The following is a 57,671-nucleotide window of genomic DNA, read 5'->3' as shown; positions in this document are numbered from 1 at the left end:
ATTGCCGCTCGGTGTCGGTCAGTGCGGGACCCCGTTGCGCCAGCCATTGCTCCGCCACCGCCAGCGGCTCGCCCTCCAGCAGTTGCCCGCGATCCACGTCGTGCCGCAAGTCCGCACGCCAGGCAAGGAACCTGCGGTCCTGCCGTACGCGCTCCTCGAGCCGCTTCCAGGCGCCGATCAGTGCTTCATGGGCGAGTTCGGCGCTGACCGGTTCCCCGCTGCCGCCGCGCAGGACGAGCAGCCGTCGCTGGGCGAGCGCGGTCGCGATCCTCCAGCGTTCCTCGCCCGCCTCCTCCTGTCGCAGGGCGTTGCGCATCGGGACGTCGCCGCCCGGCAGGAAGCGGACGAGATCGGTGAGCAGCCGCATGGCCTCGGCCTCGTCCGCCTCGCGGACGCAGCTGCGCCAGGCGGTCTCGGCGTACTTCCCCAGGGCGCCTCGCACGCCTCCCACTTCGCGGTAGGTGTCGAACCTGAGCCGGCCGCCGGCCTGTCCGTCCCACAGCTGTGCCATGACGAACCCCAGCAGCGGCAGCGCGCCGGGGCCGTCCCCCGCGTCGTCCAGCATGCGCTCCACGAGCCCGTCGTCGTAGGTGACGGACGGTGTCAGCTCGAGGGGGCCGAGGATCACCTGCGCCAGCTGGTCGCGGGACATGGGGGCGAGCGGATACACGCTGCCGCGGCCGAGTGCCGGGCCGAGGCGGGAATGGCTGAGGGCGGCGTCCATGAAGTCGGACCTGAGCGTGATCAGCACCCGCAGGCCGTCGGACCGGCGCTCGGGGAACAGCAGCCGGACGGCCTCCGCGACCGCTTCGTCCGGTTCCGCGAGGAGTTCCTCGCCCTGGTCGAGCACGACGAGCAGCCGTTGCTCCGCTTTCGCGCTGGTGGTGCGCAGGACGTCGATGAGTCCGCGGTCCGCGAGGAGGTCCTCCACCGCCCGGACCTCCCGTGCCCTCGCGGCGCCGATCAGGGCGGGATGGACGACGGTCACGAGTTCGGAGGCGATCGCCGCTCGCAGGGAGGTGTCCTCACCGGCGCGGACCACGACGACGGCGTGGCCCCGTTCCCGCATCCGCGGGACCACGCCCGCGCGTGCCAGGGAGGACTTTCCGCAGCCGGAGGGGCCGACGAGGGTGACACACGGGTCGGGCCCGGTGAGGAGCGCGGTGACCTTGGCGATGTCGCTCCGGCGGCCGAAGTGGACGTCCGAGTCGGCCTCCTGGAAGGTCGACAGGCCGCGGTAGGGGGAGGCGGGGCGCACCACGGGCGCCAGGTCGGGCAGCTCGCCGACGAGGGTGCGGGTGGGTATCAGGAAGCTCTGCTGGACCCCGCCGGGCTGGATCACGACGACCATTCCCGCGACGGCGCGCAGTTGCTCGTCCCAGACCGGGCTGCCGCTGAACCCTTCCTCGACGGGCACGCCGTGCGGATCGGCCTGCGAGAGCTGGAGCCAGCCTTCGGCGGTGGCGCCGCGCAGCCGCCCGTAGTGCCAGACGCCGCCCGGGGAGCGCCAGGGGAAGCCGGGCACGCGTACGTCGTGTCCCCAGACGCGTTCGGTGTCGGCCATGTGCACCGGGTGGGCGCCGGGTATCGGCGCGCGCAGCCGCAGGACCGCGATGTCGCCGGTCTGGTCGGGGCGTACGGGCACCCAGTGCTCGAGCTCGGCGGTGCCGACGCCCGATGCGAAGGGCAGGTCGACGTGGAGTCCGGTGCCGGGCGTCACGTCGTCCTCGCGGGGCCGGCGCAGAGCGTCGCTGACCACGTGCGCGCAGGTCAGCACGAGATCGGGTGCGACGAGGAAACCGCCGCCCACGGGTTCCCCGTCGGGGCCTTTGACGCGGACCACGGCGGCCGCGAGTGCCTCCTCGGGGCTGCGGGACGCGGCGCCCGTCGCCGTCACCTCGGCCGTCACCGCAACCTCCGGTCCCCCGTGACCCCCTTTGGGTCAACTCCGTTACGGAGTATGCCCGTTGACGTCTGGCCGGTCACCCCGGTTCCAGGTCAGGGTGACCGAGAAGTTGGCCGCCGTGGCGGTGCTGGCGATCACGACATCCGCCTCGGCGGACAGGGAGACGCCGAATTCGAGGGTCACCTCGTCCGGGGCGTGCGCCATCCCGCGGACGCGGCTCACGAAGCTCTCGGCCACGGGCCGCACGGTGTCGAGCATCTGCCCGAGGGACCGTTCGGCGCGCGCCACGGCGCGGCCGCCGCGACCGACCCGTACAGGACCGTCGTCCAGGTCGCGCACCTGGACCCGGATGACGTCGTCGCTGCCGTCGCCCAACGGCACTTCCACGATGCGCACAGGGCGTTCGGTCATGGCGGTCCTCTTTCGCTCCGGGGCGGCGTGCGGCGATCTTAACGACCTCAACCGGACTTGGGGCAGGGGGAGTTGAAGGTGCGCGGATACGTGCGGCGGCCGGGCCGGGACGGCCTGTGGACCTCGATGTCCCGCCGAGGAGGCACGGAGGAACTTTCTTCACGCCTTTCTTCACGCCTTTTTTCATGTCTTGACAGAACGCGAACAAGGCTGTTTCGATCTGCTCGCGTCCCGAGGAGGGAGAGGGGGCGGATCCGTCCGAGGGATCGGGACCATGTACGACCCGCGCATCCCACCAGAAAGGAAGGACACCGTGAGACGTTCCCTCATCGGGGCAGCCGCAGCTCTCACCTTGGTCGTTCTCGCCGGCACGGAGTCCGCGGCCCCGGCCGCCGTACCGCACCACCACGGCTCGTCGGTGGCGGGCACCTACTCCACAGGGGCCGGCCACGCGTGGCAGCCGGCGCCGGGCACGAGCCCGGACGCCCCCGCCGACACGACCGTCGTCGTCGACCCGAGCAGCCCGCGTCAGAAGTACTCGGGCATCGGGTTCTCCCTGGACGAGACGAGCGTGTCCAACCTCTGGAAGCTCACCCCCGCCAAGCGCGAGGAGGCCGTCCGGCTGCTCGTCGACCCGAAGACCGGGGCGGGCCTGAACCGCTTCCGTCTCACGATCGGCAGCCCCGACCTCATCGAGCACCTGCCGTTCTGGTCGGAGGACGACCTTCCGGCCGACGTGACCGACGACTTCCAGCTGAAGCACTTCTCCATCCAGCGCGACATCGACCTGCACATCGTCGACACCATCAAGCTGATCCAGCGCTACAACCCGAAGGCGACGTTCTTCGCGTCCGCGTGGAGCGCTCCGGCGTGGATGAAGACCAACAACCGGTTCACGGGCGAGGTCGCGCTCAAGCCCGGGAGCACGACGGACTACTACCAGGTCGGCAAGCTCCGGGACGACTGCATCGACGTCTTCGCCCGCTACTACGTCAAGTTCGTGCAGGCGTACGCCGGTCACGGCATCCGCGTCGACGCCCTGACCCTGCTGAACGAGCCCGGCATGGACGTGGTCTACCCGGCGATGGACATCGATGTCGCCCAGCAGCAGAAGCTCGCCCTCGCGATCAAGAGGGCCCTGCACAAGGCCGGCCTGAACACGCAGCTATACGTCCACGACTTCAACTTCTGGGACTGGCGCGACCCGAACAGCACCGCGACCAAGAACTACTACCGCATCTTCAACGACGCCCCGGACGGCTCCGTGACCGGCCGGCAGGTCCTGAACGCCACCGACGCCGTCGCCTTCCACCCCTACTGGGGCGACCCGAAGGTCATGCGCGACGCGTTCGAGCAGACCGGCAAGCCGGTCCACATGACCGAGACCAGTGACCTGTCCGCGGCGACCATCCTCAACTACTTCCGCCTCGACGCGAGCTCCTACGTCCTGTGGGCACAGGCCACCGACCAGGACGGCGGCACGCTCCACTGGACGCCCGCACGGGACAACAACGTCGACTGGGACGAGGTCGCCGCGACCACCAAGTGGCCCGATCGGCTGGTCAAGGTGAACACCACGACCAGGGACTTCACCGTCCGCGACGAGCTCTACGCGATGGGGCAGTTCGCCAAGTACCTCACGCCGGGCGACGTACGGTTGGAGTCGAGCGCCACGCAGGGCGGCGTGAGCAACGTCGTGTACCGGCACGGCGCCGACAGGTTCGTCGCGGTCCTCGGCAACGCCAACAGCGCGGACAGCACAGTGCGGGTCGTCCTCGGCGGCAAGTCGTTCGTGGTGAAGGTCCCGGCGAACTCCTACGCCACCTACCGTTGGCAGCAGCGCATACCCCGGCACCCGCACAACAGGGCCCCCGTGGTGGCCCCGGTACCCGACGTGGTGGCCGACCAGTACGGCACGGTGCAGGTCCCGCTCGAGGCGACCGACCGCGACGGTGACCGGCTCGCCTTCTACGCGACCGACCTCCCGGACGGCGTCACCGTCGACCCCACCACGGGAACGGTGACGCTCAAGCCGACGGCGGCCGGCCAGAGCGACGTGACGGTGACCGCCACCGACGGCACGGCGCACGCCCAGGTGACCCTGCACGTGACGGTGCAGCCGCACAGCGCACCGGTCGGGGTGAGGGTCGAAGCGGAGTCGTACTCCGCCCAGCACGGCTGGACGGCGGGCGGAGCCAACTTCATCGAGTCCAACCCCGCAGCGAGCGGAGGCGCGAACGTGGGCTGGACGGCGGCGGGCAACTGGCTCGACTACGCGGTCGACGTGCCGAAGGCCGGAACGTACGACCTGGAGCTCCGCGTCGCCACGGGCACGGGCGCGGCGGTCCCGGACGCACTCTCCTTCCGTGACGCGAGCGGCACGACACTGGCCACGGCCTCCGTCCCGGACACGGGCGGCTGGGCCTCCTACCAGTCCGTGCACGTACCCGTCAGCCTCGTCGCGGGAGACCAAGTGGTCAGGCTCTACTGCGAGACGGGCGGCTTCAACATCGACTACCTCCGCCTGTCGTAGCGCTCCCGGCGCTCTGCCGTCACTCCCCGGCGACGGGCGGGGAGTGACGGCAGGCCACCGCCGGACCGCGCAGCGCCGGTGGGGGCGTGGCTACACCTGACAGTTGAGGAAAGGCCCAGGTCGGGGATGGATTCCCGACCTGGGTCTTGTGCCGTCCAGAGCAGTGCAGCCGTCCGTCCGTATCCGTCCGCAGCGTCCTCGTCGTCCTTCGCGGTCAGCCGGTTACGGCGCTGGGGGCTGCTCGGCCTTCCCGTTCACCGCGTCTGGCGGTGCGGTGAACGGGCCGACCTGCCATGGCTGGTACTCGCCATCAGGCCATGCAGCGGGCGAACGCCTGCACAGTGCCTGAGGTCTTCGACTCGTTTTGGAATGTGATCTGCCACTGCGTGGCGCTCATCGGACGGTTGTCCGTCACGTCGATGCTGGCGGAGGACACCTTCCAGCCACCGCTGATGGCATTGGTGCCCGCAGGGCAGGTGACAGTGACGATCTTGCTTTGGTTGGCCTCGATCGACCCGACCGGACTGTTCACGGTGTCGGGGGACGACGCGGTCACTTCCACAGCCAGCGCAGGGGACGCCAGGCTAAGAGCCAGCGCGGGGGCGGCGGCCAGGGCGAGGAGCTTGGTGCGGGTCATGGTTCGACCTCCCTTGAGTGGCTCGCGCATTCGGACGAATCGAACGCACGAGCCCAGGCTGGGCGGGGCGGAAGGGAACCGCCATTCGATACCCCCCATTGGAGTGATGGAATGCGTAGCGTTGTTTATTGATCGTGGTCGAGTGAGACTGACGACCGCCGAAGGCCCTGCACATCGGCGCAGGCCGCGAAGCCCGCGGCTTCGACGACGACCCCGGGATGGGGATCGAAGTGGCCGTCCATGAGACCCGCGGTTCGACCTCCTGGCGTCCCTCGCGCCGTACGGCATCCATGCAGTGGGATGGAGCCGAGGCGCCGCGGTGTACAGCGCCGGACCCATGGGGCGAAGTACCCCAAGGTCGCCAGGGTGGCCGTTGGCTGTGTTCGCTGCGGTTCGCCCAGTTCGAAGTAGGAATACAGGCGGGCCCTGGATCACGCGCGGGACGACGTGTACGCAGGGGTTTGCTGCCCGCAATGTGGCTGGGAAGTGGGTGGCGAGATCCCGTGGTAGGCGAGTCTCACTGTCAGTCGCCCGTTGGTCACGTCCGGCGCCGAGCCGCTCCCCGATGACGAGGAATTCGCCGTCGTCCAGCCTCAGGGCGTCGGGGCAGTTGTTGGAGGCGGTCGACCCGCGCTCGGCGGGCGTCGATCCGATACGGCGCGGGGGACTCCTTGCAGTGACAGCATCGGTGCTATGGGCACCGAGACGGATTGGGTGTACCGGGTCTTCGAGCCGCACGGCTCGGAGGGATGGCGCCCTTATGGCAGGGATTCCGAGCGGTGGCGGGGCACGATCACCGCAGACGATTCGAGCGAGGGCCCCCGATACGCCGTCGCCCTCGTCGTCGCCGACCTGATGACCGAGTGGAAGGTGAGCGGCCTTTCCAGGGCGAGGCACGTGCGCGTCCTCCTTTGGCGTGACGAGGAGGGCGACCAGGCGGACGCGGACATCATCGTGGAGGTCCGGCCGGACATCCACGGTGAGTGACCGGCGGGTGTCCGATTCACCCGCAGCCGAGTCTGCGCCCGGTTCAGCGATCCCTGCCGGGTGGTGAGCTCCTTGCGGGGCGGGCGTCTGGTCGGCACGGCGGAGGTGCCGCACGGGTCGGTGATGACCTGGAGATTCACGCCGTGGCGGCGGTGCTTGCCGGAGTAGTCAGCGCGGCTGTCACCGGCCCGGTCGCACTCGGCGAAGGTGCCGTCCACCAGCACATACTCCGCATCGGCTGCGCGCGGGGCATGGGCTAGGCAGGGAGCACGGCGGGCAAGGAGACTGGTGACGGATCGGACGTAGGCGTGGGCGGTGCCGACGCCGATCCGGAACCCGGCAGCGATCTGCGCGAGGGTTTCGTGTTTGCGCAGGTACACCAGCACGACCAGGGCTCGCTGGGAGGGCCGGAGCTTGCAGCGAGGGCGGGCCGGGTGTCGCAGTCGAAGGTGATCGCGTGGAGCTTCCTGCAGAATTTACCCAAAACCTATTGACTCGCTACATACATTGTGCATCGTGGTTTATAGGCCATAACACCGAAAGAGTTGCAAAGTCGATGAGGACGTCTAGTCGGCGGAGTGACTTGGACAGGATGTGGTTCAGGCCCCCGGCAAGCCGGCGCGATACCGAGGCGACAGTGACGACTGAAGCTTCAGGACACGCGCAGATCTACCGGGGACTGTTTTGCCCTCGGAGCCTTCGCACGGGCCGAGCGCCAGTGCGAAGGCTCTGGCACGTCCGCTCTCCCGGCGGAATCGAAGAGCGGCAGACGTAGCCCTTTCCTGCAGGCGAAACCTGTGCATTGGACGTCTGCCTCCTCGATCAAGGCACTCCCGCCCCGCACAGCGCGGCGGCGGCGGCCCGACGCCTCGGGCCGCCGCTCCTCATGGGGACGTAAGCGGCGGGCATGGCCAGGCCCACGGTGAGCCGTATCCGCTCCTGAGGCACTGACCTCTTACGACAGAGCCGGGCCCGTGCGCCGGTCGTCCCCGGCATTCGCCGGGGGGACGCGTGGCCCGGCGGGGCCGGGGCCACGCTCCTCATGGGTGGGCTTCATTCGCTTCGACGGGCATCCGAGATCAGGGGTTGAGCCCCCGGAAGGATGTCAATCCCTCCAAATGCCACTGCGGCCTGACGAACCTGCTCACGGCGATCGCGTGGCCTGCCGGAAGCATGCCAAATTCGCTCCACACTCCGGCAACGTCCGCTGACGGTCTCTTGCGTCGTTGGCCTTGAGGGGGAGCCGGTAGCCCTGCGCGTCCAGCCAGCCGCAGCGGGCGGCCGAGGTCCGGGCGACCGCCTTCGGGAACGCGACCGGGACGTAGACATCCGGGGTGCCGTAGCGGGGGCCGCAGCCGGAGACGCTGACCTTCACCGGTGCCGAGGTCCGCTTCCTGCCCGGTTTCAGGGGTTCGTTCGCGAGGTCCCGGGCGAAGTCGTGGATGTGCGGGGAGGGGGTGTCCGCGCCGGCCTGGGTGGTGGAGCGCAGCGCCGGCCCGGTCCCGGCGGAGTCCAGGTGGATCCATTTCGCGACCGAGGGCACGCCGTTGGCGTCGGCGGTGAAGAGCATGTACCAGCCGGGCGGGGCGAGGTTGGGGTTGGTGGTGACGTTGAGGTCGATGGTGTCGGCGTTGACGGTCAGTGGCAGTTCGACGAGGCGCTGGTTGGGGTCGGAGGAGTGGGTGATGCGGGGCGGATCAGTTGCCCGGAGCAATCGTGCTTCCTCGTGGCACGGCTCTGCGACATGCTGTCGAACGCGCTGCGGGTCGCTGAGTCGCGCGGCATGCGTCTGACAACCGGAGACGCCGATGAGTAGGCGCGAAGCTCCGCTGATGACCCTGCGCGCATCGCGCAACGGCGGGCAGGCGTGGGGCCCCGCTTCCACAGCGGGGACAATCTTGAAGCCCTTTCAGTCTTCTGTGTGGCCACCGTGCGAGTGCCGCCGATGCATGCCGGGGCTGCGCCGCTCATGGCGATTTGCCCGGACGTAGTGGGGGCCCGTAGCGGCCTGCGGATTCCCCAATACAGCGAGCGGCTCGGACAGGGCTGCGGGGCCGGTCCGTCCCACATCGTCCACACGTCTAACCCGCCGCCACGCCCTCTGAAGGGGCGCCCGCCCGATCCCCGAATTTTTGCACGACGGACCTGCCCTCCGGCCGCGTAGAGCAAACGACGGATTCATGCACGGAGGGGACTGCACGATGACAGTGCGTGCGCTCATCGGAACACTGAGGGGTGCCAGGGGTACGGCGATCGCGGCGGCGGCGATTGCCGTGCTGACCGCGTCACAAGCGCCAAGGGCGGTCACGGCCCAAGCCGAAGAGCCCGCACGGAAGGCGGCACCCGCCGAGCACGGCCTCAGCGTTTCCGGCGACACCCCGTACCGCACCGAACTTCCACCGCTGCGGACGCGGAAGAAGGGCATGGCACAGGGAGTGACTGACGGCAATGTGCCTGCGAGTGTGTTCGCCGCGTACCGGCGTGCCGAGGAGGATCTGGCGCGTACCGCGCCGCGCTGCCACCTGCGCTGGCAGTTGTTGGCCGCGATTGGCCAGGTGGAGTCAGGGCAGGCACGGGGCGGCTGGGTGACTCGGGACGGTACCACCGTGACGCCCATCCTCGGCCCGCGGCTGACCGGCGGCGCCTTCGCTGTCGTGGCGGATACCGACGGCGGCGCGTACGACGGGGACGCGGTGTACGACCGCGCGGTCGGTCCGATGCAGTTCATCCCGTCCACCTGGGCCCGCTGGGGAGCGGACGGTAACGGCGACGGACGGACGGATCCGAACAATGTTTACGACGCGGCGCTCGCAGCCGGCCGCTACCTGTGCTCGGGCGACCGGGACCTGTCGAACCCGGCCGACCTGGACCGGGCGATACTGGGCTACAACCACTCGGACGCCTATCTGCGCGCCGTCAAGGCGTGGTACGTGTACTACCTGACCGGACACCGCGTGGTGCCGGACGCGTCCGCCGGATCCCGGCCGGTCCGGCCGAAGCCGTCCGGCCCGAAGAGGCAGAAGCTTGCGCCGCCGAAGCCGTCGGGCGACCGGAAGCCGAGCACTGGTCCTTCGCGCATGCCGTCGACGTCGCCCACCGCACCCTCTCCCAGGCCTTCCCTCGCGACCGGGGTCCCGAAGGCGTCCGCGACGCCGATGGTTCCCGTCCCCGAACTGACGCTCTCGCTGCCCGGGGGCGGCGTGCTGCCCGAGGTTGGCCGCTGACCACTGGCAAGGGCCGGAACGCCATGGGTGTCCGCCTCTCCACAACCGCCACTACTCGGCGGTAATCTCGCCACGTCGGAAGCATGTACCGGCGGGTGAGTGCGAAGGGGCGGGCCCTCATGGCGACGGATATGCCTGCGGACACAGCGGCCGCCGACGAGCGCTGGCAGCGCCTGTGGAGCCATCGTGAGCAGTTGCTCAAGGTGGCCCGGCGGCGATCGGTGAGCCGGGAGGACGCCGAGGACGCCGTTCATGAGGCGATGTTGCGAGCCGCGGAGCGCCCGGACCTCGACGACGAGCGGCTCGGCGCCTGGTTGACGACGGTGACGATGCGGCTGTGCGTTGACCGGCACCGGCAGGTCAACCGCGAGGCCGAGGTGGGCAGCCGTCCCGCACTCATGACACCGGGCCCGGTACCCGTCGAGGAGGCGGTGTGCGACCGGGCTGAGGCGAAGTGGCTGGCGGTGCGCAGCGGCGAATTGCCCGCCCGGCAGGCGGAGGCGCTTCGGCTGAGGTCCGAGGACCTGGACGTGAGCCAGGTCGCGGTGCGGATGGGGCTCAGCTACCGGACCGTCGAGTCGCTGCTGGCCCGGGCCCGGCGGACTTTGCGCGCCTCGTTGGCCGGAACGCTCGGGCTGGTGCTGTTCCTGGTCGGGCGCGGACGGTTGCGCGGGGGCGGCAATGCGCAGGCGGTCGCGTTCACCACGACGGCGGCAACCCTGGTGGTGGCGGGGTTCGTGCTGCCGTTCGCGCTCGACGCGGGCGGAAACGGGACTGGTCCGGCGCCGCGGCCGGCCGTGTCCGGCGACCCGCGGCTCCTGCACGGCGAGGTCACGGGCCGGGGGCACGCCCCCGCAACGCCCACCCCGTCGTCGTCGGCGCGCGGGTCTTGGGGCCGGACGCCCTCACCCACCGGGGGATCGTTTCTGCCGGTGCCGGTGCCGGTGCCATCCCTGGCGGACGTGTCCGCGTTTCCGCCCTCGGCGCCGCAGGTCCCTCAGGTGCCCGAGGTTCCGAAGGTGCCGGGGCTGCCGACGGCCGTGACGGGCCTGCCGACCGTCGTGCCGGGTCTGCCGACGGGGTTGGTCGCCTCGTCACTCCCGTCGCTCCCGTCGCTTCCCCCGACCTCGGTCGTACCTCCGCTGTCTGTCTCCAGCCCGGGGACGCCTTCGCTCACGTCGTCGCCGAAGCTGCCGTAGCGCCCCGCACACACGTCCGCGAAAAAATTCCTGGTTCGCCGCGACGGACGCACCTCTCTTCCCCGTAGAGCAGTTGTCGGGACTGCTCCACGGGCGAAGGATGGAACCGGATGGGTGTCGAGATCTGTGTGGAAGGGCTGACCAAGTCCTTCGGCCACCAGGTCATCTGGCAGGACGTCTCGCTGACGCTGCCTGCCGGGGAGGTCTCGGTGATGCTCGGCCCCTCGGGGACGGGCAAGTCGGTGTTCCTCAAGACGCTCGTGGGGCTGCTGAAGCCGGAGCGGGGATCGGTGAAGGTCGCGGGCCGGGACATCACCCGCCTGCGCGAGCGCGACCTGTACGAGGTGCGGAAGCTGTTCGGCGTGCTGTTCCAGGACGGCGCGCTGTTCGGCTCGATGAACCTCTACGACAACATCGCCTTTCCCCTACGCGAGCACACCCGCACGTCCGAGAGCGAGATCAAGCGGATCGTTCTCGAAAAGATGGACATGGTCGGGTTGATCGGCGCTGAGGGGAAGCTGCCCGGCGAGATCTCCGGCGGTATGCGCAAGCGGGCCGGGCTGGCCCGTGCCCTGGTCCTCGACCCGCAGATCATCCTGTTCGACGAACCGGACTCGGGCCTGGACCCGGTCCGCGTGGCCTACCTCAATCAGCTCATCGTCGACCTCAACGCACAGATCGACGCGACCTTCCTCATCGTCACCCACGACATCGCCTCGGCCCGTCAGGTGCCGGACAACATCGGGCTGCTGTTCCGGCGCGAGCTGGTGACGTTCGGGCCCCGCGAAGAGCTGCTGGCCAGTGACGAGCCCGTCGTACGGCAGTTCCTGAACGGCCGGATGCAGGGGCCGATCGGCATGGCGGAGGAGAAGGACGCGGCCCAGGTCGAGCAGGAGCTGGCCCAGATCGATGAGGGTGTTCGGGCCGATGTGCCGACCCCGCGCCTGCTGCCCAGCCCCGGCATCACCCGCCCGCCCCGCTGGGATGCGATCGCGAGGCGCGAGGCCGAGCTGCACGAGAGGGGGGTGAGGGACACATGAGACTCTCCCCGACGGGTGCGCTGCGGCACTCGGGCAGCCTCTTCGCGATGGCGCTGGACGTCGTCCGATCCCTGCCCCGACGGCCCTTCCAGGCGAGGGAGTTCATTCAGCAGGCTTGGTTCGTCGCGAGCGTCACGATCCTGCCGACGGCTTTGGTCTCGATTCCGTTCGGGGCGGTCATCGCGCTGCAGATCGGCAGTCTGACCCGTCAGTTGGGCGCGCAGTCCTTCTCTGGTGCTGCGTCCGTGCTCGCCGTGCTGCGGGAGGCATCGCCGATCGTCACCGCGCTGCTGATCGCGGGCGCGGGCGGCACGGCGATCTGCGCGGACCTCGGGGCGCGCAAGATCCGGGACGAGATCGACGCGATGCAGGTGCTCGGCATCGACCCGATCCACCGGCTCGTCGTACCGCGGGTGCTGGCGTCGATGGTGGTAGCCGTACTGCTCAACGGCCTCGTCTCGGTGGTCGGTGTTGCGGGCGGCTATTTCTTCAACGTCGTTCTCCAGCACGGCACGCCCGGCGCATACCTGGCGTCCTTCACCACCCTCGCTCAGCTGCCCGACCTGTGGGCGGCGGAGATCAAGGCGCTGGTGTTCGGGGCCATCGCCGCGATCGTCGCCTCGTACAAGGGGCTGACGGCGCAGGGCGGGCCGAAGGGCGTGGGCGATGCCGTCAACCAGTCCGTGGTGATCACTTTCATGTTGCTGTTCGTGACCAACTTCGTGATGACGGCCGTGTACTTCCAGGTCGTCCCGCAGAGGGGTTAGCCGATGAGACCGCGAAACCTCCTCGATCGCCCCCTGCGCTCACTCGAAGAGCTGGGTGCCCAGCTGTCCTTCTACGGGCGCTCCTTGGCTTGGACGGGCCGCACCCTGCGACGCTACAAGAAGGAGGTTTTGCGGCTCCTTGCCGAGGTGAGCTTCGGGCGCGGCGCGCTCGCCGTCGTCGGCGGCACGGTCGGTGTGATCGCGTTCCTTTCCTTCTTCACCGGCACCGAGGTCGGCCTTCAGGGCTATGCGGCCCTCAACCAGCTCGGCACTTCGAACTTCGTGGCGTTCTTGTCGGCGTACTTCAACACTCGGGAGATCGCCCCGCTGGTGGCCGGACTCGCCCTGTCCGCGACGGTCGGGGCGGGGTTCACCGCGCAGCTGGGTGCGATGCGGATCAGCGAGGAGACCGACGCGCTGGAGGTGATGGGCGTCCCGTCGCTGCCGTTCCTTGTGACGACGCGGATGATCGCCGGCTTCGTCGCGGTGATCCCGCTGTACGTGATCGGGCTGCTGTCCTCGTACCTGGCCGCCCGCACCATCACCACTGGCTACTACGGGCAGTCGACCGGCACGTATGACCACTACTTCCACCAGTACCTGCCGCCCGTCGATGTGTTCTGGTCCTTCGGCAAGGTGATCGTCTTCGCTCTGCTGATCATCCTGGTGCACTGCTACTACGGCTACCACGCGAGTGGCGGACCGGCCGGTGTCGGCGTCGCGGTGGGCCGTGCGGTGCGGACCTCGATCGTCGCCATCAACGTCCTGGACTTCTTCCTGAGCCTGGCGATCTGGGGCGCCAACACGACGGTACGGGTGGCGGGGTGAGAGCGGTGCGCATGCAGAGAATGCGGTTCAGGCTCTACGGAATTGCCTTCCTCGCCGTGCTCGCGCTGCTGCTGTCGCTCGCGGTGGCCGTCTACCAGCAGGCGTTCACCTCGGTGGTGCCCATCACCCTGGAGGCCGACACCCTCGGCAACCAGCTCGATGCACGCGCCGACGTCAAGCTGCGCGGGCTGCTGGTCGGCGAGGTGCGCGAGGTGCATGCCGACGGCACCAAGGCGACCCTGGACATCGCGCTGAACCCGCAGTACGTGTCGTACATCCCCTCGAACGTGCACGCGCGGCTGCTTCCCAAGACGCTGTTCGGCGAGAAGTACGTCGACCTGGTCGCTCCTGCCGGCGCTGCGCGCTCGTCGGCTCGGCCCATCCGTGCGGGTGACGTCATCACCCAGGACCGAACGAAGGTCGGCATCGAGGTGCAGCAGTTGATGAACGACCTGCTGCCGCTGCTGCGCACGGTCCGGCCGGGTGAGCTCAACGCCACGCTGTCGGCGTTCGCCACTGCGCTGGAGGGCCGCGGCGACCGGATCGGAGGCAATCTCACCCAGGTCGAGGGCTATCTGCGCCGCCTCAACCCGCACATGCCCTCCCTGAAGGAGGACATCACACGGTTCGCGGACGTCGCCGCGGTGTACGGCGACGCCGCGCCCGACCTGATGCGGATCCTGCGCAACACCGTCACCACCAGCCGGACGATCGTCGAGAAGAGGGAGCAGTTGGTGTTGGCTCTGCGCGCGACCGCCTCCGTGGCGGGCACAGCGAACGACTTCCTGTCCGAGAACGGCGACCGGCTGATCACCCTGGGCCGGGTCTCCCGCCCCGCACTGGAGCTGTTCGCCCGGTACTCCCCCGAGTACCCGTGCCTGTTCCAGGGCCTGGTCCGGCAGGAGAAGGCCTCCGAGGAGGCGTTCCGGGGCGGCGAGATGCGGATCACCCTTGAGGTCGTCCGGCCGCAGGAGGCGTACCGGCCCGGCGAGGAGCCGGCGTACGGCGCCCGGTCCGGCCCGAACTGCCGCGGTCTGCCGCATCCGCAGGTGCCCGGGCCGAAGCCCCATCTCGACGACGGCACGTCGGCCGGAGGTTCCGGCGGCGCACTCCCCGAAGGTGCCGAGGTGTCCGCCACCCGGGCCGAGCAGCGGGCCGTGGGCTCGCTCGTGGCGCCCGTCATGGGCGTCCCCGCGGACGAGGTGCCGCCCGTGGCGACCCTACTGTTCGGGCCGCTGGCGCGCGGAACGGCGGTGAGTGTCGCATGAGCGGATCCGGAGCGCGGCAGACCGCCGCCCCGCTGATCAAGTTCAGCCTCTTCGCGCTGGTCACGATCGCGGCGACGGCGCTCCTCGCGGCCACCATCGTCAACGTCTCCTTCACCCGCAAGGACACCTATCACGCCGTGTTCACCGACGTCACCGGGCTGGAGAACGGCGACGACATCCGGGTGGCCGGAGTACGGGTGGGAGAGGTCGAGGGCATCCGGATCAAGGACCGGACGCTGGCGGAGGTCACGTTCACCGTCAGCGCGGACCGGCCGCTGCTCGCCGGGACCCACGCGGTCGTCCGCTACCGCAACCTGGTCGGGCAGCGGTACGTCGCACTCACCGAGGGCACCGGCGACGGCACCGCCCGGCTGCGGCCGGGCGGCACCATCCCGCTGTCCCGGACCGAGCCGGCGCTGGACCTCAACGCCCTGCTGAACGGCTTCAAGCCGCTGTTCGCGGCGCTCAGCCCGAACGACGTCAACCAGCTGGCCACCGAGATCGTCCAGACCCTCCAGGGCGAGGGCGGCACGGTGAACAGTCTGCTCGCGCACACGGCCTCGCTCACCAGCACCCTCGCCGACCGCGACAAGCTGATCGGATCGGTGATCGACAACCTCAACACCGTCCTGGCGACCCTCGACGAGCGCGGCTCCCGCTTCTCCGGGCTGCTGACGCAGCTGCGCCGAGTGGTTTCGGGGCTTTCCGCCGACCGCAAGCCCATCGGGGAGTCGCTGGTGAGCATCGGCGACCTCACGGACGTCACGTCGGGGCTGCTCAAGGACGCGCGTCCACCGCTGAAGGACGACATCGCCCGGCTCGGCGATCTCACCGGGACGCTGAACAGGAACGAGCACACCGTCGAGGGCGTCCTGAAACGGCTGCCGAGCAAGCTCGAGAAGCTGACGGGGACGGCCTCGTACGGCTCGTGGTTCAACTTCTACCTCTGCGACTTCGACGGCCGGATCGTGCTGCCGAAGACCAAGCAGGTGATCACCCCGGAGCTGCACGTGGCACGGGCGAGGTGTGGCGGATGAGCCTCCGCATCAGGCGGCGCGATGGCCGCCGCCCCGAGCCGCTGGTGAGGTTCCCGGTCCTGCCACCGAAGCCGAAGCTGCCGAAGCTGCCCAGGCTGCTGCCGAAGCCCGAACCACGCCAGGGACCACTCGCGAAGGTGCGCGTGCTGCCGCCGAAGCTGCCCAGGATCCGGCTCACGCGCCCGCGCCTGAAACCCTTCCGCGAGCACAACCCGGTCGTCGTCGGCGCCGTAGGCCTCACCATCCTCGCGCTGCTCACCGTCGCCGCCTTCAACGCCGACAGCCTGCCGCTGATCGGCGGCGGCGACACCTATAGCGCGGCCTTCTCCGAGGCCGGCGGGCTCAAGCCGGACGACGAGGTACGGATCGCCGGGGTCAAGGTCGGCAAGGTCGAGGACGTCGACCTGGACGGCGACCACGTCAAGGTGACCTTCAAAGTGAAGGGCCGGCCGGCGTTCGGCACCGACACGGGGGCGTCGATCCGTGTCAAGACGATCCTCGGCGCGAAGTACCTTGCCCTCTACCCGAAGGGGCCCGGCCAGTTGAAGCCGGGCAGCGAGATCCCGCTTCGGCGGACCGTGTCGGCGTACGACGTCGTCCAGGCCTTCAGCGACCTGACGACCACCACCGAGGAGGTCGACACGGGCCGGCTCGCGAAGGCACTGGACACGATCGCCGACACCTTCCAGGACTCCCCCGAGGAAGTGCGGGCGTCGATCAAGGGATTGTCGCGGATATCCCGGACCGTCGCCGCCCGCGACAAGGCGCTGCGAGAGCTGCTCGACCACGCGAACGGCGTCACCAAGGTGCTGGCCGATCACACGAAGGACGTCTCCGCACTGGTGAAGAACGGCGACGCCCTGTTCAAAGAGATCGACAAGCGGCGCTGGGCGATCCACAAGCTGCTCAAGAGCTCCGCGCTGCTGGGCATCGAGCTGTCAGGCCTGGTCGACGACAACAGCAAGGGGATCGGGCCCGCACTGAAGAACCTCAACACCTTCCTGAGGATGCTCGAACGCAACCAGGCGAGCCTCGACCGCAGCGTCCGGCTGCTCGCCCCCTACGTCCGGCTCTTCACCAACACCCTCGGCAACGGCCGCTGGTTCGACTCCTACATCCAGAACATGGTCGCCGCCCCGGTCACGCCACGGACGGGAGGCACCCGATGACCCGCAGACTCCTGGCCCTGTTCACCGCGCTCGCGATCGTCGTCGGCCTCGCCGTCGTCCTCTGGCCGGGACCCGGCCCCGTCCGCGTCACGGCGTACTTCCCGCGGACCGTCGGCATCTACCCCGGCTCCGACGTCCGCGTCCTCGGTGTCCGCATCGGCGAGGTCAGGAAGATCACGCCGGAGGGCGGCCGGGTACGGGTCGAGCTGGAATACGACAGGGGCCGCAAGGTCCCCGCCGACGCACAGGCCGCCATCGTCAACTCCTCGGTGGTCAGCGACCGTTACGTGCAGCTGCTGCCGGTGTACCGCAAGGGCGCGGTGCTGCGGGACGGAGCCGTCATCCCCGAGTCCCGTACGGCTGTTCCCGTCGAGCTGGACCGGATCTTCGACAGCCTGCACACCACCGCCGAGGCGCTCGGCCCGAACGGTGCCAACAACAAGGGTTCGCTGTCCCGGCTGCTCGGGGTGAGCGCGGACAACCTCCAGGGGCAGGGCGCGAGCCTCAACCAGACGGTGCAGGACCTGTCCCAGGCGGTCACCACGCTGTCCGACGGGCGGCGCGACCTGTTCGGGACCGTGCGGAACCTTCAGGTGTTCACGGCCGCGCTGGCGGCGGACGACGCCAGCGTGCGGTCGTTCAACACCGACCTCGCCGACGTGGCCGGGCAGCTCGCCGCGGAGCGTGAGGATCTCGCGGCCGCGCTGAAGTACCTGGCTGCCGCACTCGGCGACGTGTCCGGCTTCGTGAAGGGAAACAAGAAGGCGCTGACCTCGGACGTGCGGGGCCTGGCCGAGGTCACCAAGGTCCTCGTCAGCCAACGAGACGCTCTGGAGGAGATTTTGACCGTCGCGCCCACGGGCCTGTCGAACCTGCAGAACGCCTACAACCCCTCCGCCGGCACCCTCGACACCCGCAACAACGCGCAAACCCCCCAGGACCCGTCGTCCCTTCTCTGCTCGATCCTGAAGACGACCGGCGACGACCATGACAACTGCGAGGGGCTGAAGAAGCTCTTCGCCTCCTTGCCCGAGGTTCCGCCGGTCCCGGCGTCGACGGGCTCGGTCGACAAGACCCTCGGCGGCATTCTGGGGGCACCGGCATGAGCGTGCGGCGCAAGGGGCGGGTGGCCGCCTGGACGGCGGTCTGCTCGCTGCTGCTGACCGGCTGCGAGTTCAACGGCTGGTATGACGTCCCGCTGCCCGGCGGCGCGGCCTCGGACGGTCACGCCTACCACGTCACCGTCGAGTTCCGGGACGTCCTGGACCTCGTGCCGCAGTCGTCGGTCAAGGTCAACAACGTCACCGTCGGCGCGGTCGAGAAGGTGGAACTGGACGGCTGGCACGCCCGCGTACGGCTCAGGATCGCCGACTCGGTGAAGCTGCCCGGCAACGCGGTCGCCGATCTGAGGCAGACCAGCATGCTCGGCGAGAAGTACGTCGCCCTGTCCGCACCGGCCGGCACACGCCCCGTCGGACGTCTCCGCGACGGCGACCGCATCCCGCTGTCCCGCAGCGGCCGCAACCCGGAGGTCGAGGAGGTGCTGTCGGCGCTGTCCGCGCTGCTCAACGGCGGCGGGGTGGCGCAGCTCAAGACGATCACCATCGAGTTGAACCAAGCCCTCAGCGGCCGCGAGGACCGGGTCCGGTCCCTGCTGAAGCAGCTCGACATCTTCCTCTCCGGCCTCGACGGCCAGCGGGCGGACATCGTGCGCGCGCTGAATGGCGTCGACCGGCTCGCGCAGCGGCTGAAGAAGGAGAAGAAAATGATCGCCTTGGCCGTCGACACCATGCCGCCCGCCCTAAAGGCCCTCGCAGACCAGCGCGAGGACCTGACGAAGATGCTCACCGCCTTGTCCAGGCTCGGCAAGACCGGCACCAGGGTGGTGAACGCCTCCCACGACGACACCGTCGCCAACCTGAAGAAGCTCCAGCCCATTCTGCAGGAGCTGAACAAAGCAGGCGACGACCTGCCCAACTCCCTAGAGCTCCTCACCACGTACCCGTTCCCGCGCAACGCGACGGACGCCGTCAAGGGCGATTACGTCAACCTGAAGATCACCGCCGACCTCGACCTGGCGGACCTCTACGGCAACGTCACCGGTAAGCCGGGCAAGGGCGGGAAGTCCCCGGCCCCCGGGACACCGCATCTTCCCGGCCACCCCACTCCCATCCCTCTCCCGTCCGTCCCTTCCCTGCCGGGCATCCCGTCCGTACCCCCTGTGCCCCCTGTGCCCTCCGCGCCCGCCGTGCCCTCGACGCCCTCCCACGGCAGCACCCTGCTCTGTCCGCCGGTGTGCACCTCCGCCTACGGCAGCGGGGACGACGCGCGTCGCTTCCCGCCCGGGGTCGATCCCGCGCTCGCCGAGCTGATGCTGAAGGGGATACTGCCGTGATCACACGTACGGTCAAGGCCCAGCTGCTGGCCTTCGCGACCATCACCGCCCTGGGGGCGGCGTACGTCGGCGCCCAGTACACGGGCCTGGTGGACGACATCTTGCACCGCGGGTACACCGTTCGCGCCGACTTCGCCGAGTCAGGGGGCGTCTTCCCGGGTGCCGAGGTCACCTACCGGGGGGTGCCGGTGGGCCGCGTGGGCGATCTGCAGCTGACCGGATCCGGGGTCTCGGTGGCGCTGAGGATCGAGGACGGCGCCCCGAGGATCCCGGCCGACACGCTCGCGGTGGTCGCCGCCCGATCGGCGGTGGGTGAGCAGTACGTCGACCTCCAGCCGCGGCGGTCGGGCGGCCCGTACCTCAGGGACGGCAGCCCGATCCCGCGCAGCCGCACCCGGACCCCACTGCCGGTCACCGACCTGGTCCTCAGCCTCGACCGGCTGGTCAACTCGGTCGGCAAGGACGATCTGCGGGTCACCGTCGACGAGCTGGGCAAGGCGTTCTCCGGCACAGGACCGAACCTGAGCCGGCTGGTGGACTCCGGTGACGCGCTGGTTGAGGCGGCATCGCAGTCGCTCCCCCAGACGGTCTCGCTGATCGAGGACTCGCGGAAGGTACTCAGGACACAGGCCGACCAAGGCTCGGCCATCACGTCGTTCTCCCGCGATCTCGCCACGCTCACGGAGCAGTTGAAGTCGAGCGACGGCGACCTTCGCCGGCTGATCGGCAGCACCGCGCCCGCCGCGCGGCAGGTCGATTCGCTGCTGAAGTCCACGCGGCCGCACGTGCCGATCCTGCTGGCCAACCTCATCAGCGGCGGCCAGATCACCGTGGCCCGGTTGCCCGGCGTCGAACAGACCCTGGTCACGCTCCCGCTCACTGTCGCGGGCAGCTACACGGTCATCCCCGGCGACGGCACCACCCACTTCGGGCTGACCGTGAACGCCGATGACCCTCCCGCTTGCACCCGGGGCTACAACACCCAGCGGCGCGACCCAGCCGACACCGGCACGCGCCATGCGAACACCGACGCGCGCTGCACGCTACCGCGCGGCAGCAAGTCCTCGGTGCGCGGAGCGCAGAACGCGCCCGGCGCCACGACCGGCCCGCACAGCGGTGACCAGGCCGCGTTCGTGGCCCCGTACGACCCGGAGACCGGCACCGTGACCGGCCCGGACGGAACGCTCCTCGAGATCGGCTCGACGGGCGGGGAACAGGCCGTGTTCGGAAAGGAGTCGTGGCAATGGCTGCTCGTGGGACCGATGGTGTGAGAGGCGGCATGAGGCTGCTGTCTGCGGGGCTCGTCGCTGCGACCGTGCTCACGACCGTGCTGTGTGCCTGGCTGGGCTGGAAGCTGTCCGACCAGCGCGCGGCGGAACAGCGCCGTCAGGACATCTTGGCTGCGGCCCGCCAGTCGGCGCTGAGCTTCACCTCGCTCGACTACCGGCACTACGACCGGGACAGCGCCAATGTGCTGGCTAACGCCACCGGCGAGTTCAAGAAGGAGTTCGCCTCGCAGACCGAACAACTGACGAGGCTGGTTGCACAGAACAAGTCGGTGTCCGACGGACAGGTCCTGGAAGCGGGCATCGTGCGGTACGACGGGCGCTCGGCCCGGGTCCTGGTCGTGGCCGACAGCAAGGTGACCAACACCGCCGCGCCCGAGGGCCAGGCGCGCACCTACCGGCTCCAGCTCGACCTCGCGTATGTAGCAGGTCGCTGGTTGACCTCCGACGTCGTGTTCGTGGGCTGACCCGGCCGTCAGGCCATCAAAGAGGAGAGACACCGTGGCGAACCCGACCTTCCGCAGCACCCGCGGCACCGGCTCACCGGCCCGCCGCACCATGACCGCGGCCACCCGCGCCGCGGCCAAGCGCGCCGGGCGGCCTGCGCCTCGCGAGTGCGGTGCCCACCAGGAAGAGCAGACCCGCTCCGGGCGCACCCTGCTCATCGATCCGCCGCCGAACGGCTGGGAGGACCCGCCGGAGCCCGAGTCACCCCAGTCGTTCGAGGGGAAGACGGAGGGCGGTGCGTCCCCGCGCAACGCCGGGCGGGGCGTGCTCACCGCGGTGCTGGGCATCGTCCTCGTGGCGGCCCTGGTCGCGGCCGCCGTACTCGGGTGGGAGTACCAGCAGGGGCGGCAGGCGGAGCAGGCCCGCGACGAGGCCCTCGCGGCCGCGCGGAATGCGGCGCCGGTCGTGCTGTCGTACGACTACCGGCACCTGGACCGGGACTTCTCCCGTGCCCGCATCCTGCTGACCGGGCGCTTCCGCGACCAGTACGGCAAGACCACGAAGACGGTGGTCGCGCCGACCGCGACGAAGTACCACGGTGTGGTGAAGGCGACCGTGGCCACACCACCCGACGGCGGCGCCCCCGCCGTGTCCGTCGTGTCGGCCACACCCGACCGGGCCGTCGTCCTGCTCTTCGTCAACCAGGTCACCCGAAGCACTCGGCTCCCGGAGCCGCGGCTGGACCTGAACAGGGTGCGCATGACGCTCACCCGCACCACCGACGGCTGGAAGGTGAGCGGCGTCGACGCCCTCTGACCAGGCCTCCGTAAGTGCCCTCGCGCGGTCGCGCGGGGGCACCGCTTCGTGGGGAACGGGGCGTCGGCCGGGCCGGGACGGCGGGCTTCACCGCGGTCGAGCGGTGGTGGCCCGGGGCGACTCCTCGCCCCGGGCCGATGTGGCCTCACCGACTCCGGCTGCCCCCTTCGTCCGGCCTTTTCGAAAAAGGTTCGTTGCTCGCGACGGACGCCGCCTGCCTCCCCGTAGAGCAGTCGAAGGCCTCACCCGTACCGCCACACACCACCCCCCTTCGTCCACTCGCGAACCCACGAGGTACCTGTGGCTCTCCTCTCCGCACGTCGTCCTCACCACCACCCGCGGTCGCGGGGGCGTCTCGCCGCCGGGTTGCTGGCGCTCGTCGCCGGAACCCTGCCGAGTGCGTCGGCCGGCGCCGCCACCCCGCCCACCGGATCGATCAGCGACACCGCACCCACAACCACGTGGAGCGCCGGGCCCTTCGCCGTCCCGAACGTCTCCGGCACTGCCGGGACGGTGAGCTGCGGGAATGTGCAACCCTGCGACGACTACGCCCTGAGGGTGTCGGTGCCCGCGGGCTACGACGCCGGTCACAGCCTGCGCATCGACGTCAGATGGCCGGGCTCCGCCGCCGACTTCGACCTTTACGTCCTCGATGCGGACGGCCGGGAGGTGGCCGCCTCGGCCTCTTCCGGCGACCCCGAGACCGTGCTGCTTCCGGCGGTGTCGGCGTCGTACCCCGTGCGCGTGGTGCCGTACGCGCCGCTCGGCGACGGCTTCACCGGCACCGCGAGCCTGATCGCCGCTCCGGCCGATCCACCGCCGAGTACGGCCACGCCGCCGACGTACGCCAACTCCTAGGCACCCGACGGCATCGCGGATGCGCACAACGCCGGTGAACCCTCGATCGGCGTCGACCATGCGAGCGGCGCCGCGATGTACCAGGCGTACACGTCGACACTCAAGGTCACCTACGACAGTGCCGGTGCCGCCACGTGGCAGGACAAGAGCGCGAGCGCGGCCAACGGCTGCCCCCAGGGCAGCACCACCAGCCTCGACCCGATCCTGTTCACCGACCCGGTCACCCACCGCACCTTCGAGTCGCAGCTCGCCGGCAAGACCGCCCTGACCTGCTACACCGACGACGACGGTGAGAGGTGGACGCCGACGGGCGGCTCGGGCGTCAACTCCGGTGTGGACCACCAGACCATAGGTGGCGGCCCCTTCGCCGCGGGCGGTCCGGGCGCCGTCACGTCGTACCCGAACGCCGTCTACTACTGTTCCCAGGACATCGCCGACGCCTCGTGCGCGGTCAGTCGGGACGGCTGTCTGACGTACGGGCCCGCCGTTCCGATGTACTCGCTGCTGGACTGCGGCGGCCTGCACGGGCATGTGAAGGTCGCCCCCGGACGCCACGGTGTACGTGCCCAACAAGGGCTGCGGTGGCAATCAGGCCGTGGCCGTCTCCGAGGACAACGGGCTGACGTGGACCGTCCGCAAGAACCCGTCCAGCACCCCCGGTGACTCGGACCCGAGCGTGGGAGTCGGGGCCGGCGGGACCGTCTACATGGGCTACCAGAACAGCGACGGCACGCCGCGCATCGCCGTCAGCCACGACAAGGGCAAGACGTGGCTGTACGACCAGAACGTCGGCGCGGCCCTCGGCGTCAAGAACGTCGTCTTTCCGGCCGTGACCGCGGGCGACGACAACCGCGCCGCGTTCGCCTTCCTGGGCACCACCACTGGCGGCAACTACCAGGACGCGGCCGGCTTCACGGGCGTCTGGCACCTGTACGTGGCCACCACCTACGACGGCGGCCGGTCCTGGGTCACCGTCGACGCCACCCCCACCGACCCGGTTCAGAAGGGGTCGATCTGCACGGGCGGCACCACGTGTGGCAACGACCGCAATCTCCTGGACTTCATCGACGTCACCACCGACGCCCAGGGCCGCGTGCTCGCCGCCTACGCCGACGGCTGCACCGGCACGTGCGCGACCGGAGGTGCGCAGAACTACGACGCGCTGGCGTCCATCGCCCGCCAGTCCTCCGGCGACACGCTGTACGGGGCGTACGACGCCATGATCCTCGGCACGCGCAAGAAGCCCTGAGGAGCCACCGGATGAAGCCATCGCCCCCGGCTGCCGTACTGGCAGGAGCCGTCCTCAGCCTGGCCGCGGTCACCGGATGCTCAGCGGCGAACAAGCACGCCGAGCCACCGCGGGCGACACCGTACGCGGCGAAGCATGCGACCGATCCGCCGGCCGGGAATGCGGTCGGCGTCGCGCCCGGCGGCTGCCCCACTGCCGCGTCACTGCCGCTCCCCAAGGAATTCCCGGAGAACCTGCCCGTGCCCGACGGCGCGGTCGTGACCTCGGTGGAGCATCGCACCGGCGGCCGGCTCGTCGTCGCCACCGTCGTCCGGGGCGGGTTCGACAGCACCCTGGCGTTCCTGCACAAGCGGCTCCCAAAGGCCGGCTACATCCCCAAGGAGGGCGAAGTGGAGGAGGACAACGCCGAGTCGAACTTCTCCTCCACGAGCGTCCGGGGCCGCTGGACCCTGCGGAAGATGTCCGACTGCGAGGGAGGGGTGTACCTGACGTACCTGACGTCTGCTGTCTCCTGAAGCCCGCCCTGGCCAAGCCCTCTCCTGACCGGTGAAACTGCAAGGGGCCACCTTTCGCGGCGAGCGGTACCACGTGCGCCGTTGCCCGAGGGGTGGCCTCCCGGACTGAAAAACCCCCTGGTGAACGCATGCACCGCGAGTCTGATCGGCCGCCCTGAAGCAGCAGTCGGCCGGGGCCGTATACGGGGGCGGGTTGTCGCTGGTGCGGTGGAGAATGGGTCTTCGCAGGTCGTCGTGTCCGACTGCAGGCTGGGAGCGGAAGCCCTGACCAGGAACTCGGGACCCGGCCCTGCCTTGTTCCTCCCGGTGTCCACCTCGCGTGTCCGCCCCCGTGGCCCTGGGACCGGGGGCGTTCCCAACCGAGGAGATCGGGAGCACTTCTCCTCGTCCATCGGTCCCGACCGGTGGCGACGGATCGCGGGTGCGGTGGGTCCCGGGGGCAGCCGGATCAGGACCGAGGGAGGTCCAGGGAGTCGAAGCGGCGCATGAGGGCGGGCTTGGCCAGGTGGGCGGCCCGCAGTTCCCCGGCCCGCCGGTCGAAGTCGGCGGTGCCACCGGTGCGGGCCTCCAGGGCGCGCAGGTCCGCCAGAAGTGCGACGGCGGCGTCGTAGGCGCTGGCGTTCTTCTGGGCAATCAGGTCGTCGACCTCACGCCACGCCTGTTCGGTTCTCTGGGCGAGCTTGGCCAAGCGCGCTTCCTGTGCTTCGGCGGTGGCGCGTGCGCGGGCCTGCTCGGCAGCGGCCCGGGCGTCCTGCTCTCGCTGCCTGCTGTCGGTACGACGGCGGTAGGCCCTGTCGAGGAGTTGGGCCGCGGTGCGCCGGCCGATTACGTCACGAGGGCCCGGGATGGTGGTCGCTGCCCGATAGCGGGCCAGGAGTCGGGGCCCTGGGGACACGGTGGTCAGCGCGGCCTCGACGAGCAGGGCGTCCTTGTCGGCGGCGGGAAGACCGGCGACGAAGGCAGCCGGGGCCGTCCGATCCAGGACGTCCGCGGTGGCGGGCCGGCTGTCCTCGGCGGCGACCGCCAGCAGGTCCGCGTCAACGCCAAGGAAGTCCGCCAGGGCCTGCTGCGGGCCGGTGAGCGAGGCCAGCCCCGGGGGGACGGGCGGCTCGACCTCGCGGGCGTAGTTCTCCTCGTCGTCCTCCGCGAGCTCCCAGGCGGTGAGCCCGGCAAGCCACGCCACGTACAGCGGCCGCAGGTCTCCCGCCGCGAGTTCAGCGCGCAGCCCCACGAATGCGGAGAGCGTGTAGGACGTCTCGAATTCCCACTCGCAGCCGTCCTCCGAGGACACGGAGAAGTCCAGCAGCGTGTGTCCGGACCGGGTCCAGACGCCGAGCGCATCCTCCATCGCGTACGCGGTGGCCTCTTTGGCCGGGAGCGACCCGGCGGGCAGACGCAGGACGAGGCGACGGCTGCCCCAGTTCGCGTAGTAGAGATGAGCGTCGTAAAACTGCTCGACCAGCTTCGTCGTATCGCCGCGGAAGTCGCCCCAGTGGTATTCGTTGACGAAGCGGGTCAGGGTGATGTCGGCGCGGGTGGACAGCGCGCGTACCTGCCTGACCTGGTTTTCGTCCAACGGGCGGTCAAGCGCGAGGAACTCGTAGTACTGGTACTCGCTCACGACTTGGCAGCCTACCGGCCTTACACACATGGGGGGTCAGCCGCGGAGCCATCCGAACAGCCCATTGCCGCGCCGCTCGCGCTCCCACTCCGCCTCCGCTTCAGCTCGCTCGGCCGCGACGCGCTCCCGCTGCGTACGACAGCGAGGACAATCATCGCCGCGGGCCAAGTCAGGGGCATCGTCAGGGTCGACATCGCCGCCGCAGGTCGGGCAGGGCCACAGCGAGGCCTCCCATTGCCGGTACTCGTCCTCCCGCCGACGTGCTTCCTCCTCCTCAGCGGCCCGCTGGGCGACGCTACGTTGTTCCTCTCGACGGCCGTAGGCATGCACGTCGTCGGGGTTCCGCAGGGCATCGGTGAGTGTCTGGGCTGAGTCATGTCCGAAGCGCCACCAGATCGCCCCGCACGGGCCGTGCTGCTGCAGCCGGTCCAGTGCGGTGGCCAGGACGGGCACCGTGCCGTCGTAGTCCCGGTACCCGTCCCGCTCTCCGGTGTTCCCTATCGGGCGGCCGGGACGCCACGTGCCCTGCCAGTGCTCCTCGGATAAGCGTGTGACCTCATCTATCCGTGCTTGCCGGGCCTTGAGACCGACCTGCTTGGTGAACACGAACGCCACTGGTGGGAAACCGTCGCGACCGGAAGCCTGCCAGAGGGTCGACCACAGGGGGACGTGCTGCCCGTCCTGGTCCTTCACGGTGCGCTGGAAAGAACCGGCGGTAGCGAACGATCTTGTCGGCCACCTTGGCGGGTGGTTCAGTGCCGTTGTCCACCTCCACGAACAGCACCGGCAGCCCGGCTTCCGGCGCGCTCAGGACCCCGTCGGCGCGCAGGCTGCCTCTACCCGGCGCGGTGAACGTGCCGGTGACGGGGAGGGCGACCTCGGTGTGCCACCCGTGAAGTGTGCCAAGCCCCGGGGGCCTGGCAGGCAGCGGCTACATCGGCCCGGCGGCGGGCGGTGTGCCGCGGCGGGCAACCGGCTTGGTCGGCTCCGGCGGTGATTGCAGGAACGCGTCGATGGTCTCGGTCACCTTCACCGCGTGTGGCGCGCCGGCCCTGGCCGCCTCCCGAGCGGTACCGCCCATCTCACCGAGCGGCCGGTCCAGCTCGGTCGCGGCCACCGCCAATCCGGCCGTGGTGAGATTCCACAACTGCTTGCTGACCGGCCGCCCCGACGGGTTCGTGCCGGTCACCTTGCCGACCGATTCCAACAGCCCAGCGTCGCGCAGGTCCTTGCACGCGTTGCGGACGGTCTGTACGTCCGCGGTGCCCGGCAGGACCAACTGCCGCAGTTGCGCGACAGTAGCGACCTTCACCCCGCCGAGCGCCAGCAGCACCAGACTCCGCGTCCGCGCCGTGGACCCGAACCGCCACCGCGTCATGCCCGTCGTCACGCTCGCCCTCCCCACCGCTCCCGGCACCGCACCAACCCACCGGCGGACCCGCCGTCCGCGCCGCCACGGCGGCAGCCGGTGATCCGGGGCTGGGGCGGGCACCCGGGGCCCCACCTCGCGACCCCTGCACGACTACTCCACCACCCCCCACTGACACACAACACCAGGAACAGCAGGAGCAAAGGGGTTGTCGAGGCACCGAACACCGGCCAATGTGTGCGCTGACCTGCGGCAACACTGCACACAACGCGAAAGGTCACCGTAGGGCAAGGGTGTAGGGAGGACTGTAGGGAACGCTGTTGGGGCGCTTGTACCCACCGACCGCAAGTGCGGGTCACGAGCCGGAGAGGCCCACAGGCCGTGCACCGCGTCCTAGCCGCCCCACCACTCACCGTCCGACTTCCCCCGACAGCCCGCGCGCCACGAAACGCACTCCGGCCATCGGGCTTGCTTGAAGCACGACGGAGAGTGGCCAGCCCGAGTGGAAACTCACCGACTACTGCGGCCGCACTCACCGACCAGGGCTGACGCGGCGGTCGGTGAGTGGTGTCGGGCTAACACACCGAGCGCCCCGCTGGTTCGCGACGCTCGGCGACGAGCAGGCGCGCGAACTTGGCCTCAGCCGACCGTCAGACATCGTGAGGACGCGGGCTACTCGAAAACCGAGCCGGCGCAAGCAGTCCGTCTCTTCCCGCTGTCCCGTCCAAGTGCACGGATCGACGCCGACAGCCTTCCGCTCGTGCCCCGTTACCTCGTTCACCACGAGTGCGCCCAGGAAGCACGGCGGCAGCGCAACCGGCGAAGGGCACTGATACTCGCCACGATGGGGCAGGACTACGTGCCGGAGCGCACGGCATGACTGACGCCATGGCGGGGCTCCGCCTGCTGCCGTGGGATGGTCCCAACGGGAAGCCCGCGTACACCCCCGACGACAATCCCAAGGGAATGATCGCGCGACTCGCCGACCGCATGGAACGCGAACAACTCACCGCAGCGTCAGACCTGCTTGAGATTGCCCGCCAGATGCTCGCCGTTGCTGAGCCGCTGACCCCGGACCAATCGCGCTTCGTAGTGGCACGTCTCTGCGACGCGCTGTCGAACACGCTGCGGGTCGCCGAGTCGCGCGGCATGCGCCTGACGACCGCAGGCGCCGATGAGTAGGCCCGAAGCTCCGCTGATGACCATGCGAATATCGCGCGACGGCGGGCAGACGTGGGGGCGCCCCCTTCGCTTCCACAGAAGCGACAACCTGAAGCCCCTTCAGTCTGCCCTGTGGCCACCGTGCGAGTGCCGCCGATGTATGCCGGGGCTGCACCGCAAATAGCGGCCCGCCCGGACGCAGCCACCAACTCGGCAAGCTGGCAGACGCCCTGCCGGTTCCACCCCGGCAGGGCGATCTGGCTATCACTCATCGGCACCAATGCTCGGGTGGTCGGCATCTTCAGCGTCGCCTGTGCCGAGGGCCAGGTCAGTCGCCTGGCCCGACCCTCCTCCCCTCCTTGCTGGTGTTTTATTCCAAGCGGCGCGGTCGCCGGTCAGCTGACGTGGACGGTCCAAGTCGGGGAGGACGACGCGACCAGAGTGGCCGTGGCGGGGCGGTAGGCACGCAGCATGTAGGTGCCGGCGTGGGCAAAGGTAACCTTGCCGGTCGCAGTACCGTTCGTGGCGAGCTTGGCGGTGGTCAGGGTTGACCAGGTGCCGTTGCTCTTGCGGATCTGGTACCGGATCCACGTTCCGGCCGCGTACGGCGCGGAGCTCGCGGTGTAGGCGACTGACCTGCCGTGGCGGGTCTTGGTGACCGGGTTCTTCACGGACAGGGTGGCCTTGACGTGGCCGGTGACCGTGCTGCTGGTCGAGGAAGCCCAGGCCAGGTTCTTGGCCGAAGTTACCGCGCGCCAGGCACCGTTGCGCTTCGCGGTGGTGGTGAAGTGCGCTGTGCCCTTGCTGTCTGCGGTCACCTTCGCGATGGTCGTCCAGGTGCTACTGCCCGCGGGGCGGAACTGCAGGGAGACCTGGGCTCCGGCGGCCGGCTTGGATCCGGTCTGGGTGACGGTGGCGGTGAGGGCCTGCTTGCTGCCGTACGTGGTCAGTGCGGGGCCGCTCAGCTTCGTGGTTGTCGCGGCCAGGACACGCAGCGGCTGGGTGGTGACGGAGGAGTCCCCGAACTGCGACACCATCGTCAGGGAGGCCTCGTGCAGCCCTGGGGTTCCCGCGGTCCACGTTCCCGACGGCTGCGCAGGGTAGGTGCCGGTGCCGATCGTCTTGCCGTCGACGGTCAGCGTCCAGGTCTGGGCGCGGCTGACGCCGTCGGCAGCGTGCGTGGTGGCGGCCACCTTCCAGGTCTTGCCAGCCACGGGGAAGGCGTCGAAGCCGGCGGTCCAGGTCGGGTCGATGCCGGAGACGACGGTGATCGGGACGTCTGTCGTGCCGTGCGCGCCGCGGTTGTCGGTGACGTCGAAGGTCAGGGTGTGCTTGCCGTACGGGAGCGGCTTGTCACCGAGCCGGGCGTAAAAGTAATCCGCGTACCCGACCAGGACGAAGTCGGATACGGGCGTTGTGTCCAGGAGCGCGCCGTCCAGCAAGACCCTGGTGCTGACCGGGTACGCGTAGTTGAGGTTGCGGGGCCACGGCTGCGTGAGACTGGCGGGGTACTTGTAGGTCAAGAAGACCGTGGACGGTGTGTTCCGGGTCACTGCCTTGACTGCGGGTGTGACGATGAAGCCGTGGTCGACGAGCGTGGTGGCCCGCACGGGACTGCCGGCACGGCCCTGGTTGTCGAACGCGACGACGTACGCGTAGGACCAGAGCGCCGACTGGACCTTGCTGGTGTCGACGGTTCCGGTCCACGTCCCGTCGCCGTCCGCGTCGGCCAGGTCGGATGCTGCCGGCCAGACCGGGTTGTCGGAGAAGTACTCCAGGCGGGAGACGCCGTCACCGGTGTCCGTGGCGACGGCCCGCAGGTCCAGGCGCTGATCTGCGGTGAGACCGACCGGCTTGAAGTTGGTCCACGCGTCGTCGCCAGGGAGGTCCGGGAGCGTCACGACGGGCCGGTCGTTGTCGACGCGCACGTCCGCGGTGGCGGCCGTGATCGTGGGTCGGGCGGTAAAGACCTCGACGCGGATCTCGTTGTCGCCGTCCTCGACGAGCGGCGCAGCGATCGTGTCGGTGCCGCCGAACGTCTTGGTCGCGGCCGTGTCCACAGCGGCGTGGAGGGTGCACGACGGCAGGCAGTCGCCGGCTGCCAGATCGATCCTCTGGCTGACCTGCCCGGTCCCCTGCGTGTTGGTGTGCCCGGCGATGCTCACCACGGCGGCGTAGGGCTCGAAGTCCGGATCGGCGTGCACGGTGAAGGTGACGCCGGCGGTGCCGGTGACGGTCTGGCCCGGGGTGACCGTGCCGGAGGAGTCGTGGTCCGAGGTGAGACTGTCGATGCTGACCTCGGTGCCACTGCCGGCGGTGTCCGCGGCAGCTGGCGAGACCAGGGCGACCGCTGCCAGGCAGGCGGAGCCGGCGAGAGCGGTGAGGGAGCGTATGGGCCGGGGCACGGTGTGGTGATCCTTAGACTCGATCGCGGCAAACTCGCAGGTCGCGGGATTGCGGGCAGCCGAACGGATGCTCGGGAGCTGGAGCGTATATCACTCTGTTCCAGCTTCCGAGACCAGGCGACTGGATCGACGTGATCGCTACGTGGGCGGGTTCACCCGGCCCTGTAGGGGACCCGGCTGACGCTTTCCGTCACTGGGATTCCTTACCGAGATAATTAGGTGACCCCGGACAGATAACGATCTTGCGGTTCCACAGGTTGGTCAATGAGGTCGCCCGCAGCCCCTGTTCTCCCGCGCGCGACGGGCCTGCTGCTCGGCGAGGACTGTGAAGCGATGAACGACTACATAAGACAGGAACCCAACCAATCTGGCCCGAGTTCTCGCTTCTATAACCTGCGCCGCCCGCCAGGCGCAGTGCCATCTGCCCATCGAGTGTCCTGGCGGTCGCCGCGGGACGTCGCACAGACGTGCCCTGCCGCCACATGTCCAGGCGTCGTTCCAGGTGACCGTCGGGCCTCAGCAGAGCGCGCGTCGCCTACTGCAGAGAAGCGCGGGTTGGTGCTGGCTCGTGGCCGAGCATGACGGGGGCTAACTCAAGCGGTGTCGAGGTCTGCCATCGGGCCAGCCTAAGCCTCGCGCATCCGCACCGAGCCGTCATCCGTGACCTCAAAGACACTGATCCGCAGCAGGCTCCGCACCGGGAGCGGCACCCGCAAGGCGTGGAACATGGAGGAGGACGGGACGACGAGGGCGTAGCGGGTGTCCGAGGACTGGTCTGTCATCCGGCGCAGTAGCTGTCCGTACGCGATGTCGGCATCGGTGCCGGGTTCCTTTGTACGTCCCTTTGCCTCGCCAATCAGTCGTTGATTGCCTCGTACGGCCTCGATGTCGGTGTAGGGGTCGGTGGGTGCGACGGGGGTCCACCCTTCCGCCACCAGCCAACGTCGGAAGGCGTCGACGACCCGGTCTTCGTCGCTCGTCCAGCTGGCTCGTGACGTGGATTCGGTAACCGCACTCGGTGCAGCGGCGAGAAGGCCGCGAACTGAATCCAGGTCGGCAACGCGGTTCCTCCGGTGCAATCGGCCCCGGCTGTTGGCGTCCAGGTCTGCTGGCCGGATCACCAGCAGGCACAGGCCGTGAGCGGGGATCTCCGCGTCGCGTCGCGCGTCGTACAGTGCCCGCTGCTCACCTCGATCGACTCCGCTCACCGTGGGATGCCCGGGTTTGTCGAAGAACGGCATGGCCTTATCGTGCTGCAACTCGCGGTACTCCACGACGAGCCGCTGTTCTGGCCAGTAGCTGTCGACTGGCAGCCGGGTCTTCCGGCCTGCGGACCCGGCGTCGCCGAGCAGCCACTCAAACCGGTGCTGACGAAGGCCCTGCTCACCGAGGACCTCGTCACACAAATCGAGCACGTACGCCTCGTCGCTGCTCTCTCTCCCACCCATGCATCGAGATGCTGCCACAGGCCACCGACAAAGGCCGCCGCACGATCAACTCGTCGGTCGTGAATGCATTCGATCAAGATCTAATGACCACCTGCCGTCGTTTCCCGCCCCCGGCCGCGGCCGGCAGGCTTGTCGCGGCCGGGGTGGTGCGCGTCGGGGCCCATATGTTCGGAACCACCGACCGAGTGCTGTGGGGCGGGCTCATTCTCCGTACTCCCTCAGCAGCTTGTTCAGATGCCGGATCTTGTCGACGTCCGACTTCGGCAGGGGATCACTGCTGTTGAAGTGCATGACGTTGTTGCGGATCCGGCGAATCTCCTCCAGCCGGGCTATGAACACCTTGCGGTCGAGCGGCCATCCGAGCTGTTCCCACAGTCCCGGGTTCTCCAGCACCCGCTGGTAGTCGCCGACGGTCATGTCACCGAAAGAGGAGATGCGTTCACACGCCGGGTCGCACAGGCTGGTGACCTCAGGCAGGGTGAAGGCCCCCGCAATGACCTGTCGCAGCCGACGGTCCATTTCGCCGATCAGTAGGAAATGCCCGGCAAGTTGGCCGTAAGCCTGGGCGACATCGGCGGCGGTGACGATCCCGGCAATCGCGTTGTGTTGGTCCCTGATGAGTACGAAGTCGTTCTCGGCCAGCGTGGGGAGGACGTCGATCAGGTCGTGGTCGTAGCGGACGTCGCGTGCGTCCACGATCGCTTGGGAGAGGTGGGCGCCGGGGTCGGCGTGGCGGGCGCGCGCTATGGACTTCCACGAGACGGATCCCCGCAGGTTGTGTGGACCGGCGAGGACGGGCAACTGGGAGAAGTCGTGGAGGACCATCAGCGTGATGGCCTCCTCGAACGTGGCCGTTGGCTTGACACTGACGATGCCGGCGAGGGCGGACGGCAGGGTTCCGACGGTCAAGCCCGTCTCACGCGAACCCAGCTCTTCGGACACTCCGGCCAGCGCCGCGGCTGTCACTGGCAGTCCGGCGAGGGGCATGTCCTCTGCCTGCTCTTCCGCAGCCTTGACCAGCTGGACTGTTGCGGTCAGGGACACCTTGTCGAATTCGGGCGAGGTGATCAGGCTGTGGTTAGCGAGATCGGCCTGGATCTGATCGTTGACGACACCACGGCCCGTCACGCCCCACCAGGCAAGCAGCTCCAGCACAGAGAGGGACAGCGGACGACCTGCCTCTGCCGATTCACGTGCTTCCTTCAGCCGTGCGTGCCGGTCCCTAGGGGACAAGGATGTCTGCGGTTGCTCCTTCTCCGGTGCTGTGGGATCGGCCTCCTCAGCTGCTCGGTCGAGCAATTCCTGACGCAACTGTGTGAGGTATCTGCCGTCCTCGACCTGCCACGCCTCCCAGCCGTCGAACGTTCCGTTCCCGACGGCGACCATGGCGGCCTTGGAAGGGGAGCGGAACTCCTCTCCATCCGAAAGCCGGATCCATCCCCGGGATGTGACCGCGGCCTCGTGCGACTCGCCGACGCGGGGTCGGACAAACCGTAGCCGCTCTTCTTCCTGGAGTAGCCCGCTGCCGAGCAAGTCAGCGATGGTCACCCGCCGCCCGTCGAGCAGGAAGCGGGCGCGGGACTGAGCCTCTGCGGGACTGGTGGTGGAATCGGTCATGTCACCTGTGCCTTGCCGCTCGAAGGGGAAGGGGGGAGCTGAGACTGCCGACCTTAGAGATGCCGACAGATGCGGGTGATTCGGATGGCTCTTTGCGACCTGCTCGCTGGTTCTGTATCTCCGCGGCTCAGGTGTCCTTTACGGATGCCGGTTGGCGCGCGGTCCCTCATGGCCATTCCCATCCAAATGCCGCGGAGTCCCAGTGGCCCATGGCGGTCAAGTCTCCGTTGCTTACCGGTGGGTATCGTCCAGGGTGAGGCGGATCCGCGCCAGGGCCTCGGGGATCTCAACGGTGTCCGTGTTGTCGGGGCATAGGACACGCGTGTCGTCGTGGAGCGGTGCGAGCGTCCGCTGGGCCTCGACGAGTCGTCTCTCGCATAGCCAGGTGAGTCTGCATCGTGTACCCAGCGGCCATCACTTACGTGGCGTCGGGATGGGGTTCGTCGTCCCGGTCGGTCGCCAGTGCGGCTGGCAGCGGCAGCCCATACTTGTCGCACAGGAATCGGGTCTGGCAGTACCGCTGGGCTTCGGCGGCCACCCTGCCGAGGACCGCGGCGTTCATGCCGGCACCGATGAGGACTCCCACGAACGGCACGACCTTGGCGACATTTTTGACCGGCACCCTGGATCCGGTCGGGCCGAGCTGCTTCATCAACTTCTCGAGGGCGGCCACGAGGCGGTGGTCGTTGCGGAGCTTCTGCGACCAGTTCACGCGTCCCTTGAGCGCGTCCGCCGCCCGTGCGGCGTCACGCAACGGCTTGGCTTTGGCCGCCTGCGCCATGAAGGACTGCTGTACCAGGCGTTGGATGAAGTTCTGCTCCTTGGGGTCTTTGGCGTCGTAGCCGTAGGAGTACGCGATGCGTGCTGCTATCGATGTGGTCAGGACCTGGACGACCAGGATGTCCGCTGTCATCGCGGCAGGGATACCGGCGACGGGGACCATGGCCAGCAGGCCCATGGCGCCGCCTTCGAACGCACCGGTGGTCCGCCACTTGAGGGTGTTGCGGGTCAGCAGTCGGTCGCAGACCTGAAGGTCCTGCTGTCGTAGTTCGGTAAAACTGTCAATTTCGAAGCCTTGCTTGAGGGCGATCTTCTCGACGCTCTTCGGGTCGTTGAGATCCATGGCCCAGTCGTTGACGAGCTCGAGCAGGGCTGCCGCGCCTGCGAGCGCCGGTCGCATGGCCGCGTCGGCGACGGCGTCGCCTGCGCGACGGATCGGTTCGGCGACCGCCTCCGGCACAGCGTCCTTCACTCGTTTCGCGGCGTTTCCCGCGACCTCACCGGTGCGACCGAGCGCGGTGCTTGCCCAGTTCGGCAGACCACGGCGGTTGTTGCGGCGCTGCCAGTGCTCGTTGAGGGTGTCCCATACCTGCGCCTCGTACGCGCTCATCGGGGGTGCACCGTCGACCAGCGGGTCGGCGTAATTGCTCATTAAGGCTCTCCATTTCAAGTTTCATCGCGGGGTCCACGCTGCTCTACCAGCCGACACGTGCGTGAAGCCGCAGTGCGGGGGCGATGTCCGAAGTCGACTGCACCGGCTAACTGCGGGGTACTAATCAAGGAACTGTGCCGCTGACAGTCAGGAGTTGGCGCACACCGCCCGTCGGACCAGACGTCCCTGAGGGTCGCAGAGGCAACGGCGCTTGCTCCGCGTCTCGGAGTGGGGGACCCTAACCGCCGAATGAAAGCCGGCGGTTAGGGAGCGATTACTGCCCGGGTGGGGGGCGTCGGGGGCTGCCAGACCCTCGTATGGGGCCCGGTTCTTCATCCGTAGTCGGAGGGGGACTTGCCGAGTCGCCAGTCGCTGGGCTTGTGGCTGCGCATCGATTCCTCGGCAGCTGCGTCAGCGAGGGCCTCCTGATTGCCGCGCTTGTCATCAGCCTGCTGGCGGATACGTCGCTGATCGGCTTTGCTCGTTCGCATGTAGAAGCAGGCCAGATGGAAGAAGCGACCTCCTTCGCACTTAAGGCTCTCACCGGTCGAGAACGCCTTGTCTCGCTTGGCGCACCTGCTTGCAGTCGTCGCGGGCCGCGCCGTCTTGGGCTCGTGCCTGAGAACACCGGCCAACTGGGCGGTGTTTTGCGCGCCCCTCTTCCGCCTCGTCTGCTCACTGCTCCCCCACATCGCAGAGTGAATCGGTCCCCGGCAGCATCATCGCCACCGGACCCACAAACCGCTAGGCCTCGACCTATGTCGGCCGTCAAGCGGCACAAGCGGTGCGGTTCGTTGGCGGGAACAGGCAGTCAGGACATCAATATCTCGACCAGTTCGCCGACCTCCGCCCGCCAGGTGCGAACCTGGTCATAGGTGGGGCCGATCTCGTACTGGTGGTAATGGCACCCCAAGCACAGGTGTGACCAGACGGCGTTGGCGCGGCGAGCGGTATTCGTCACGGTGTAGCAGCGCAGGCACAGCATCTTGGCTCGCGTGGTGGTAAGGGCGAGCCCCGGCACCGCGGCTTCGAGCGTGCGGTCGACGGCGATCTCCAGGGCGGTACGCAGGGCCAGAGAGGCCCCGCGGTGGCGGCCGGCCTGTGTGGCGCGCAGACGGTGACCGGCGATCAGCCGGTCGGCCGTCAGAAGCAGGTCTTCGACGGAGGTGGCGGGGACATTCATCACGCGGTCACCTCCGGCTTGCGCACCTTCTGCGCGATGGCCTCGATCTCGTCGACGAAGCGGTGAGGGTCGCCGATCGCGGTCCCGACGGCGTGGGCTCCGTTCTGGCATCGCTTGATGAAGCTCACCGCATGGGGGCCGCAGAGGACGCGCAGCCTCTGATAGACGTCACCGGTCCGTCCGACGTCGCCGAACAGGGCCAGGGCGGCGACCTTCATCAGCTTGTCGGCGTCGGTGACGGCGGCCTGCAGCGTGTGCTCGGGCCCGCCGGAGCGGTGGTGCTGGATCCAGGCGGCCTCGATGAAGGCGTTCTCCAGGGCGATCCGGCACAGGCTGGGCAGGACGTGGGTCCGTGCCGCCGCGGGCAGGTCAGTGGTGCTGGCGAGGGCCCGCGCGTCGTCGAGCGCCTGCCGTACCGGGTCGGTCACGGCCCTGACCCTCACCTTGGACGACTCGCCCCGCTCGACCTCGAACACGGTCACCGGCAGCTCCTGGCTCGTGAACGCACGCTGGAGCCGGGTGTCGTGGGTGAACACGACCACCTGCCGGTGCTCGCCGAGCTCGTGCAGGACCTGGGCGAGTCCGCCCACCTTGGCGGGGTCCATGGACTGCACGGGGTCGTCGATGACGATGAAGCCGAACGGGCTGTCGGCGGTCGCCGCCCGCGGGAGGAAGAGGGACAGGGCGAGGGAGTGCTGCTCTCCCTGGCTCATGACGCTGAGCGCCGAGGCCTCCTCGCCGTCGACGGAGACGTCCATGACGAGCTTGCGGACGACGGCCTTCTCGCTTCCCCGGAGGGTCACCATCTTCAGGTCGATGTTGCTCTCCTGACGGAGCCGCTCCCAGATCCGCTGCGAGTGGTCGGCGAACCCCTCCATGCGCTGCTCCCGCAGCTCGGTGGAGAGTGCCTTGATCCAGGCGCGGGCCTTCTTGATATGGCTGAGGCGGGGCTTGCCCTCTTCCGCGGCACGGGCGCTCTCCGTCCAGCTCGCCAGGCGGGTGACGAGCTGGCGCCACCGCTCGTCCCGCCTCTCCAGCTCCCCGATGGCGTACTCCTTGACCGCCGCGCAGGCATCAGCCAGCGTCGCTGCGGTCTCGTCGGCGCGCCGTACGAGCTCGCCGGGGTCGGTGATCGTCCGGCAGGCCATCCAGGCATTCCACGGGTCGGCCAGTGCGGCCGGGATGCGCTGGGGCGTCTGAATGAGGTTCTGCACCGCCCGCGAGGCCGACCGCAGCTCGCTGCGCGCGTCCTCGGCGGTCTTCGCCTCGCCGCGAAGGACGGCGATCTGCGCGGCGGCGCTCGCCGCCCACGCCGCGTCCAGGGCGCGGTCCGTGCCGCACACGGGGCACGACTCCTCGTCGGGGTGCCTATTGCTGTGATCCAGCGCCTTCTCGAGAAGGTCGGCGCGCTGCAGCGCCTCTTCGGCACCGGTCAGGCGTACGTCCTCGACGCCGGCGAGCGCCTCGCGCAGCCGGGCCACCGCGAGACCGACCTGTTCCATGTCAGGTCCCTGGACGTCGATCGAGGCGCGCAGTTCGGCGAGGAGGCCGTCGTCGGCAGCGGGCAGCCCCGCAACCAGTGCCTCGAGGGCCTCGAAGTCCGGGCGTCCCGTGGTGTCCATGGCCACGAGCGCCTGCACTGCCCGGTCGTCGTCCTCCAGCGCGTATAGCGCTTCCTTGATTTCCGGTACCTCGTCCTTCGCGGCCTTGACCGCGTCGCCCAGCTCCTTCTCCTGCCGCTGAAGGCGTCCGTCGGCGGCGCTGAGGTGGCCCAGGCCGAGGATCGTGACGATGGCGTCGTACATCTGGGCGGGCTTGCCGCTGATCATGCGATCCAGGTCGACGTACGACAGGAAGGGCCGATAGTCGGTGAGGGCCTGGCTCCAGTCCACCTGGTCGAGGGGGACGCGGCCGTGCCCGGGCCGCTTGAGCTCGCCCTCGGTGTCCGCGAAGTCCTGCCCCTTCCAGGTGCGGGTGAGGGTGCTCCGGCTGGCGTCGCCCTCGATGGCGAGCTTGACCTCGATCTCAGGCTTGGCGCCGTCGTGGAGGTTGCGCCAGTTGCTGCTGCGCGTCGCGTCCTGGCCCTGCCTGCGCATGTTCGTGCCGGTGAAGGCCGTCTCGATGCCCTCGGCGATACTGGACTTGCCGGAGCCGTTGCGGCCCACGACGAGGGTTACGCCGGGGCGGGGGCTGAGGTTGAGCCAGGCGCGCGGGCCGATGCCGCGGAATCCGGCGACGGACACGGAGGCGAGATAGATCCGGCCAACGGTGGACCGTCCTTGGGCCGCACCGTCGCCGAGCGCTTCCTGCAGGAGCTCTTTCACCGGCTCGCCGAGCGCTGCCTGGGCCAGGCGGACCTCCACCAGCTTGGTGATGGACTCGGGCCGAAGAACGGTGTCCGGCGGGGCAGCGGCGAGTGAGGGGTGGGCGAGTTGCTCGTGCGGTTCCGTCGAGGTCATGAGGTGTCTCCAGGTTCCGGTTCTGGTGCGGAGAAGGGTTGGGACACCGGCGCTCGGCGGGGGGCGCGTGGCTCCTGCGGCCGATATACCGACGAGACGAAACCGTAGGAACAGCGAGTCCATGTCGACCTAATGCAGACTGGTAACCCCGGTTATCAAGCTGCCGTCCCAATGGGAATTTCGCAGCGTGGCATTGTGTCGACACCGTTAAGCGGCAAGGTCGGAGGAGCCGTCTCGGTGGGCGACCCGCGTGGCTATCGTGTGTTTGGCACCGCTGGGGGGTAAGGCACGGCAGGGGTGGGGGCAATGAGCGGACCTAAGGCATTCGACGGTGAAGGCTCGGACGTATCGAGCGGGGTGCCCGTGGATGACGACATGATGCGGCTGCGGTACAGCCCATGGGGGGACATGGACGGTGCCCGCGGGTTGGTGGGTGACGTACCGGAGGTTCTCTACGACGTCCAGGGGGCTGCGGACCGGCTTGGCCTGCCGCACATGCGCCAGATTCCGACGGTCGCGCTCGCGGAGGCCCGCACCCTGCCGTCCGGGGTGTACGTGTTCCAGTCGAGGCGGCGGCCGTCTGGTGTCGTATCGGCTGCGCTCGTGCTGAGCAGTGGTGGCGACTCGGTTCCGTCCGACTACAAGCGGCTTCGGGACGTTGACGACGACCACATGCTGCACCGCGCCCTGATGTTCTATCGGGAGTGGAGGGAGAGCGCGCGCAGCGGTGCGTCGGCTGCTCCTGCGGCCCACGCGGTGGGAGACGTCGTACGCGTGGCCGCTCGGGACGGAGTTTTCACAGTCACCGGTGTGCGTGCGGTGCGCGGTGCCGGCCATCAGTACACGCTGCGTGGCCTCGACCGGAGGCCGATCAAGGTCTTCGAGGACGCCCTGGAGGCCGTCGACGACACGTCCGACGAGCCGGAGGACTGGATTCGCGACGCTCCTGTGTCGGCCACGGATACGGCGTTGAGACTGACGCTGGCCAAGCTGAGCACGCCGCTCACCGATACGGTGTACTCGTTCCAGTCGAGCCGTACGGTTTTCCGGCCGTACCAGTTCCGCCCGGTACTCAAGCTGATGAACTCCGACCGCCAGAGGCTGCTGATCGCCGATGAGGTGGGTCTGGGCAAGACCATCGAGGCGGGGCTGATATGGAACGAGCTGGAGCAGCGTACACATTTGGCACGCACGGCAGGGCGGCGCGCTGCCCTTCACTTTCGTGGGCTGGTGGTCTGCCCGGCGGCGCTGGTGCACAAGTGGCGCGACGAGATGAGTCAGCGCTTCGATCGGCAATTGCGCGTCCTCGACAACGAGGGCATGGAGGAGCTGCTGTCGTTGTTGCGCCGGGGCGAGGACGAGCAGCCCTTCGCGGGGGTGGTTTCGCTGGAGCGGTTGCGGCGTGCGGGCCAGCTCACCGAACTCGCCAAGCTCGAACCCCGCTTCGACCTGGTGATCGTCGACGAAGCCCATTATGTGCGGAATCCGGCCAGCAGGAGTCATGCTGCGGTGAGTCAGCTGGCGGACTGGGCCGACGCCTTGATCTTCCTCTCGGCGACCCCACTGAACCTCGGCAATCAGGACCTGTACACCCTTGTCCACCTACTCGACCCGAGCGCGTTCCCCGATTCTCGCGTCTTCGAGAGCCAACTGGAGCCCAATGGCCATCTGAACGGTGTCGCCGCCCGTCTCGCGCAGGGCGCGGGGAACACCCCAGGTGGAGGGAAGGCGCTTCTGCCGACCCTGAAGCGTGTCAATGGGTCGCGGTTCGGGCAACTGGTCACCAGACGACCTGAGTTCAAGCGCCTTCAGCGGATTCTTGATACTTCGGACGCGTTGACGGTGCGGCAGCTGTCCGAGGCCAGGAGGTGCATCGCGGATCTCAATGCCTTGGCTGGCATTGTGACCCGCACCCGGAAGGCGGACACCCCCGATGCGAAGGCGGTGCGACAGCCCGAGGACGTAGAGGTCCAGTGGAGCGTGCAAGAGCGCGAGTTCTATGAGCGGCTGCACGACTGGTGCCTTCAGCGGGCCGCCCGCAGCGGTACGGCTGCGGGGTTCGCCGCGCAGATGTGGCTTCGGCAGGCCGCAAGCTGCATCCCTGCCATGCAGAAGCGGCTGCGGGAACGCTTCCAGGAGGAAGCCGCCGACCACGGGATCGAAGAGGAGCTGCTGCTGGAGGACCACACGGAGAGCGAGATCGCTGCGGATGATGTCGCCCGGGCGGCCGACAACGAGGCCGAGCAGTTGGCACGTCGCCTGCCCGAGCTTCTCAAGCCGCTGCCCGACACGAAGTACGACGCCTTCGTCGCCATGCTCAGGAACGCCCGGACCAAGGGACTTCGGCAGGCCATGGTCTTCTCCTTCTTCACCCGCACCCTGGAGTATCTGGCTGGCAGGCTCCACGATGAGTTTCGTGTGCGGGTCATGCACGGCGGCGTGCCGCAGGAGGAGCGCACCCGCATCATGGCGGACTTCCGGGCTGGGCGCTTCGATCTGCTCCTGGTGAGCGAGGTCGGCAGTGAGGGTCTGGACTTCGAGTTCTGCAACGTGCTGGTCAACTACGACCTGCCGTGGAATCCGATGCGGGTGGAGCAGCGCATCGGCCGTCTGGACCGGTTCGGGCAGAAGCACGAGAAGATCTTCATCTTCAATATGCAGGTGCCGGGCACCATCGAGACCGACATCTTCCAGCGCCTGTACCAACGCATCGGCGTCTTCCGGTCCTCCATCGGAGAGCTCGAGCCGATCCTGCGCGGCAGCCTCCGCAACCTTCAGCGCGTCGTGCTGGATCCGAGTCTCAGCCCGCAGGAGCGCCGCCGTCAGATCGAGCGGATCGAGGTCGCCCGGGTGGACCGTGAGAAGGACATCCGGACCCTGGAAAAGGCCAGGGAGGTCCTCACCGGTCTGGACGATCTCCTCGTGGAGGGCTTCGACGAGGAGAGCCCAGGCCGCGGCCGCTACCTCGGTCCCAAGGAACTGCGGGGGCTGGTGGAGGCGTTCCTCGAGGAAACCGGATACGGCAAGGTGCGGCAGGTTGCGGATGCCGAGGACTTGGTCGACATCACCGGCAGCGCAGAGCTGCGCAAGACCATGTACGACGCCAGCAGCGCGGGAGCCTTCCCGTTCCCCAGGGGCAGCGACCTGATGGCGCGGGTAGGGGGCGGCGCGCAGCAGGCGCTGCGTGCCTGCTTCACCTCCCGTACCAGCACGGAGACGGGTGCACCGCTGCTGAGCGTGCGGCATCCCCTGGTGCGTACCGCGCACTGGTGGTTCGCGGAGCACGAGGGGAGGCTAGGCCGCTACGGCCGGGTACGGGTACCCGGACTGCCGCCGGGGTCCCGCTACCTGGTGCAGGTCACGCTTGCCCGAGTGGACGGTGCCCGTCCCCGCCGCGAGCTGTGGACCACCACCCTCGACACCACTACGGGCAGGGAGGTGCCAGAGGTGGGGACCGCGCTGCTGACCGCCCTTGCCGCCGGCCACCTCGCAGACGTGCCGCAGGCCCTGTCGGCTCGGGTGTCGGCGTCCCTGCCGGGGATCCTCGATGCCGTGCAAGGTCTGGCGGCGGAGAAGGAGTACCAGGCCAAGGACAGCTACGAGGCGGAGAACGACGCCGTGGCGGCGGGTCGGCGCGCGACGGTGGTCGACACCTTCCGCCACAAGATCGAGCAGGCCCGCCGACTCGCCGACGAGGTGGACAATTCATCCATCAGGCGCCTTCACGCCAGCCGAGTCGGTCACCTGGAGACCCAGCGTGAGGCCCGCCTCGCTCAGATGGACCGAGACTCCCGCTTCAGCCTCTCCACCGAGGCGGTGGCGCTGGTGCTGGTCGAGGGCTGACGATCACTGGTGGGGGTGGGAGTAGAAGTCGGTAAATTTGAACGCGTCAGCACCCTGCTGCCCCGGGACCTTGTTCATGGTGCTCAGCTTCACGGAGGTGCGTTCGCCCCCGCGCAGGATCGGCCACCGGTCCACGCGGAAGCGTGACTCGCGGTAGGCGCAGTCCCTTACGTAGATCTCGCCGGAGACCTTCAGCGAGAACGTGAACTCTGTGTACCGCCGCAACGAGACCGGAAGGTGAGGCGTGGGACGGCCGTCAACCAGGAAGTCCAGCGGGTCGCCGTCGACCGACAGGGCGCGCAGCGCCGCGGTGCCGTCCCGGGTCAGGCCGCGGACCTGCGTCTCGTACCGGTAGGCGAGGTCCCTCTCGCGGCGGAAGACCTGTTCCATGGTGTAGAGCGGCTCGAAGGCCGGGTAGAGCGTCTCACGGTGGACATTGCCGTACTCGTCCTGCCACTCCAGCACCAGGTCGAAGCCCGGCCGGGGAAGCGATAGACGGTGGTAGCGGTCGGAGCGCACTACCAGACCGGTCGCGACGGATTCCTCCGGCGCGTCCAGCGACTGGTCGTACTCCACTTGGGCGTGAGGGAAGATGCGTACGAACTCCTCGCGCACGAGGGGGATCTGCGACATGCCGCCGGCCAGGAGGACGTACTGGACGTCGCGGGCCAGTTCCTCCAGGGGCGTCCGGGCGAGTGAGTCCAGGTCCGGTAGCGTCCGGCGGCGCAAACGCCGATCGCACAGGGCGGCTCTAACCTGATGCATTGCCCTGTCCAACTGCGGACGGAAGGCGCGCTCCAGGCGCTCCCGCGTGTACTCCAGCATCGGCAGGGACGTGTAACCGCCGCCGATCGGCACGCTCTGGGTACCGAAGCGCGTATCGGAGAGCAGGACTTTGAGGCGGCGGGCGGCCAGCAGGAGCAGCGACCGCACGGTCTGCGGTTCGGGCAGACGATCGACCGGGAAGCCTGCTGCCCCCAGGTCCCGTTCCAGATCCTCCGCGATCCGGCGGTCCAGGTCGTCGCCGGCCTCCGCGACACCCCGGGCCGACAGGACGGTCAGTTCCGGCTCGGCGTCGTCGAGGTCCTCACCCACCGACATGAGCGCGATGTCGAGCGTGCCACCGCCGTAGTCGAAGACCAGGACGGTGCCTTCAGGGGCGTAACCGTCGCGGTCGTGGAGCCCCTCGGACCAGGCCAGTCCGGCTGCGATCGGCTCGTCAACGATGTTGGCGACGGCCATCGGGATCCCGGCCTCGGTGGCGAGGTACGCCAGCCGCTTGCGGCGGGACCCGTCCCAAATCGCCGGGCAGGCGAGGCGGAAGTCCGCGTCGTCGACCTCGGCCCCGTTGGCTTTCGCCAGCAGCATCACATGCCGCAGCAGGCCCACGATGAGCTGGTCTGGAGTGAACGCCGCCGCGTTGGTGGCGTCCGTTCTGAGCAGCAGCGGCTCGTTCCGTTCGCCGGTGATGTGCTGCTTGACGGAACGTATGGCCCCGGCGCCTCCGGTGGCCTCCGCAGCCTCCCCGAACACCAGCTCACCGCGCGGTGAGGCGGCGACGACACTGGGTATCCAGGCCGTACTGGCGCCGATCGGCACGGTCTCGGCGTAGCTGTGCGGCATTCGCTGGGCCACCAGCGTCGTTGCCGTACCGAAATCTATGCCTACCAGCGGTCTGTCATCGCTCACGCGTGTCCTCCTGAGGGCCGGCCGTCCGACGAACCGGATGGTGCGAACGGCCCCTGTGATCCGTGTCTGACTACGGTTCTGCTCGCCGGACCAGGGCTGGCAGCAGTACGACTTCTTCCTGAGAACCTGCGGCCCGCCAGGCGAATCCCGGCCGCTCGACGACGACCTGCTCCGCCGCGCCGGTCGGTGCCTGATGGCGTGAGGGATCGAATTCGGTCTCCTCGCCGCTGGTGCCGATGTCCACGAGACCGGCCGTCGCCGCCTGGGCCAGGACCCTCCGGTACAAGGCACGGGACGGATCCGACTCGTCCGTCGCGTGCGCCGCCTGGTCGGCAACCTCCGCCAGCACAGTCGCGAGCACTCGGAGCCCGTCGATTCGCGCCTGCCGCAACTGCGCCTGCGAGGCGGCTCGTCCCGTCTGACGCGACTGCCGCAGCTCCTGCTCCCGCCGCTGTGCCTGCAGGGTCAACGCCTCTCCGCGCCGAGTGGCAGCCGCCAGCTCCGCCGTCACGGCATCGAGTCGGGTGCGCAGCTCGGCGAATTCCTCACCCGCACGGTCGTACCGGCGCTCACTGGCCGCAAGATCCTGCTTGAGCTGGTCCCGCTCACTGCGCAGCGCATGAGCCACAGCGCGTTCGCGACTCAGAGCGACGTCGTGGCGGCTGCGCTCCTCGGGAGTGGGTTCCGGTGCACGAGACGGAGCCTCCGCGGTGACCGCGGGTGTTTCAGCTGCCATCTCCGGATCCTGCGCTGGGGCCTCGGCCTCGGCAGGGGCGGCCCTTGTCACGGGCTCGGGCTCCGGCTCCTGTGGTTTCGACTCTTCGCTCAACGCCTCCGGGGTCGGAGCGGCGTCGTCAGTGGCGTTGCCGTCGCCGTCGGCCTCCGGCTCCTGCGCCGGGGCGTCCGTATCGGCAGGGGCGGCCGTTGTCGCGGGTTCGCTCTGTGGCTCCTGCGTCTTCTGCTCTTCCGGTGAGGCATCCGCAGCCGAGGCGGAACCGCTTTCGGCGGAGGAGGAGGCGGTGGGCTTCGCGGCTTCCGACGCGGGAGCGGCGGGCGATTCAGGTTGCTCGGGGTCGTCCGGCACGCTGGCGAGCGATGCCAGGACACGTTTCGCCCTCTCGCGGCCTCCGTCCGGGCGATCCGGAAGTGCCTCCAGCGCCGCCGCCAGATCCTCGGCGCTGGTCGCGGCAATACCGCGCCGAAGTGTGTGCTCGGGCACCGCGGCCAGGACCAAGTCGACCCACTGGCACTCGGGGTCGGACGGGAGCCGCTGCCCGGCGGATCGCAGGAGGAGACCCAGCGCCCGCACAAGGAGTTCCTCCGCAAAGGCTTCGCGTCGCGCGGCGGGTGCCAGGGGGCTTTCGGCGATCGCCCATGGGAGCAGTACGGCGCCGCGACGCAGCAGGTGGTCGGCGCCCGCCTCCTCGGCCTCGAAGCGGGCCATGACCGCCATGACACACGCCTGCGCCATGAGCCCACGCGGTAGTTTCGCCGCCTCGTCGGCTGCGGCGCTGCCCTCCGGGGTCGTCACCAAGCCCACCAGAAGGGGCGTGACTGCCGCAACCGGCGGGGCGCCCGCCTTACCCAGCTTCGGCGACGGCTGGGCCGTCGCGCTCTGGGCGTGGCGCTGGCCCTTCGTCACGTCGGCTAGGAATTCCACGGCCATGGCCAGCACTTTTTGGGAGACGCCCTGGGGGGTGTATTCGTTCATTTCCGTCGGCCATGGGCGCAGAGCCGCCTTAAGCGCGTGAGCCGCGACGCGCTCGTACGTGGCCAGTTCCGACTGTCCGGCGCAGACCGCTTCCCGCAGTGCCTGTTCGAGTCCTCTTTCGCGCTTGGTTGCCGGCGTCGCCAGGAATTCCAAGGCCTCCCGTGCCGGCAGACTCCGCTCTTTCTCGAACGGATCGACCGGCTCATCGATGATCTTCAAAGGACCGTTCGGCTTGCTCTCGGTGACCCGAGGATGTGCAAGCAGGCGTTGACGGATGCGGTTCCACCAAGTGCGGTCGTGTTCACCGGCCAGCCCGAGCCTACGTGTCTCATCCTGCAGTTGTCTGACGGTCACCTCTCCGCCAACCTCTTCGAGGAGTGCCACCAGGACGGGCACGGGCGACTTCGAGAACTCCTTCTCCAGCCGTTGGGAGTCTCTCAGCGCTTGGTACCGCACCGATCCGACCGGTATGACCGTGATGTTGGAGGTCGGCGGCAGCGGGATCCGCTCTCGTCGGCCTCCCGGCCACTCGATGACGGCACTGTCGTCCTCGACCAGGCGGACCGTTCCTACGTACTTTTCGCCTCTAATGCCGTCCTGACGGCGCATCACCAGATATCCGCTTTCCACGAGCTCACACTATCGGTCCGCCGACGGACCGGGCAGGGCGAACCAAGGGACGTTGGCCGTAGTTCTTGACCACGGTTTCGCCGCTACGGTCGGCCTACTCCTGGCCCGCGTCGATGGCGACGTGCTGGACCGATCGGCAGGTGGTGGCCTCCGTCGTGCCCGGCAGTCAGTCGGCGCTGTTGCGCCTGTCGATCTCAGCCTCGGTCATGACCTCCAGGCCAACGACAGTGCAGGACCGGTGAACCGTCTCGATGGCCTGGGAGGCGATCTTGGCCGCCAGTTCGACGGCATCCTCGGCGGTGCCGGCTTCCGTGCACAGGCGCACCGACGCGTTGCCGTTCGGGGCGCAACCAACCGAGGGAGAGTGACCGGCCTCGTGCAGCAGTCCATGCAAGCGGTCCCACACCTCGTCGGGGAGGGCGGGGCCGTCGGCGGCGAACTCGACGTATGCGTACCAGACGGGCATCGACGGGTTCCTTTCTCATGAAGGAGCTCAGGCAACCAGGGGGAACTGCTGGGAGAGGCCGACGGCGAGCAGGCACCGCGTGTGCTGTCCGGAGCCGGCTTGATCGCCGAACTGCTGCCGGACTCGGGCATCAGGCGGCCGCCGGGAGGGGGCGGTCCAGGGAGCCGAGTGAGCGCAGGATCCGCGCTTCCTCCTTGCGGGCCGCGGAGGGCGACATACGCCCGGTGGCGCGGCGGAGGGCGAGGCCGGCGAGGACGTCGGCGGTTTCGTTGAGGTCATGTCCGATGTGCCCCTTGAGCCAGCGGACCTGCACGCGGTCGCGGTGGCGCAGCAGGCGGTCCATGAGGTGCCTGCCCTCCGGGAAGAGGAGCGTGCGGTGGGCCGCTGCCGGGTCTGCGCTGTCCAGGGCCGCGTTCGTCGCCTCGACTGCCTCGATGCTGTCGCACAGGAGGACTATGGGCGCTTCCTCGTGGCGGTCGAGGAGGCTGAGGGCGGCCGTACAGATGCCGATGACTTCGGCTTCGCCGCTGCTTGAGGCCATGGACTCGCCGTGTCCGGTTGTCCCGTCCTCGGCAGCCCAGCCGTAGCCGCACAGCGCGGAGTCGTCACCGACCGCGGCGTCGGCAACGGCCACGACGGCGGTGCCGGGAAGGTCGGTGAGCAGGGCGTAACGGTCCCTGTCAGCCAGGGACGTTGCCGTGGAACGTCCGCCGTCGCCGTCCTCGCGCATGTCGGCGGGAGTGCCGTCGATGAGGATGGTGGCGAGCGCGCGGTGGCACTGCGGGCAGGCGTCGGCCCGTTCAGCGCAGTGTGCCTGGTGCCGGGCGGTCAGCTCACACAGCGCATGCCACAACTCGGGCTCGCCGGCGGCGAAGCGTTCCAGAGCTGCGGCGCGGCACTGTGCGACGAGCTCCGTGAAAGCTCCCGTGGCCACGCATGCCCGCATCCGGTCATGGAGATCTGCGACCCGGAGTCTGGCCTCGCGGGCGCGGGCAGCGAGAACCGCGGCGTCCTGGTAGGCGTCCTCCAGGGCGTCAAGCCGCGCGCGCCGTGCAGGGAGAGGGCAGGCGAGTGCGTCCCGTTCGGCCTGGCCGATGGCGTAGCGACCCCAGGCCAGCGCGGAACGGGCCTGCCGGCTCCACCGTTCGACCACCGCGTCGTGCGGGAGGTACGGGTTCTCATCCTCCCTCGCGTCGCGCAGCAGGGCCTGGACGAAGGCGTCGTCGTGGCAGTCCCGCAGTGCGCGCACCGGTGCCGGCAGTTCGCCGCCTGCCGATTCCTGCTCCCACGCCCACCGGGCGAGGTCGCTTTCGGGCGCCTGCGATGTCGCCTCCGGCAGCCCCCTGTCACGGAGTTCCTTCCGCAGGGCCTCGCCGTAGGCCTCCGGGTACGCGGAACGCGCCACCCGCAGCTCCAGCATGTCCACCGGCCGGGAGAGTCCGGCAAGGCGGCGGGCACGCTGCTCCTTGCACACAGCGTCCGCCTGCGACCGGGCCCGGCGCACCTTGCGCGCGTGCTCCCGCAGCCGCCGCAGCCGCTCGGCGGGCTGGGCCGAGAGCTCCGCTCGCCGGACGTCCCCGCGAGCGAGGACGTCAGCGTGGGCGAGAGCGATGGCGATGGGGCCGACGAGCGAAGCGTGTTCCAGGGCCGCGGAGATCTCCGCGGCGCAGATCCCGTTCATTCGTGCGAGGACAGCCTCCTGCAGGGCGGTGAAGTCCTCGGCAAAGCGACGGACCAGATCCGTGTGCTCGGTGATCGTCACAATGGCCTTCCGGGTCGCGAGTGGTGGTGAGTGGGGCCGTGCGCATGGTGTGACCGGCGTGGGTACGGGCGACCCATGGGCGCTACCTCGGGGTGCGCCTGGTGCGGCGAAGGCGTGAGGCCCCCGGCCGTGCGGGGATGCTGAGGACGCCCGGAAGGGCCCCACCGAAGGACGGTGGCTACCGCACCTGACCCGTGAAGATCGCCGTGCGGTACCAACCCGAGCCAGAGGTGTCCATCGGCATGATCTCGATCTGGACGCTCTTGGCCGTCTTCGCGAACACGCACGCCTCCTTCCAGGTCTGCGACTTGCCCGGCAGCAGGTGCGCGTCCGGCGTGCCGCCGAAACCCGCATCCGTGTCGAAGATCTCGTCGGCACCGTCGGGGCAGGACAAGCTGACCATGCTCAGGTCGAGCGGGGACTTGGAGCCGTTCTGCACAGTGACCGAGAAAGCCAGGTACGCCTTGCCGGACGGAGAGGCGTACTCGCCGGAGGTGCCCCGGCTGAAGCCGCTCAGGTGCGCCTGGACACCGTTGTTCCACGTGGCGATCTTGTCCAGCGCGACGGTGATGGTGTCACCGTCGGAGTCGTCCTGGGTGTCCTCGGTGTCCTGGGCGCTCTGGCCGTCCTGCGAGGCGCTGACGGTGGCCGTCGGCGTCGCGGTGTCGGTCTCGGTGCCGCCGATGGTGGAGCAGGCGCTCAGGGAGCAGCCCACGGCCACCGCGGTCACGGCGAGGACGATCTTGCGCGGGTGGGTCATGGGCGCCGCGATCCGCGCGACGAGCGCTGAAACACCGTGGGTGAGCCACGCTCCGCCCCGCGACGGCTTCTTCCCGGCCAGCGGCTGCGCGTAGGCAGGGGGCATCTGCGACACGGCACCGCAGCCGGCGGCCCGGCCGGATCCGTCGGGCTGCTGGGGAGTGGACGGCGTGGAAGGCGTACTGGTCATGGCAGGGAACCTCCAGGTCTTCGTGCAATGCGCACGCTGGCGTGTGGCGATGCAGGCAAAGGTGCCCCGCATTGACCGTGGAGGTCATGAAAGAGTCCGATAACCGGGGTTATCAATCATGCGGTAAGCGTGAGTTGGCGAGTAATGGCAATCCACGATGTGCCGGAGCGACCGCAGACGACTTCGTCCTCGCCACCACCAGCCTCTGGCAACTCGACCCCGCAAGGGCTGGCAGGTGGACGCCGCCTGAGCGCACTCCACCGTGCGCCCCTGCGCGCGTCTTGACAGACGGCGCAGCTCACGTCGTTCACGGGGACGAAGCGAATGCTGATGGAGACGGAGTGGAGGAACCGCAGGACGGATTTCTAGCCATCATCCTTGTGGCAGGAATCGTGATCCTTGAGTTGCCTGAGCTGCTTCCGGACGACGCCGAAGACATCTCGTCGCTTCTACGGGAGGCGTTGCTCGTCGCACGCAGGCTGGGTTACGGCGACGATTGGGAGGAGGCCGCCGACCGGCTCTGGGAGCTCATGGTCGCTGAACCTGGCCTGCGCAAGCGCGTCGACGTCCTGGTCCCCGCCCTGGTGGAGGATCGCGGCGGTCCGCCCAACCAGGGGGGCGGCTTCCTGCCGGGCGATCCCATCCCGTTGCCCTACAGCCGGCATGCCTGTACCGAGTGCACCTGGGTATGGCCGGTGTTGGACGTCGGCGACCCCGAGCTCCCATGTCCCCGGCAGGATCTGCCCGACGTGGTCATTAGCCTCGCCATGGGTTTCGTCCAACTCGGAGTGGCAGGAGTCGTCGCAAGCCAATGGGCGGTCGGTGGACTCGCCAACTCCCTGATCACCGCCCAGTTCTACCTGGAGTGGCAGTTGTCGGGTCTCTCTCCTGCCGAGTCCCTGTGCACCGCGCAGCGATGGGTTCGGGAAACCATCAACCAGGAGAAGATCGAGTGGCTGTGGCCCGCGCACGGCGATCCGGAGCTGCCTACAGCGACGACCCGCCTGTTATGGCGGGAGTTGGTGCGACGCCCCTCCGAGGGCGTGGACTTCGCCCATCCGGCGGACTCGGCGGCCTACTCCCACATGGCCGCGTGGCTGCCGGGACCGCCTCGGGGGTACGGGCACATGCCGGCATTCGGTTGATCGCGCTTGCTTTCGCCTCGTCCGGACTGAAGCCAGAGGCCACCAAGAAGGCGCCTGCTTGGCCCCAGTCCGGACAGGTGCGCCGGTGAGGCGTCTACTGCGCGTGGGCGGTCAAGCCCGTCGCCGACTCCGCTATTGCCCCGGACGCGGTCAGGGATTCGATGTCCTCGAGCAGGACGGTGCGGATGTCCGGGCCGACACGGCTCCAGCCGAAGAAGCGGGCGGACTCCTTCACGAGTTCCTCGACAGTGATGCCGGGAATCTCCGTGACGAGACCGGTCAGGGCCGTGTGCCGCTCGGCGATGGGAACGTGCTCGACCTTGCGGGGCTTTTCAATCCCGGGACGTCGGGCCAGAACCTGCTTCCGGCGTGCCAGGTCGATGAACTGACCGTCGCTGACCGCCTGCCTCTTGCGTACCAAGGTAGTGACCGCGCTGGAGATCCGGTCCTGGATCACCTTGCCGGAACGGCCCTTCTGCCAGGCGTCGCGCACCCGGGAGTACAGCACCTCTATGTGGATAGGGCCCTCAGCGTTGAGAATCCTGTGCACAAGCTCGACGAGGGCAGTCGTGGCGCCAGGGTCGGTCAGATCCAGGCCCCTGCTGCGGTGCTGGGTGGCCAGGGTCTTTTGGAGCTGGATCAGCTCGGACTCGCTCAGCCTCCGGTAGTTCGTGCTCCAACTCGACTCGGGGGCATCGTCGGCCTCGACGGTCACGAACTCCGTGACCGGCTGAGCGGTGACCGGACGTGTGTCGCTGGCGGTCGCCACGGATTCAGATCGTGCGATCTCAGGCGTGCCTGCTGCCACGGTGTGATCGGGAATCCGCACCGTGCGGTCGGAAACCGGGCCTGCCGCGATGGCCTGTTCGACGCCCTGCCTGAGCCGTGCCTCGGCCTCGGCGCGGTTGCGGTACCAGTCCGTGCCCCAGATCCGGTGCAGGCGCCACCCGAGACCGCGCAGTACCGACTCGCGCAGCCGGTCCCGGTCCCGCGCCGCACGTGACGAGTGGTACATCGCCCCGTCGCACTCGACGCCGAGGGCGTAGACGCCGGGACGTCCGGGATCACGGACGCCGAGGTCGATTCGGTAGCCGGCCACCCCTACCTGGGGCTGAACTTCGTAGCCCCAGCTTGTGAGGACCCGGTACACCTCCTCCTCGAAGGGACTCTCGGTCTCTGCAGTGGGATCAGCGTTCGCGACTTCCAGCACCGCAGGTCCGGACTGTGCGTACAGAAGAAAGCGCTTCAGGTGCTGCACGCTCGGATTGCTCTGATCCGGCAGCTGCCCGCCGTCGAAGGAGGCCACCACCTCCATGCGCCTGCGTGCCCGGGTGGCGGCGACGTTGAGCCGACGCCATCCGCCGTCCTTGTTGATGGGGCCGAAGTTGCCATGGGGCCTTGCCCCCGGTGCGCTGGGGCCGTAGCCGATAGAAAGGATCATCACGTCGCGCTCGTCGCCCTGGACGGTCTCGAGGTTCTTCACGAAGAAGCCGTCCAGGCGGTCCTCGTTGAAGTAGCGGTCCAGATCGGGGCGGCCCGCGCGGGCGTTCTGCACGGCCTCCTCGATCGCCTGAGCCTGGGCCTGGGACAGGGCCACCACGCCGAGACTGAGTCCGGGACGGGTGGCGAAATGGTGGATGACACGTTGGGCCACCGCATCGGCTTCGATGCGGTTGTCGCGACGCCCACCGCGGTCGTAGACGCCGTCGACCTTGAAGAAGGCGACGCCGATGTCGTTCCCCTCCTCCAGGGCACCGGGGAAGGTGACCATGGAGTTCTCGTAGAACGACCGATTGCTGAAGGTGATCAGGTCCTCGTGCATGGAGCGGTAGTGCCACCGCAGAGGAATGCTGCGGATCACGCCACTCGCCTTGCCGACGTCCAGAATGGACTCGAAGGTTCCGCTGTCGTTGGTCCAGTCGTCATCGTCCTCGTCTTCGTCCGAGGCGCTGAAGAAGGAGGTCGGCGGCAGCTGCTTCTGGTCGCCGGCGACGATGAGGGCGTCACCCCGGTACACGCAGTTGATCGCATCCTGTGGCCGCACCTGGGACGCTTCGTCGAAGATCACTACGTCGAACCGGAAGTCGGCGGGCAGGAACTGGCTGACCGTAAGCGGGCTCATCATGAAGCACGGCTTGATCAACTTGACGACGTCGCGGGTCCGGCCCAGCAGTTCACGAACCGGCATGTGCCTCTGCTTGAGCTGCGACTGCCGCAGGATCTCCCCCGCCTGCCCCCCGGACGACAGACGGCGCGGGCGGCGGGCGTTGCAGGCCTCGATGACCGTCGCGTGAGCGGTCTCCACCAGCTGCCGGTCGAGGGCCTGGAAGCGTTCGACGAGCTGATCGCGGTCGGAGGCATTGACGGGACGCAACCGGGGGTCCTGGGCCAGCTGCTCCTCGATCCAGCTCTGGAGGACGGCCCTTTCGACGGTGTCGGGGAACTGCTCGCCGTCGATGCCTCGGTCTGCGCACTCGCGGACCAGTGCTCCAAGATCGAAGCCGCGCAGATGCTCGAGGTGTGTGCAGTGGTCGCGCCACTCGTCGGGGCCCTTGGTGTCGTCATTCAGAGCGCGCAGTGCCAGTTTCGCCGAATCGAATGATTCTTCCAGGCGGGCCCGGAGCGCACGTCCGGTCTCACGCGAGAAGTACTCGACCAACTGGGCGCTGAGGCGTTCCCAGTCCGAGAACTTCCGAGCCACCCCAGGGTCGGGGTCAGCCTCGCACAGCAGGTGAGCGGCCTCTGCCCGCAGTGGTGCCGATTGGCGGCCGTCCGCTGCCCGTCGTGCCCGATGCGCCCAGTCGAGCGCCGTGTGCAATGCGGCGGAGTCGGTGTCGGCTCCCTGATAGAGCCCGCCGAGCAGCTCGCGGTCGGCCTCCTCGTTCTTCGCAAGGGTGGACTCGGCACGGCGTGCGGCCACTACAGCGGCGATCACGTCGCGGCACTGCGCGAGGCTGATGTCCGAATCGTGTCTGCCACCGTCGGCGAGCACCCGGCGTACGGATCGGACCAGGGAGGCCGCATCCTCAAGGGGTGCCAGGTGGGCCTGGAACCAGTCGGCCGCATCGGCGACCGGGCGAGTCGACAGCTCCGCGCACGTGCCGGCCAGGGTGTCGCGCTCGGCCCAGCGTCGCCACGCGGACAGGTGGGTGCGGAGCTTCTCGGACTGCCGCAGCAGCTCCGGAGACGTCACGCGGCCGTCGGCCAGCTGCGCCGTCAGCAACACCCGCCGCGTGACGTCCGCCAAAGTTTCCGGCGCCAGAGCGTGGAGCCGGTCGGCAGTGTCCAGCGCCGAAGCGAGGGCGCCCAGGTCGAGCGGCACGAGGTCGCCGTACCGCCCCAGCACGCGGTGGCCTTCGGACACGCTTTCGGAAACTTCGGGTGCCTGGATGCAGTCGACAGCGTGGAGCAGCAGTCGATCCATCGGAATCTGTGTGTCCAGGCCGTTCCGGAGCTGGTCGAGAGTGCTCTCGAATCCGTTGTAGTGGCTGCCGAGAAGCCCTCGGTGGGCCTGCTCTTCCGATTCGAAGGCTGCTGTTGCCGCGCGTGCCTCACGGACGGTCTCCACTGCCTCACGAGCCTGCGCCACCGTGAGCCGCGGCACCGAGTCGGTCTCCTGACCGGTGCCGCGGACGCCCTCCACTACCTCGAGAAGGGCGATCGCCTGATCCAGCGGACCGGTGTGGGCTCGCAACCACTGCGCCAGCCCGTCGCAGCTGTGGTCCGTCAGCGCCGTACTGTCGAGCTGCAGATACGGCAGGTCGAAGCCGGTTGCCCAGCCGGCGAGGGTCTTGCGCAGACGCTGTCCGAGCTCATCCAGCTCCGCGTCCGCCGGAGCGCCGTCGGCCAGGTGGGCGGCAAGCCGTGAACGTGCTGCCGGATCCGCGACGGTGTCCGGGGCGAGGCGGTGTATCTCGATCGCCGCGTCGACGGCCGAGCGCAGCACGTCCGGTGTGCTCATCACCGTGTCCGCGTACCGGCCGAGCAGCTCGCGGTACTCCTCGATGCGTTCCAGCAGCCGGTGGTGTTTCTCCCGCCAGTCCAAGGCCCGGTCGAGCCGGTCCGTCAGTTCTCCGTTCCAGGTTTCCCGGACGGTCATCGCAGCCGCGCGCCGGCGGTCGGCGCGCCGCTGCCCGGAGAACAGGGTGCCCAGCGGATTGCGCTGCGCGGCGAGACGCTGCGCGAGCTCGGGGAAGTCCTCGGCGTCCAGTACGGCCGTGGTGAAGTCCTGCTCCGCGACGTTGCGTGCGGCGCCCAACTCGCCGACGAGGGTGGCTATGTCGTCCGCGGCGTCGCGGAGCGAGAGGAGGGTCTGCGGATCGAGCCACTCGGCGAGCGGACGGTGGGGTGTGCGGGTCAGGTCGATGAGAGCGCACAGTTCATCGGCCGCATGGGTGCTGGACGGCACCGTGACTCCGAGGCTCCGTGCCGCCCGATCGGCGTCCTGCTGCGCCGAGGCAAGCGCGCTGGCACGGTCGCCGAACAGCGCGCGCACATGGACCGCCTGGTCACGAGTGAAGGCCGAGAGATCCAGCCCGGCGGGCTGGAGCCTGTCGAGTGCCCGCTCGCTTGCAGGTGCTTCGGGACGAACGGCGTCCGGCAGTTTGTCCCAGGACATGCCGAGCCGCGACACCGCGGCCTCCCGGGCCTGCCGGGTGCGGGCACCCGCCGCGGCGAAGCCAGCCAACGCCGTGGTGGCCAACCGGTCGGCTGCGGCGTGTGCCTGGTTTAGCACCCGAGGGTCGAACCACTCAGCCGGAGGCCGGTGTCCGGCCCGGGCGAGTTCGACGACCGTACAGACGTCCAGCGCCTCGGCGTGGTTCTGCGGGTAGGACAGGCCGGTCGACGAGGTGATCGCGCGGAGCTCCCGGTCCGCCTCGGCCATCTCGTTGGCGATCAGGCTGAAATCGTCGAAGGCTCGGAGGATGGGGTCCTCGGTCCAGTTCAGGATCGGGAATCCGGCGGGGCGCAGCGCGGCCAGTTCCTGTTCTTCCTGACCGGGTGCGGGGTTGAGTCGGGGGGAGATCTCCTGCCAGAGCGGACCGCCCAGCCGCTCGGCGAGCCGCTGGGTGCGCTGGGCCTCCCGCAGGCGCGGCCGGAAGGCGTCGATCCCGGCTTCGATCGTGTAGGCGTCCTTGACTGTCAGCCAGTGCTCAGGAATGTTCGGCCGGGAGGGCAGGGTGGCCAGCAGGTCGATCAGCCGCCTGGTCTCAGCGTGGTCCGTGATGGGCGCGCCGGTGGTGCTGAGCGCCTGGTAGTCGGCGACGGCCTGGACGAGGTCTGCGAGCGCCGCGGTGACCTGCTCGAGCATCGGCCGCGGGTGCGGTCGCTCGGCGCGGAGCCCGCGCCAGGCGAAGTGGGGGTCGGCCGCGGCGCGCCAGGTGTCGGCGATGCCGCGCGCCGTCCGCAGGATGTCCGCGAGCCGTTCGCCGTCGAGTCGCCCGGCCTGGAATCCGCTCCGCGCCGTTCCGGAGGCGCCGGCAGGCGTGAGGTAGGCGACGGGCGCGTCGGCGAGCTGGGCGACCCGGCCGATCACGTCATGGAGGCTGCGCTCCAGGGGATGCCTCGACTCGTTCATGGCTGCGGCGTAGTCGGACAGCGATTCACGAACCTTCTTGGTGTCGCTCAGCACGTATGCGGGCAGCTTCGGAGCCTTGGGTTCCTCGGTGAGGGCCTTGCCGAGCTCTTGTGCCACCGCCTTGCGGCTGGTGCTGTGGCTGTGGAGGGCGAAGGCGTACGAATCGAGGCCTACGGCTTTGAGACGGCTGTGGACGACGTCGAGCGCAGCAGCCTTCTCACTCACGAAAAGGACGCTGCGGCCTGCGTGCATGAGGCCGGCGATCATGTTGGTGATCGTCTGGCTCTTGCCGGTGCCCGGCGGGCCGTCCAGGACAAACGACCGGCCTTCGACGGCCGCGGCGATCGCCTGCCGCTGCGAGGCATCCGCGTCGAGCACCAGCGGGCTGTTCTCCGGCGGGCACAGCTGGTCGATGCGCTGGAGGTCCGCCTCTTCGAAGTCGAAGCGCTCGGGCGCGAACCCGGCCGACGGCCCCAGAGCCACCGCGCGGACGAGGTCGCTGCCAAGGAGGGCGGCCTCGTTGTCGACGAGATCCTGGTACATCGCCTCCTTGTGCGAGGCGAACAGCGCGACGACACCACGCCCCTGCACGTCCCAGCCGGCGTGGGACGAGGTAACGGACCGGGCAGTG

The 57,671-nt window shown here is 69.1% G+C and carries 41 protein-coding genes and 2 pseudogenes (1 of these 43 running past the window's edge); 22 read left to right on the top strand and 21 right to left on the bottom strand.

Translation table 11 applies throughout. The annotated features are described in order from the left end of the window. Positions 1-1,909, bottom strand: the start of a protein-coding gene (locus AC3EUJ_RS16365) for an nSTAND1 domain-containing NTPase (RefSeq protein WP_431961955.1). 2,378 nt of this gene lie to the left of the window's left edge; the window shows 1,909 of its 4,287 coding nt (coding positions 1-1,909); the start codon lies at positions 1,907-1,909; the stop codon falls past the left edge of the window. Positions 1,910-1,951: 42 nt separating this feature from the next. Then, on the bottom strand, positions 1,952-2,317 hold the full coding sequence (locus AC3EUJ_RS16360) for a CU044_2847 family protein (RefSeq protein ID WP_431961954.1): 366 nt from the start codon (positions 2,315-2,317) through the stop codon (positions 1,952-1,954). A 313-nt stretch (positions 2,318-2,630) separates the two neighbouring features. Here AC3EUJ_RS16360 and AC3EUJ_RS16355 point away from each other — a divergent pair, with 313 nt between their 5' ends. Continuing rightward, positions 2,631-4,850 carry a carbohydrate-binding protein gene (locus tag AC3EUJ_RS16355; protein WP_431961953.1) on the top strand — a complete coding sequence of 740 codons (2,220 nt, stop codon included), beginning with the start codon at positions 2,631-2,633 and terminating at the stop codon, positions 4,848-4,850. A gap of 310 nt (positions 4,851-5,160) precedes the next feature. Here the strand turns inward: AC3EUJ_RS16355 and AC3EUJ_RS16350 are convergent, their stop codons facing one another. Next, on the bottom strand, positions 5,161-5,487 hold the full coding sequence (locus AC3EUJ_RS16350; RefSeq protein ID WP_431961952.1) for a hypothetical protein: 327 nt from the start codon (positions 5,485-5,487) through the stop codon (positions 5,161-5,163). A 693-nt stretch (positions 5,488-6,180) separates the two neighbouring features. Between AC3EUJ_RS16350 and AC3EUJ_RS16345 the strand changes: the two genes are divergently transcribed. Beyond that, positions 6,181-6,474: a hypothetical protein gene (locus tag AC3EUJ_RS16345; RefSeq protein ID WP_431961951.1), complete on the top strand. Its 294-nt coding sequence runs from the start codon at positions 6,181-6,183 to the stop codon at positions 6,472-6,474. 107 nt (positions 6,475-6,581) lie between these two features. Here the strand turns inward: AC3EUJ_RS16345 and AC3EUJ_RS16340 are convergent. Continuing rightward, positions 6,582-6,896: pseudogene (locus AC3EUJ_RS16340) on the bottom strand (helix-turn-helix domain-containing protein); the annotation flags it as partial. Positions 6,897-7,618: 722 nt separating this feature from the next. Beyond that, complete coding sequence (locus tag AC3EUJ_RS16335; RefSeq protein WP_431961950.1) at positions 7,619-8,188, bottom strand: galactose oxidase early set domain-containing protein; 570 nt, start codon at positions 8,186-8,188, stop codon at positions 7,619-7,621. A 493-nt stretch (positions 8,189-8,681) separates the two neighbouring features. Between AC3EUJ_RS16335 and AC3EUJ_RS16330 the strand changes: the two genes are divergently transcribed. From AC3EUJ_RS16330 to AC3EUJ_RS16250, 17 genes are all read left to right on the top strand, one after another. Beyond that, positions 8,682-9,698: a lytic transglycosylase domain-containing protein gene (locus AC3EUJ_RS16330; protein ID WP_431961949.1), complete on the top strand. Its 1,017-nt coding sequence runs from the start codon at positions 8,682-8,684 to the stop codon at positions 9,696-9,698. Positions 9,699-9,829: 131 nt separating this feature from the next. Further along, positions 9,830-10,897: an RNA polymerase sigma factor gene (locus AC3EUJ_RS16325; RefSeq protein WP_431961948.1), complete on the top strand. Its 1,068-nt coding sequence runs from the start codon at positions 9,830-9,832 to the stop codon at positions 10,895-10,897. A 110-nt stretch (positions 10,898-11,007) separates the two neighbouring features. Next, positions 11,008-11,937 carry an ABC transporter ATP-binding protein gene (locus AC3EUJ_RS16320; protein ID WP_431961947.1) on the top strand — a complete coding sequence of 310 codons (930 nt, stop codon included), beginning with the start codon at positions 11,008-11,010 and terminating at the stop codon, positions 11,935-11,937. Then, positions 11,934-12,704: an MlaE family ABC transporter permease gene (locus tag AC3EUJ_RS16315; protein WP_386993462.1), complete on the top strand. Its 771-nt coding sequence runs from the start codon at positions 11,934-11,936 to the stop codon at positions 12,702-12,704. The genes AC3EUJ_RS16320 and AC3EUJ_RS16315 overlap by 4 nt, the downstream gene beginning before the upstream one ends. A gap of 3 nt (positions 12,705-12,707) precedes the next feature. Next, positions 12,708-13,532, top strand: coding sequence for an MlaE family ABC transporter permease (locus AC3EUJ_RS16310; RefSeq protein ID WP_431961946.1), 825 nt, complete (start codon positions 12,708-12,710; stop codon positions 13,530-13,532). A gap of 11 nt (positions 13,533-13,543) precedes the next feature. Beyond that, positions 13,544-14,800, top strand: coding sequence for an MCE family protein (locus AC3EUJ_RS16305; protein WP_431962013.1), 1,257 nt, complete (start codon positions 13,544-13,546; stop codon positions 14,798-14,800). Then, positions 14,797-15,837 carry an MCE family protein gene (locus AC3EUJ_RS16300; protein WP_431961945.1) on the top strand — a complete coding sequence of 347 codons (1,041 nt, stop codon included), beginning with the start codon at positions 14,797-14,799 and terminating at the stop codon, positions 15,835-15,837. Before AC3EUJ_RS16305 ends, AC3EUJ_RS16300 begins: the two co-directional genes overlap by 4 nt. Beyond that, positions 15,834-17,006 carry an MCE family protein gene (locus AC3EUJ_RS16295; RefSeq protein WP_431961944.1) on the top strand — a complete coding sequence of 391 codons (1,173 nt, stop codon included), beginning with the start codon at positions 15,834-15,836 and terminating at the stop codon, positions 17,004-17,006. The genes AC3EUJ_RS16300 and AC3EUJ_RS16295 overlap by 4 nt, the downstream gene beginning before the upstream one ends. Further along, positions 17,003-18,112, top strand: a complete 1,110-nt coding sequence (locus AC3EUJ_RS16290) for an MCE family protein (protein ID WP_431961943.1) — start codon at positions 17,003-17,005, stop codon at positions 18,110-18,112. The genes AC3EUJ_RS16295 and AC3EUJ_RS16290 overlap by 4 nt, the downstream gene beginning before the upstream one ends. Beyond that, complete coding sequence (locus AC3EUJ_RS16285; protein ID WP_431961942.1) at positions 18,109-19,401, top strand: MCE family protein; 1,293 nt, start codon at positions 18,109-18,111, stop codon at positions 19,399-19,401. Before AC3EUJ_RS16290 ends, AC3EUJ_RS16285 begins: the two co-directional genes overlap by 4 nt. Then, positions 19,398-20,672: an MCE family protein gene (locus tag AC3EUJ_RS16280; RefSeq protein ID WP_431961941.1), complete on the top strand. Its 1,275-nt coding sequence runs from the start codon at positions 19,398-19,400 to the stop codon at positions 20,670-20,672. The genes AC3EUJ_RS16285 and AC3EUJ_RS16280 overlap by 4 nt, the downstream gene beginning before the upstream one ends. A gap of 8 nt (positions 20,673-20,680) precedes the next feature. After that, complete coding sequence (locus AC3EUJ_RS16275) at positions 20,681-21,154, top strand: hypothetical protein (protein WP_431961940.1); 474 nt, start codon at positions 20,681-20,683, stop codon at positions 21,152-21,154. Between the two features lie 34 nt (positions 21,155-21,188). Beyond that, positions 21,189-21,950 carry a hypothetical protein gene (locus AC3EUJ_RS16270; protein ID WP_431961939.1) on the top strand — a complete coding sequence of 254 codons (762 nt, stop codon included), beginning with the start codon at positions 21,189-21,191 and terminating at the stop codon, positions 21,948-21,950. Between the two features lie 300 nt (positions 21,951-22,250). Continuing rightward, positions 22,251-22,808 (top strand): hypothetical protein, encoded by a 558-nt coding sequence (locus AC3EUJ_RS16265; protein ID WP_431961938.1) that lies wholly within the window; start codon positions 22,251-22,253, stop codon positions 22,806-22,808. 75 nt (positions 22,809-22,883) lie between these two features. After that, the gene (locus AC3EUJ_RS16260) at positions 22,884-23,471 is read left to right on the top strand and encodes a hypothetical protein (RefSeq protein WP_431961937.1); all 588 of its coding nucleotides are present in this window, start codon (positions 22,884-22,886) and stop codon (positions 23,469-23,471) included. Beyond that, on the top strand, positions 23,404-24,057 hold the full coding sequence (locus AC3EUJ_RS16255) for a sialidase family protein (RefSeq protein ID WP_431961936.1): 654 nt from the start codon (positions 23,404-23,406) through the stop codon (positions 24,055-24,057). Before AC3EUJ_RS16260 ends, AC3EUJ_RS16255 begins: the two co-directional genes overlap by 68 nt. 11 nt (positions 24,058-24,068) lie before the next feature. Beyond that, a complete protein-coding gene (locus AC3EUJ_RS16250) occupies positions 24,069-24,572 on the top strand; it encodes a hypothetical protein (RefSeq protein ID WP_431961935.1) in 504 nt (167 codons plus the stop codon). 448 nt (positions 24,573-25,020) lie between these two features. Here the strand turns inward: AC3EUJ_RS16250 and AC3EUJ_RS16245 are convergent, their stop codons facing one another. The 3 genes and pseudogenes from AC3EUJ_RS16245 to AC3EUJ_RS16235 all read right to left on the bottom strand — a co-directional run. After that, positions 25,021-26,193, bottom strand: coding sequence for a hypothetical protein (locus tag AC3EUJ_RS16245; protein ID WP_431961934.1), 1,173 nt, complete (start codon positions 26,191-26,193; stop codon positions 25,021-25,023). Between the two features lie 36 nt (positions 26,194-26,229). Then, positions 26,230-26,886, bottom strand: coding sequence for a hypothetical protein (locus AC3EUJ_RS16240; protein WP_431962017.1), 657 nt, complete (start codon positions 26,884-26,886; stop codon positions 26,230-26,232). Between the two features lie 49 nt (positions 26,887-26,935). After that, positions 26,936-27,505 (bottom strand): annotated as a pseudogene (locus tag AC3EUJ_RS16235) (replication-relaxation family protein); the annotation flags it as partial. A gap of 933 nt (positions 27,506-28,438) precedes the next feature. Between AC3EUJ_RS16235 and AC3EUJ_RS16230 the strand changes: the two are divergent. After that, positions 28,439-28,744: a hypothetical protein gene (locus tag AC3EUJ_RS16230; RefSeq protein WP_431961933.1), complete on the top strand. Its 306-nt coding sequence runs from the start codon at positions 28,439-28,441 to the stop codon at positions 28,742-28,744. A gap of 374 nt (positions 28,745-29,118) precedes the next feature. Here AC3EUJ_RS16230 and AC3EUJ_RS16225 read toward each other — a convergent pair whose 3' ends face one another. The 7 genes from AC3EUJ_RS16225 to AC3EUJ_RS16195 form a co-directional block, all read right to left on the bottom strand. Further along, a complete protein-coding gene (locus AC3EUJ_RS16225; RefSeq protein WP_431961932.1) occupies positions 29,119-31,128 on the bottom strand; it encodes a hypothetical protein in 2,010 nt (669 codons plus the stop codon). Positions 31,129-31,754: 626 nt separating this feature from the next. Beyond that, entirely contained in the window at positions 31,755-32,576 is an 822-nt protein-coding gene (locus tag AC3EUJ_RS16220) for a hypothetical protein (RefSeq protein ID WP_431961931.1), read from the bottom strand. Positions 32,577-32,777: 201 nt separating this feature from the next. Beyond that, positions 32,778-34,193, bottom strand: a complete 1,416-nt coding sequence (locus AC3EUJ_RS16215; protein ID WP_431961930.1) for a CBS domain-containing anti-phage protein — start codon at positions 34,191-34,193, stop codon at positions 32,778-32,780. 418 nt (positions 34,194-34,611) lie between these two features. Next, the gene (locus AC3EUJ_RS16210; RefSeq protein WP_431961929.1) at positions 34,612-35,625 is read right to left on the bottom strand and encodes an EcsC family protein; all 1,014 of its coding nucleotides are present in this window, start codon (positions 35,623-35,625) and stop codon (positions 34,612-34,614) included. Between the two features lie 332 nt (positions 35,626-35,957). Beyond that, positions 35,958-36,260 carry a hypothetical protein gene (locus AC3EUJ_RS16205; RefSeq protein WP_488180962.1) on the bottom strand — a complete coding sequence of 101 codons (303 nt, stop codon included), beginning with the start codon at positions 36,258-36,260 and terminating at the stop codon, positions 35,958-35,960. A gap of 176 nt (positions 36,261-36,436) precedes the next feature. Continuing rightward, a complete protein-coding gene (locus AC3EUJ_RS16200; protein ID WP_431961928.1) occupies positions 36,437-36,808 on the bottom strand; it encodes a hypothetical protein in 372 nt (123 codons plus the stop codon). Further along, positions 36,808-39,267, bottom strand: coding sequence for an AAA family ATPase (locus tag AC3EUJ_RS16195; protein ID WP_431961927.1), 2,460 nt, complete (start codon positions 39,265-39,267; stop codon positions 36,808-36,810). Before AC3EUJ_RS16195 ends, AC3EUJ_RS16200 begins: the two co-directional genes overlap by 1 nt. A 306-nt stretch (positions 39,268-39,573) precedes the next feature. Between AC3EUJ_RS16195 and AC3EUJ_RS16190 the strand changes: the two genes are divergently transcribed. Further along, on the top strand, positions 39,574-43,110 hold the full coding sequence (locus AC3EUJ_RS16190; protein WP_488180961.1) for a DEAD/DEAH box helicase: 3,537 nt from the start codon (positions 39,574-39,576) through the stop codon (positions 43,108-43,110). Positions 43,111-43,113: 3 nt separating this feature from the next. On the opposite strand, the gene AC3EUJ_RS16185 is transcribed toward AC3EUJ_RS16190, so the two are convergent. The 5 genes from AC3EUJ_RS16185 to AC3EUJ_RS16165 all read right to left on the bottom strand — a co-directional run bounded on the left by AC3EUJ_RS16185 (position 43,114) and on the right by AC3EUJ_RS16165 (position 50,317). After that, entirely contained in the window at positions 43,114-44,799 is a 1,686-nt protein-coding gene (locus AC3EUJ_RS16185; RefSeq protein ID WP_431961925.1) for an Hsp70 family protein, read from the bottom strand. Between the two features lie 70 nt (positions 44,800-44,869). Continuing rightward, positions 44,870-47,140, bottom strand: coding sequence for a hypothetical protein (locus AC3EUJ_RS16180; RefSeq protein ID WP_431961924.1), 2,271 nt, complete (start codon positions 47,138-47,140; stop codon positions 44,870-44,872). Positions 47,141-47,306: 166 nt separating this feature from the next. Beyond that, complete coding sequence (locus tag AC3EUJ_RS16175) at positions 47,307-47,606, bottom strand: hypothetical protein (protein WP_431961923.1); 300 nt, start codon at positions 47,604-47,606, stop codon at positions 47,307-47,309. A 130-nt stretch (positions 47,607-47,736) separates the two neighbouring features. Beyond that, positions 47,737-49,368: a hypothetical protein gene (locus AC3EUJ_RS16170; protein WP_431961922.1), complete on the bottom strand. Its 1,632-nt coding sequence runs from the start codon at positions 49,366-49,368 to the stop codon at positions 47,737-47,739. Positions 49,369-49,546: 178 nt separating this feature from the next. After that, entirely contained in the window at positions 49,547-50,317 is a 771-nt protein-coding gene (locus tag AC3EUJ_RS16165) for a hypothetical protein (protein WP_431961921.1), read from the bottom strand. Positions 50,318-50,658: 341 nt separating this feature from the next. Between AC3EUJ_RS16165 and AC3EUJ_RS16160 the strand changes: the two genes are divergently transcribed. After that, a complete protein-coding gene (locus tag AC3EUJ_RS16160) occupies positions 50,659-51,462 on the top strand; it encodes a CHAT domain-containing protein (protein ID WP_431961920.1) in 804 nt (267 codons plus the stop codon). 94 nt (positions 51,463-51,556) lie between these two features. On the opposite strand, the gene AC3EUJ_RS16155 is transcribed toward AC3EUJ_RS16160, so the two are convergent. Beyond that, positions 51,557-57,671 (bottom strand): DUF3320 domain-containing protein (locus AC3EUJ_RS16155; RefSeq protein WP_431961919.1); only part of this gene is annotated, 6,115 nt, incomplete at its 5' end.

The sequence above is a fragment of the Actinacidiphila sp. bgisy160 genome (assembly GCF_057707815.1).
This window is presented reverse-complemented; position numbering and strand designations above follow the sequence as displayed.

Coding starts and splice junctions, on each gene's coding strand:
- AC3EUJ_RS16360 (WP_431961954.1), bottom strand. CDS start 2,317: ATGACCGAACGCCCTGTGCGCATCGTGGAAGTGCCGTTGGGCGACGGC.
- AC3EUJ_RS16350 (WP_431961952.1), bottom strand. CDS start 5,487: ATGACCCGCACCAAGCTCCTCGCCCTGGCCGCCGCCCCCGCGCTGGCT.
- AC3EUJ_RS16345 (WP_431961951.1), top strand. CDS start 6,181: ATGGGCACCGAGACGGATTGGGTGTACCGGGTCTTCGAGCCGCACGGC.
- AC3EUJ_RS16325 (WP_431961948.1), top strand. CDS start 9,830: ATGCCTGCGGACACAGCGGCCGCCGACGAGCGCTGGCAGCGCCTGTGG.
- AC3EUJ_RS16320 (WP_431961947.1), top strand. CDS start 11,008: ATGGGTGTCGAGATCTGTGTGGAAGGGCTGACCAAGTCCTTCGGCCAC.
- AC3EUJ_RS16315 (WP_386993462.1), top strand. CDS start 11,934: ATGAGACTCTCCCCGACGGGTGCGCTGCGGCACTCGGGCAGCCTCTTC.
- AC3EUJ_RS16310 (WP_431961946.1), top strand. CDS start 12,708: ATGAGACCGCGAAACCTCCTCGATCGCCCCCTGCGCTCACTCGAAGAG.
- AC3EUJ_RS16305 (WP_431962013.1), top strand. CDS start 13,544: ATGCAGAGAATGCGGTTCAGGCTCTACGGAATTGCCTTCCTCGCCGTG.
- AC3EUJ_RS16300 (WP_431961945.1), top strand. CDS start 14,797: ATGAGCGGATCCGGAGCGCGGCAGACCGCCGCCCCGCTGATCAAGTTC.
- AC3EUJ_RS16295 (WP_431961944.1), top strand. CDS start 15,834: ATGAGCCTCCGCATCAGGCGGCGCGATGGCCGCCGCCCCGAGCCGCTG.
- AC3EUJ_RS16290 (WP_431961943.1), top strand. CDS start 17,003: ATGACCCGCAGACTCCTGGCCCTGTTCACCGCGCTCGCGATCGTCGTC.
- AC3EUJ_RS16285 (WP_431961942.1), top strand. CDS start 18,109: ATGAGCGTGCGGCGCAAGGGGCGGGTGGCCGCCTGGACGGCGGTCTGC.
- AC3EUJ_RS16275 (WP_431961940.1), top strand. CDS start 20,681: ATGAGGCTGCTGTCTGCGGGGCTCGTCGCTGCGACCGTGCTCACGACC.
- AC3EUJ_RS16260 (WP_431961937.1), top strand. CDS start 22,884: ATGTACCAGGCGTACACGTCGACACTCAAGGTCACCTACGACAGTGCC.
- AC3EUJ_RS16250 (WP_431961935.1), top strand. CDS start 24,069: ATGAAGCCATCGCCCCCGGCTGCCGTACTGGCAGGAGCCGTCCTCAGC.
- AC3EUJ_RS16230 (WP_431961933.1), top strand. CDS start 28,439: ATGACTGACGCCATGGCGGGGCTCCGCCTGCTGCCGTGGGATGGTCCC.
- AC3EUJ_RS16220 (WP_431961931.1), bottom strand. CDS start 32,576: ATGGGTGGGAGAGAGAGCAGCGACGAGGCGTACGTGCTCGATTTGTGT.
- AC3EUJ_RS16215 (WP_431961930.1), bottom strand. CDS start 34,193: ATGACCGATTCCACCACCAGTCCCGCAGAGGCTCAGTCCCGCGCCCGC.
- AC3EUJ_RS16210 (WP_431961929.1), bottom strand. CDS start 35,625: ATGAGCAATTACGCCGACCCGCTGGTCGACGGTGCACCCCCGATGAGC.
- AC3EUJ_RS16200 (WP_431961928.1), bottom strand. CDS start 36,808: ATGAATGTCCCCGCCACCTCCGTCGAAGACCTGCTTCTGACGGCCGAC.
- AC3EUJ_RS16195 (WP_431961927.1), bottom strand. CDS start 39,267: ATGACCTCGACGGAACCGCACGAGCAACTCGCCCACCCCTCACTCGCC.
- AC3EUJ_RS16190 (WP_488180961.1), top strand. CDS start 39,574: ATGAGCGGACCTAAGGCATTCGACGGTGAAGGCTCGGACGTATCGAGC.
- AC3EUJ_RS16175 (WP_431961923.1), bottom strand. CDS start 47,606: ATGCCCGTCTGGTACGCATACGTCGAGTTCGCCGCCGACGGCCCCGCC.
- AC3EUJ_RS16165 (WP_431961921.1), bottom strand. CDS start 50,317: ATGACCAGTACGCCTTCCACGCCGTCCACTCCCCAGCAGCCCGACGGA.